The organism is Citrobacter sp. Cpo090, from assembly GCF_030332665.1.
Taxonomy (GTDB): Bacteria; Pseudomonadota; Gammaproteobacteria; order Enterobacterales; family Enterobacteriaceae; genus Citrobacter; species Citrobacter portucalensis.
This window is the reverse complement of sequence record NZ_JAOWHK010000023.1, coordinates 1-57,270: the sequence shown is the minus strand read 5'-3', so window position 1 is coordinate 57,270 and position 57,270 is coordinate 1. Positions and strand designations below refer to the sequence as shown.

Genomic DNA, 57,270 nt, shown 5'->3' with positions numbered 1-57,270 from the left:
GATGATCCTGCCGCCCTACTACTACGGACAAACGGCGAAACAGCTGCTGAGCTACTTCCGTCAGTTGGGGCAGAAACTCAGCGGTAAATGGTTTGCTTATAACTTCCCGGCACGCACCGGCTGCGATTTAACCCCCGAACTGGTAGCCACCCTCGCCGCCGAGTTCCCGAATTTTGCTGGCATTAAAGACACCGTCGACTGTCAGTCCCATACCCGCAGCATGATTCAGACCACCCGCGCCGTGCGGGAGGATTTTGCCGTGCTGTCCGGCTATGACGAATACTACATTCCCAACCTGTTGGCAGGTGGCGCGGGGATTATTTCAGGGTTGAACAACGTCATGCCGGAACTGTTTGTCAGCGCGCGGGAGGCGTTTAAACAGGGCGACCTGGCAGCGCTTCGCGATATTCAGGACCAGATTGGCACCTACATGTCCATCTATGCCATAGGCGAAGATTTTGTCACCACCATCAAAACCGTGGTATCGCGTAAGTTTGGCTATTGTACCGGCGTGTCACGTAATGCCGGTGGAGAGTTGAACGAGAGTGAGTGCCGAACAATCGATGAGGTGTTTGTCGTCAAAGGGTAAATAGTTAAGCCGGATGGTGCAGACCATCCGGCTTAAGAGACTTACTTCACGGTACCACGAATATCAATTTCCGCCGCCCTTGCTTTGGCCCTTTTCGACCAGATAGACGTGATAATCGGCACCAGAATGGAGGTCACAATCACCGACGTGGCGACCAGGGAAGTTGCTGCCGGTGCCATCGGTTTAAATGCCGGAACCATTTCAGCAATTAGCACAGGCGTAGCCACCGCCGCACCCGCAGAACTGGAAGCGGCAATCCCCGCCGTACCATCGCCACCACCAATCAGCTTATCGGCGATAATCAATGGAATACCAGTGATGATAATCACCGCCACGCCCAGCAGAATACCCAGCACGCCGGTCTGCGCAATCACGCTCAAATCAATGGTGTTACCTAATGCGAAGGCAAAGAACGGGATCAGCGTCTGCACCGCTTTGCTGAAGAACTCCCGCAGTTCAGGGTCCAGATTCCCCAACGCAAAGCCAATCAGGAACGGCAATACTGCACCAACAAATACGTGCGGTTCAAACGAAGCGATCCCGGCGGTTCCCAGAATCACCATGGTCATCAGCGGACCAGATTCCAGCGACATCAGGACAAACGCCCCGGCCTCTTCTTTGGTGCCGTACTGCTGCATAATCGAGGCATACAGCCCGCCGTTGGTCATATCCATCGCGGCCACCAGCGCCAGCGTAGACAACCCAGCGAAGAATCCGACCTCTACGCCATGTTCCGGCAGAATGCGTGAAGCAATCGCTGCAACCACCCACGCCACCAGAATCTTGGTTATGACTAACGTACCTGATTTACGCAGCACGGTTCCGGTGGCGCTTAGCTTGATCGACGCCCCCATGCAAAAGAACCAGACTGCCAGGATAGGTACCGTACCGGTGATCATACCGTTGGTAAAGGAGCCGAAATATTTCCCGGCGCCGGGGGAAAAGGTGTGACACAACGCGCCCAGGAAAAGCGGCACCAGCATCATACCGCCTGGGATTTTCTCTATCGTACGTTTGATCTGCATTTCCATCACCTGTAGACATAAAAATGGGGCAATTTTTATGGGCGATTGCATCTTGCTTTGAGATGCGCCCGTCTTGATGAAAAGAAGATAGACATTCGTAGAGACTATAAAAGTGATCCCACTCGCATAATAAAACCTTGTTTCAATTTAAGTGGATCATCGTTTTTATATTGAGTTTGATCACAAAAAAACCCCACAAGCATCGCTTGCAGGGCTTCGTTAAAGCGTAGAACTTATTTTTTTGCTGCGAAACGCGCGGCAGCTTCGTCCCAGTTCACCACGTTCCAGAACTCTTTGATGTAGTCCGGGCGACGGTTCTGGAATTTCAGGTAGTAAGCGTGTTCCCAAACGTCCAGGCCCACGATTGGGAAACCGGAAGCGCCAGAGATAGCTTCACCCATCAGCGGGGAATCCTGGTTGGCGGTGGAGACTACAGCCAGTTTGTCACCTTTCAGAACCAGCCACGCCCAGCCGGAGCCAAAGCGGGTTGCCGCTGCTTTTTCAAATTCAGCTTTGAAGTTGTCAACGGAGCCGAAATCACGTTCGATAGCCGCTTTCAGGTCGCCCTGCAGCGTAGTACCGGTTTTCAGGCCTTTCCAGAACAGGCTGTGGTTAGCGTGACCGCCCGCGTTGTTACGCAGTACGGTTTTCTTGTCTGCTGGCAGTTGATCCAGTTTGGTGATCAGCTCTTCAACGGACAGGCTGGCGAATTCAGGCAAGCTTTCCAGCGCAGCGTTGGCGTTGTTTACGTAAGCCTGGTGGTGTTTGGTGTGGTGGATTTCCATCGTCTGCTTATCGAAGTGCGGTTCAAGGGCATCATAAGCGTACGGCAGGGATGGCAGTGTATAACTCATAATCATCTCCAGTATTGTCGGGCGGCCAGTGTTAACGCCGCGTAAGCAGTTGGGTCATTATAGTTAATTAAATGATATTGAAAATGATTATCAATGCCGTACTTTTTACAGGGTCTTAATGAATCAAATCCATTGTTAAAGATGTGAGCCGAATCACCCACTTAACGTGATGATTGCCAACATGCGCAAAAGGACGGCAATCGTTAAAAGGTTAACCACCTGCGTAATTTTTAAACTCGTTAGGTCGGAGGGGTCATTACCGACGATAAAAAATAACGAGGATTAAGTCATGAGTAACGCGATTACGATGGGTATCTTTTGGCATTTGATAGGGGCAGCCAGTGCCGCCTGTTTCTATGCCCCGTTCAAGCAAGTCAAACATTGGTCATGGGAAACGATGTGGTCGGTTGGCGGGATCGTCTCCTGGATAATCCTGCCGTGGACCATCAGCGCCATGTTACTTCCCGATTTCTGGGCCTACTTCAGCTCCTTCAGCCTCTCCACGCTGGCACCGGTATTTCTGTTTGGTGCGATGTGGGGGATTGGCAATATCAACTATGGCCTGACCATGCGCTATCTCGGTATGTCGATGGGTATCGGGATTGCGATAGGTATTACGCTGATTGTCGGCACGCTGATGACCCCGATTATCAACGGCAATTTTGATGTATTGATCAATACTTCCGGTGGCCGCATGACGCTGCTTGGCGTGCTGGTCGCGCTGATTGGTGTGGGCATTGTTACCCGTGCCGGCCAGTTAAAAGAACGCAAAATGGGTATCAAAGCAGAAGATTTCAACCTGAAAAAAGGGCTGGTTCTGGCCGTCATGTGCGGTATTTTCTCCGCCGGGATGTCCTTTGCGATGAACGCGGCGAAACCGATGCACGATGCCGCCGCCGCGCTGGGCGTCGATCCGCTGTATGTCGCCCTGCCTAGCTATGTGGTCATTATGGGCGGTGGCGCACTTGTTAACCTGGGCTTCTGCTTCATTCGTCTGGCAAAAGTGAAGAACTTGTCGATAAAAGCCGACTTCTCGTTAGCCAAACCGCTGATTATCACCAACGTACTGCTCTCTGCGCTTGGTGGCTTGATGTGGTATCTGCAATTCTTCTTCTACGCCTGGGGCCACGCGCGTATTCCGGCGCAGTATGACTATGTAAGCTGGATGCTGCACATGAGCTTCTATGTTCTGTGCGGTGGGATTGTCGGTCTGGTATTGAAAGAGTGGAAAAACGCGGGTCGCCGCCCGGTTAGCGTGCTGAGCCTCGGCTGCGTGGTAATTATTGTCGCGGCAAACATTGTCGGTCTGGGAATGGCCAACTAAGCATGTTGAGTACTGAGATGACGCCACTGGCTCGGCGTCATCTATCCACCAGTTCCCATCATTAGTAAATAATTCCTCACACCCATTTTCACGTTGCCCAAAAGCTGACTTAATAGATTGTACGTTGATTCCATTCATCGGTATAAATGATATTACCGTCACAATGTTTCCAGGTAATTTTCTCGTAGCGCAGCAGAATAGTCTCAAGATGTGTGCCTGTTGCTGCGCCAGGATATAAATCAGGCGTGATTGAAGTGAGCTTCACGTTGTGAAGGATTATGTTGAAATACTCCTTTTATTTAAACTTAGTGAATAGTGAAGTCAACCGGGGGAAAAACCACATCAAAAAAATAAGCGTTATTAATGTTAGTAAAAGACAATATTCAGGAAATAGATGAAGCCATAACAGACCAAAGCCTATTACCAGCGCTGGAAATACTACACTTTCTAATAAAAGTGTGATCAAACTATTAAACACCAAAATCCCTCTGCAAAAAATCCGCTAAATTATCAAAATTTGAGAAGCGCTTTGACTTTACTCTACTAATCATATTGGAAATAGCTGGTTCAACAAAATAATAGAGCATTTCAAGCTTTGCCTGATATAAAACCCAATAATAATCTGGATCAATTCCTTTTAGCTGCCGCGCAGTAAGAGCGCACTTTTGTTGAACTCCGAAAAATTGCAGCAAAAATACCGCTTGCGGCAGTTTTGCAGATAAACGCTCAACGATGATTTTCGACATGAAGCCAGACTGAGACAACGCAATAGAAGCCGCGGAAGCAAAAGCATACCGAGTCCCTCCCGCAATATTCATATGAGTAGCCAGTGCAGACATTTTTCTGATAAATTGACGAGCCGAGCCTTCGGGATTACCTTCATCAACATCATCATTTATTGTTATGAAATACAAATAAAGCATATATATAATTACATCACGATATCTATATATTGACTCAATGGAATAGAGCATCCTTATTTCTTCAGATTTTAACTCCTGACAAATATCATTGCACTGAGGTATAAAACATGATGAATACCAACTAGCTCGCTCAATACCAGAATATATATCTGAAGCAACACCTCTGGCTGATTGAAAAACCCCACCAACAGCATTCTGAGTGGTTAGAGCCAGCCGTCTATCATTTTGAAACTTCATCCTTAAATAGTCAGACGCCTGCATTACTTAGCTCTCAGTCATTTATGATGATAAATTATCATATACGTTCACGCCCCCCATGATAATGGGCGTTATTCCTATTTTACTCTTTATTTACAGCAATAAACCATCGTGGAGATTTTATTTTATAGAAGTATTCGCTGTCAGATTTTATCACCCTAATATGCGATATTATTATGATTCCTCACTCAGCCAGATGACGCCACTGGCTCGGCGTCATCCCGGTTTCCCGCGTAAATACCACCGAAAAGTAGTTACTGTCCTCAAAGCCGCAGCGCATGGAAATCTCACTGATCATCAACCGACTATGTTTGAGCAGATACTGCGCATGGCAAACCCGCACCTGGCGGAGATACTGGTTGATAGTCATCCCGGTCTGGCTGCGAAACTGCTGGCGCAAAACGCGCTCGCTGCACCGTTCGCGCTCGCAAAACGTATCCAGTTCGAATGCATGCTCATGGCTACCAGCTAACGCGGTGATCAGTTTATCCAGCAGCGTTTCACTGGAGGTCGCCGAGAGCGTATCGGTGGCATAACGATGCCGCTTAAGGTGTGTCACCAGTTGCCCGAACAGCAGCTCAGCCATGGTAAAAGCCTGTGCATCACGCTGATTGCTTTCATGCTCAAGCTGGCTTATCACCTGTCGGGCCTGAGTCATGCCAACGCTGCCGAGTCGCCAGTGCGGCTGCCTCGGCGTACCGTCAAATCCGGGGATCGCCCCTTGCCAGTCAACATTCAGCGTCAACCGCTCCGGGCAGTAGATGATATTTTGCAGCACAAGGTCGTTCACGGAGGTGTAGGAGTGTTTATCTTCGGCGCGAATGTAAAACAGATCACCACGGGTTATCCGGTACGGGCGATCGTTAAGGACATGCAGGCCATTGCCGCGCCAGACCATGACCAGCTCGCAAAACTCGTGGGTATGCTCAGCAAAGACATCCTGCGGATAGCGATCAGCCACGGCGACAGCCTGCTGCTCATGCGCAAAGAAGTCTGATTTCAGAAGGATTAGCTGATTCGCCATCACATGACCTCAACCTGAATGCTTGCCGGATGCGCTGCGCTTATCCGGCCTACAGGGCATCCACGTAGGCCGGATAAGGCGTAGCCACCATCCGGCATTAAGGGGCATGATTATCTGAGATTCGGCGGTAAAAAACGTTGATAGCTTTCGCGTTACTGGAGGCTGCTTGCCACAACGAGATCGCGCCCCTGGCGAATATCGCGTGGTGACCACTTGAACTCACGGCGAAAAAGCGTCGAAAAGTGGTTACTGTCGCCGAATCCGCAGAGATAAGCGATGTCTGTCACACTGTCATCACTGTGGCGAAGCAGATGCCGGGCCTTGATCAGCCGCAAGCGGTTAAGGTAGCGCTGTGGCGTCAATCCAGTTTGCTGTTTGAGCTGGCGATGCAGAGTGCGCAAAGAGAGGGAAAACCTCTCGGCCAGCGCCTCCCAACACACCTCGTCGGCAAAGTTATCTTCCAGCCAGGCCATCAGAAGGTTAAGCCGCGCGTCGTTATCGGTCGCAGCTTCCATCAGGCTGCTTTTACGCAGCAGCACCAGCAGCTGCATAAACAGGATCTCGCGATTTGCCGCCGTTGGTGTATCCATCCCCTCACCGAGCGCTTCCATCTGCCCCACCAGTTGTCGAACCTGCTGCAACACGCCCTGATTAACCCGCCAGTGGGAGGGATACTGCCCGTTCTGTTCCTGAGGTAAAAGCTGATTCAGTCCAGCCAGAAATTGAAACGCATCCGGGGAGCGATACAACACATTGGTCAGGCACAGATTGTCAGTATGTTCATATAAATGCCGGTCATGATCGCGAACGAAACACACCGTACCGCCGCTGATGGTGTAAGGCTGCCCGTTGAACACATGGATCCCCGTTCCATGTTCGACCACCACAATTTCATGAAAATCATGATGATGTTCTGGAAATGCAGGTTGAGGAAGCCGCGGTTCAATAGCCACTGGCGCTTTACCTGTCGGAAAAAAATCCACGCAATGCAATACCGTCATGATGACATCCTTCCCGATCAAATGAACATGGCTGAATAGTAATTAAGGGTTATCACCCTCACCTTAAATTTTTGACGCCAAAGTGCGTAAACACGGTCAATTCTTCAAGAAACGGCGGGAAAGATCGGGAATTGCGGAAGACGTCACATCCGCTAAAACCGGTCCTATTAAAAGAAATTGTGAACAACATCACGTTCACCTTTGCCATGTTGCCAGCCGCTAATTGTGCCTGTCACTGTCAAGAAGGTACGCGTTATCTGGGGTTCTTAGACTGAGTGCAATAAAACTCAGAAGGACCTCGCTATGACTTTTCGCCATTGTGTCGCAGTCGATCTCGGCGCATCCAGTGGGCGCGTAATGCTGGCGCGTTACGACAGTGAACACCGCTCTCTGACGCTGCGTGAAATCCACCGCTTCGTGAACTGCCTGCAAAAAACAGACGGTTTTGACACCTGGGACATCGACAGCCTGGAAAACGATATTCGCCTTGGCCTGAAAAAAGTCTGCGATGAAGGCATTCGCATAGACAGCATCGGCATTGATACCTGGGGCGTGGATTACGTTCTGATCGATAACGTCGGTCAACGTGTCGGTCTGCCGGTCTCTTACCGTGACAGCCGCACGACCGGCATTATGGCGCAGGCGATGGAGCAGCCGGGTAAAGGTGAAATTTACCGCCGTAGCGGCATTCAGTTTCTGCCCTTTAACACCCTGTATCAGCTACGTGCATTGGTTGAACAGCAGCCAGAACTGCTCCCACAGGTGGCCCATGCCCTGCTGATCCCCGACTACTTCAGCTTTCGCCTGACCGGCAAAATGAACTGGGAATACACCAATGCCACCACCACCCAGCTAGTCAATATCAATACCGACGACTGGGATGACACACTGCTGGCGTGGACCGGGGCAGACAAAGCCTGGTTTGGTCGCCCGACGCATCCGGGGAACGTGATCGGCCACTGGATTTGCCCACAGAAAAACCAAATTCCGGTTGTCGCCGTCGCCAGTCATGACACGGCCAGCGCGGTCATCGCGTCGCCATTGGCCGATAAAAACAGCGCCTATCTCTCTTCCGGGACCTGGTCGCTGATGGGCTTTGAGAGCAGAACACCGTATACCAACGATGCGGCGCTGGCGGCGAATATCACCAACGAAGGCGGCGCGGAAGGACGCTACCGTGTCCTGAAAAATATCATGGGACTATGGCTGCTCCAGCGCGTGTTAAAAGAGCGTCAGATTACCGACCTGCCAACGCTTATCAGCCAAACGCAAGCGCTGCCGGCCTGCCAGTTCCTGATAAACCCGAACGACGATCGCTTTATCAATCCCGACGATATGAGTGCAGAAATTCAGGCGGCATGCCGTGAATCGGGCCAACCCGTTCCCCTGCAAAACGCCGAACTGGCGCGCTGTATCTTCGACAGCCTGGCGTTGCTGTACGCCGACATCCTGCAAGAACTGGCACAACTGCGTGGTGCAGCATTTAGCCAACTGCACATTGTCGGTGGCGGCTGCCAGAACACCTTACTGAACCAACTGTGCGCGGATGCCTGCGGTATTCGCGTGATGTCCGGGCCGATTGAGGCCTCCACGCTCGGCAATATCGGCATCCAGCTGATGACGCTGGACGAGCTGAACAACGTCGATGATTTCCGTCAGGTGGTGCGCGCCAACTATGACCTGACCACCTTCATTCCCAATCCTGAAAGTGAAATTGCCCGCTACCAGGCGCAGTTTCAATCACTACGACAGACAAAGGAGCTTTGCGCATGACCACTCAACTTGAACAAGCCTGGGAACTGGCAAAACTACGTTTCGCCGCGGTAGGCATTGATGTCGAGGCGGCCTTACGCCAGCTCGATCGCCTGCCGGTCTCCATGCACTGCTGGCAGGGCGATGATGTCGCCGGTTTCGAAAACCCGGAAGGCTCGCTCACTGGCGGTATTCAGGCTACCGGTAACTATCCGGGTAAAGCGCGTAACGCCACCGAACTGCGGGCCGATCTGGAGCAAGCGCTAAGCCTGATTCCGGGACCCAAACGTCTGAATTTGCACGCGATCTATCTGGAATCGGATACACCGGTTGCCCGCAACCAAATCAAACCTGAGCACTTTAAAAACTGGGTTGAGTGGGCGAAAGCGAACCAGTTAGGGCTGGATTTCAACCCGTCCTGCTTCTCTCACCCGCTGAGCGCCGACGGCTTCACGCTGGCGCACGCCGACGACACCATTCGCCAGTTCTGGATCGATCACTGCAAAGCCAGCCGTCGCGTCTCGGCGTATTTTGGCGAGCAGTTGGGCACACCATCGGTGATGAACATCTGGATCCCGGATGGCATGAAAGACATCACTGTTGACCGTTTAGCGCCGCGCCAGCGTCTGCTGGACGCACTGGACGAAGTGATCAGCGAGAAACTCGACCCGACGCACCATATCGATGCCGTCGAAAGCAAGCTGTTTGGCATCGGTGCGGAAAGCTATACCGTGGGCTCTAACGAGTTCTACATGGGTTACGCCACCAGCCGCCAGACCGCGCTGTGTCTGGATGCGGGTCACTTCCATCCGACTGAAGTGATCTCCGACAAAATCTCCGCCGCCATGCTGTATGTACCGCACCTCCTGCTGCACGTCAGCCGTCCAGTGCGCTGGGACAGCGATCACGTGGTACTGCTGGATGATGAAACTCAGGCGATTGCCAGCGAGATCGTTCGCCACAACCTGTTTGACCGCGTACACATTGGCCTCGACTTCTTCGACGCCTCCATTAACCGCATCGCCGCGTGGGTGATCGGCACCCGCAATATGAAAAAAGCCCTGCTGCGCGCGCTGTTAGAACCCACCGAACAACTGCGTCAGCTCGAAGCCAGCGGCGACTACACCGCACGCCTGGCCCTGCTGGAAGAGCAAAAATCGCTGCCGTGGCAGGCCGTCTGGGAGATGTATTGCCAGCGCCACGACACGCCTGCGGGCAGCCAATGGCTGGACAGCGTGCGCGCTTATGAAAAAGAGATTTTGAGCAAACGTAGCTAACCGTGACACCAGGCTTGTAGGCCGGATAAGACGCCCCGCGTCGCCATCCGGCAATAAATGAAACACGATTGCCGGGTGGCGCTTCGCTTATCCGGCCTACGTAAGACCCGATAACGTTCGGGCAATAAACAGGAACACCGAACATGCAAAAAATTACTACTTCCTGGTTCGTCCAGGGGATGATCAAAGCCACTTCTGATGCGTGGCTGAAAGGCTGGGACGAGCGTAACGGCGGCAACCTGACGCTGCGTCTTGATGAAGCAGATATCGCACCGTTTAGCGCCGATTTCTACGAAAAACCACGCTATATTGCGCTAAGTCAACCGATGCCACTGCTGGCAAACACGCCGTTTATCGTCACCGGTTCCGGTAAATTTTTCCGTAACGTCCAGCTCGATCCCGCGGCAAATTTGGGCGTAGTAAAAGTAGACAGCGACGGTGCGGGCTACCACATCCTCTGGGGCCTGACCCACGAGGCCGTACCGACCTCTGAACTGCCGGCTCACTTCCTCTCTCACTGCGAACGCATTAAAGCGACGAACGGTAAAGACCGCGTGATCATGCACTGCCATGCCACCAACCTGATCGCTCTGACCTACGTACTGGAAAACAACACAGCGCTGATTACCCGCAAGCTGTGGGAAGGCAGCACCGAGTGCCTGGTAGTGTTCCCGGATGGCGTTGGCATTCTGCCGTGGATGGTGCCGGGTACAGATGAAATCGGCCAGGCAACCGCCGAGGAAATGCAGAAACACTCGCTGGTACTGTGGCCGTTCCACGGCGTGTTCGGCAGCGGACCTACCCTCGACGAAGCGTTCGGTTTGATAGATACCGCAGAGAAATCTGCCGAAGTTTTAGTCAAAATCTTTTCGATGGGCGGTATGAAGCAGACCATCTCACGTGAAGAGCTGGTCGCACTTGGTAAACGTTTTGGTGTGACACCGCTGGCAAGCGCCATAGAGCTGTACTGATACCTCCCAACGCAACGCCGGATGCGGCTTCATCTTATCCGGCCTACAGGATTTTATTATTAAGGAGAATAGTGATGAGCTTTATGTTGGCACTACCAAAAATTAGCCTGCATGGCGCCGGCGCGATTGCCGATATGGTGAATCTCGTGGCGAATAAACAATGGGGCAAAGCGCTGATCGTCACCGATGGGCAACTGGTGAAACTGGGCCTGCTGGATAGCCTGTTTACCGCGCTGGATAAGCATCAAATGTCTTACCACCTGTTTGATGAAGTATTCCCGAACCCGACAGAAGAGCTGGTGCAGCAAGGTTTTGCGGCCTATCAGAACGCAGAATGTGACTACATCATCGCCTTCGGTGGCGGCAGCCCGATCGATACCGCCAAAGCGGTGAAAATCCTGACAGCCAACCCTGGTCCTTCTACCGCTTATTCCGGCGTGGGCAAAGTGAAAAATGCGGGAGTCCCGCTGGTCGCCATCAATACTACCGCCGGTACGGCAGCAGAGATGACCAGCAACGCGGTCATTATCGACTCTGCCCGTAAGGTCAAAGAGGTGATCATCGACCCGAATATCATCCCGGATATCGCCGTGGATGATGCCAGCGTGATGCTGGAAATCCCGGCCTCCGTCACCGCCGCAACCGGTATGGACGCCCTGACCCACGCGGTGGAAGCCTATGTTTCCGTTGGCGCGCATCCGCTCACCGACGCTAACGCGCTGGAAGCGATTCGCCTGATCAACCTGTGGCTACCAAAAGCGGTCGACGACGGTCATAACCTCGAAGCTCGTGAGCAAATGGCGTTTGGTCAGTACCTGGCGGGGATGGCATTCAACAGCGCCGGTCTGGGTCTGGTGCATGCGCTGGCTCACCAGCCGGGCGCAACCCATAATCTGCCGCACGGCGTCTGCAACGCCATCCTGCTGCCGGTAATCGAAAACTTTAACCGCCCGAACGCCGTGGCGCGCTTTGCCCGCGTGGCGCAGGCGATGGGCGTCGATACCCGTGACATGAGCGATGAAGCGGCAAGTATGGAGGCCATCAACGCGATTCGTGCACTTAGCAAGCGTGTCGGTATTCCTGCGGGCTTTAGCTCCCTTGGCGTGACGAAAGAGGATATTGAAGGCTGGCTGGATAAAGCGTTGGCCGATCCGTGTGCGCCGTGCAACCCGCGCACCGCCAGCCGCGACGAGGTCCGCGAGCTGTATCTGGAGGCGTTATGATCCGCAAGGCCTTTGTGATGCAGGTGAATGCCGACGCGCACGTTGAATACCAGCGCCGTCATAATCCCATCTGGCCAGAACTGGAAGCGGTGCTGAAAGAGCACGGTGCCCATCACTACGCGATTTATCTCGATCAGGCGCGCAATCTGCTGTTCGCCACCGTTGAGATTGAGTCCGAAGAACGCTGGAACGCCGTTGCCAGCACCGACGTTTGCCAACGTTGGTGGAAGCATATGCGTGACGTAATGCCAGCAAACCCGGACAACAGCCCGGTTAGCGCAGAGCTAAAAGAAGTGTTTTATCTGCAGTAGTCTTGTAGGCCGGATAAGGCGCTAACGCGCCGCATCCGGCACAACGCAACATAACCGTTAGTTTTGCTCAGAAACCAGAATCGCCTGGGTGTCAGGCTCCAGCGCTTTAAAAATATGCGCCCGATCGGCGGGGTAACAAATATAGTCCCCCTCGCCTAACTCCTCCGGCGCTTCCGTCAATCCTACCATCGCCTTACCCTGCGTCACGATGATGTGTTCAACCGATCCCGGTGGATGCGGCTGTGAAATCCGATCCGCGCCCGGCTGCGTCAGCAGCAGATAGATATCCCGCCGCGCCCCCGGTGGGCAGGCGGCCAGTAAAATGGCCTGATAGTGGGCCTGCTCAGCCACCACCTTTGTCCCTTCGCCGCGGCGAATCACCTGCGTTTTTTGTTCCTGCGGCTCCAGCAGGCGAGCAAAGGGAATATCTAACGCCACACACAGCGACCAGAGCGTTTCCAGGCTAGGATTGCCATTGCCCGCTTCCAATTGCGAGAGTGTCGATTTTGCAATCCCTGCGCGACGGGCAATCTCTGCCAATGACAAACCGGTGCGCTGACGTTCACGCACAAGGCTTTTCGCGATCATACTGATGGGCTGGGTCATTCACGACTCCATGTTCTTTATATCGAACGAATCGTTCGACTTGTAATATTAACTGGTCGCGTTCATTATAATGGAAATTCGTTCGATATGGCTAAAACGGTATGAAACATTATTTTTCCAGTCTCAAAGGCGACACGATAAAAGCAATATTTTTAGTCTGTCTGGCCGTCGGCGTAGTCGGCATGTCATACGGCTCGCTGGCGATGGCCTACGGCTTCCCGCTGTGGGTACCGTTTGTGCTTTCGATTACGGTACTGGCGGGTGCTTCCGAGTTTATGTTTATCGGCATCGTCGCCAGCGGCGGTAACCCACTGGCGGCTGCGGCTGCCGGTTTACTGGTCAACGCCCGACACGTGCCGTTTGGCGTCACGGTGCGCGATCTGGTGGGCTCCCGGGCTGCGAGTTTCCTCGGCTGTCATATCATGAACGACGAAAGCGTAGTCTTTGGCCTGTCGCAAAAAACGCCCGAACAACGTAAAGCCGCCTTCTGGCTGTGCGGTCTGGGCGTCGCGATTTTCTGGCCTGTTGGCACACTGATCGGCGCGGGCGTCGGCAAACTGCTCCCCGCCCCGGAAACCATCGGTCTGGATGCCGTCTTCCCTGCAATTTTATTAGCCTTAGTGGTCCCGGCCTTTAAAAACCGCACCACGCTGATTCGCGCCTGTAGCGGTGCCGGGTTGTCGCTTGCGGCTATCCCCTTTGCGCCGGTCGGTTTACCGGTTCTGCTTTCACTGTTTGGCTTACTGACAAGGAAAAAATAATGGGCAACATGACGCTGTTTATCGTCGGTATCGCCATGTTATCTCTGGGAACGTATTTAATGCGTTTAGGAGGAGCGAAGCTTGGGAGTCGTTTAGCGTTCTCGGAACGCTCGCAGGCGCTACTTTCCGACGCCGCAACGGTATTATTGTTCTCCGTTGCGCTGGCGACCACCTTTTACGAAGGCGAACACTTCGCTGGCATGGCGCGCGTGCTGGGCGTGGCTTTTGCGGTATTTCTCGCCTGGCGCAAGCTGCCGCTAATCGTGGTGATCGTCGCTGCCGCAGTGGTGACCGCATTGCTGCGAATGGCGGGCATAAACTAAAAAAGCGCCTCAAGGGCGCTCTTTCGACAGTACTAAGATATCTTATTTCAGCAGTTCGGCGGTCATGTGCACGCGGTTACCGGTGTATGCCTGAGTGATTTTGTAATCGCTGGCACCCGCACGTTCAGCCTGAGCGGCGATTTTTGCTTCAGCGCTTTCCAGCGTAGAACCGGTTGCGGTAACTGTCTGAGCAGCGAAAGAACCGAAAGAAGTAGCCAGAGCGATAACTGCGACAAAAGTTTTGATGCTTTTCATGATATAAACCCTTTAACTTAGTTGTTTGAGTAAGGCACCGTGCCTTGATGTGATAAATAATAGCCATCTCATCACACAACTGAAAGCGGAAGGATTTGCCAGTCTTATTCAAATTATTTGAGAGATAAAATGTCACGTAATCAGGAACCACAATGGCTTGCTGGCAGCCGTAGAAAAACGCAACCAGCGGGGAGTTGGTTACTTCGTCAGGGTGAACCACAAAGTAAAATTCATCTTTTACATCATGGTGTGGCTCGTGCGGTTTATCACGCGGACAACGGCGTTGAAAGGGTTAAAGAGTTCTACTTTGCCGGGGAATACTGCTTTCTGTACCTGAACTGGCTAACTAACACGCCTGCCGATTACAGTCTGCAAATGATCGCCGCTGGAGAAATCACTGAAATCCCCCTGGCTTTGCTGGATGCGCCGGAAAATCAGGATATTAAGACCCAGCTACTGGTCCAGCAATTGATCTACAAAGAGAAAAAAGAGCAAATGCTGCTGCTCAATACCCCAGAGCAACGCTACCAGTACGTACAAACGCACTTCCCGGACTGGGAGTCACAGCTCACCCAGCGCGATCTCGCCAACTATATCGGCATTACCCCCGTTAGCCTGTCCCGCATTCGCCAGCGTCTTAACAAAGGTTAACGCCTTACGGTGATGCGTCGATTATTGTCCCGTCATTCTTTAATAGATGGCGACCACAATGAACGCATTTCTTCTCTCTCAGATGCTGGCTGGCATCAGCTTCTTACTGGATATTTCCGCTTTTCATTTTCAACGCAGGGCTATCACTTTAGCGCTGCTCACTAGCTCTACTTCTCTGTTAGCTATCCATTTCTATCTTTTAGATCAACACGCTGCGGCTGGGTTAATGATCATTGCCGCATGCCGCTTTGCGACGGCCATCGTCACGTTTCATCGCTGGGTGATGTGGGGATTTATGCTGGGGTCGCTGCTGTGTAGCGTTTATCTTTGGCAGAATCTGACGAGTATTTTGCCGCTGATGGGAAGCCTGCTGATGACCTTTGCGTCATTTCAAAAACGCAGCGGAAAATTACGGGGATACACTCTGTGCGGCAGCCTGTGTTGGCTGCTGAACAATGTGATTGTTGGCTCGCCAGTTGCCGTAATCATGGAACTGGCGTTTTCAGGCAGTATTCTGGCTGCCTGGTGGCGTCACAGCGCGACCAGACGTTGCGGATGCGTATAGATCGTCGCCCTGCCCGGTTTGCAAAAACCCACCAGCGTCAGGTTACAACGTTCGGCAACTTCCACGGCAAGCGTTGTCGCCGCAGAAACAGCAAACAAGATCTCCACACCGCACATCGCCGACTTCTGCACCATCTCATAACTGGCGCGGCTGGAGACTAATACCGCGCCCTGTTGCCAGGTTTCTCCTTCGATTGCACGTCGTCCCAGCAATTTATCCAACGCAACATGACGTCCAACATCTTCATGCCCGCCCGCCAGATGACCTGACGGCTGTACCCAGGCAGCCGCGTGCGTGCAACCTGTCAGTTGCCCTACAGGTTGAAAATCCATGAGATGTCGTAAAGCATGATCGAGATTCGCCAGATCGAATGTCTGGGTAAACGGCAGCGGCTGGACCGGCTTGCCAATGTCATTGAGCTGCTCCACGCCACAAACGCCGCAACCGGTGCGTCCGGCCAGCGCGCGACGGCGCTCCTTCAGCCCCATAAAGCGACGGCTGGACAGCTCAACCTGCACTTCCAATCCGTTGCAGGAAGGCACCACGTCCATTCCATAGATATCCTGCGGGGACTCAATAATGCCTTCAGAAAGTGAAAAACCCATCGCGAAGTGCGCAAGATCTTTCGGTGATGCCATCATCACCACGTGCGAAATCCCGTTGTATACCAGCGCAACAGGCACTTCTTCAGCTACCTCATCAGGCTGAGGATGTTGCAAATCCTCGCGTTTCCAGAGGGTCAACTGGCGAGATCCTGTCGAAGATGTCACATTCTTGATGTTTTCTTGAATAATCTTATTCACTTTCTTTTAACCATATTGGAACACGCATACCAACATTGTGGTATTCTTTACAAATCCCTCCTGGACGGAGGGAAATTCACCCAATTCTGGACCTTTGCGGTCCCGTCCGCAAAGAAAAATAACAACCACTTCCCTCGCGATCGCGTTAAAGAAAAGCGAAGGGAACGTGACAATGTCGAAACAAGGAGCGAACCATGCAGGTCAGCAGAAGACAGTTCTTTAAGATCTGTGCTGGCGGTATGGCAGGCACCACGGCAGCGGCACTGGGCTTTGCACCCGGCGTAGCGCTCGCGGAAACACGGCAATATAAATTGCTGCGCACCCGCGAAACCCGTAACACCTGCACTTACTGTTCCGTTGGCTGTGGACTGTTAATGTACAGCCTCGGTGACGGCGCAAAAAACGCCAAAGCATCCATCTTCCATATCGAAGGGGACCCGGATCACCCGGTGAACCGTGGCGCGCTGTGCCCAAAAGGGGCAGGACTTGTGGACTTCATCCACTCCGAAAGCCGCCTGAAATTCCCGGAATATCGCGCACCAGGCTCAGATAAGTGGCAACAGATTAGCTGGGATGAGGCATTTGACCGCATCGCTAAGCTGATGAAAGAAGACCGCGACGCTAACTACGTTGCACAAAACGCTGAAGGCGTAACCGTTAATCGCTGGCTTTCCACCGGGATGCTGTGTGCTTCCGCTTCCAGTAACGAAACCGGCTATTTAACGCAAAAATTCTCCCGCGCGCTCGGTATGCTCGCGGTCGACAACCAGGCACGCGTCTGACACGGACCAACGGTAGCAAGTCTTGCTCCAACATTTGGTCGCGGTGCGATGACCAACCACTGGGTCGACATTAAAAACGCCAACCTCGTTGTGGTGATGGGCGGTAACGCCGCTGAAGCTCACCCTGTCGGATTCCGCTGGGCGATGGAAGCCAAAATTCACAACGGTGCGAAGCTGATTGTTATCGATCCACGCTTTACGCGAACCGCTGCGGTGGCTGATTTCTATGCTCCGATTCGTTCCGGTACTGACATTGCTTTCCTGTCAGGCGTTTTGCTGTACCTGCTGAACAACGAAAAATTCAACCGCGAATACACTGAGGCCTACACCAACGCCAGCCTGATCGTGCGTGAGGATTACGGTTTCGAAGATGGCCTGTTCACCGGCTACGACGCGGACAAACGCAAGTATGACAAAACCAGCTGGAACTACGAGCTGGATGAAAAAGGCTTCGCCAAACGCGATGTCACCCTGCAACATCCGCGCTGCGTGTGGAACCTGCTGAAACAGCACGTCTCCCGCTACACGCCGGACGTCGTAGAAAACATCTGTGGTACGCCAAAGGCCGACTTCCTGAAGGTCTGTGAGTACATCGCAGAAACCAGCGCCAAAGATAAAACCGCGTCGTTCCTGTACGCCCTGGGCTGGACGCAACACTCCGTGGGTGCGCAGAACATCCGTACCATGGCGATGATCCAGTTGCTGCTTGGCAACATGGGGATGGCAGGTGGGGGCGTAAACGCCCTGCGCGGTCACTCCAACATTCAGGGTCTGACCGACTTAGGCCTGCTGTCACAAAGCCTGCCAGGCTATATGACGCTGCCAAGCGAGAAACAGACTGACCTGCAAACTTACCTTGCTGCCAACACGCCAAAACCGTTGCTGGAAGGTCAGGTGAACTACTGGGGCAACTACCCGAAATTCTTCGTTTCCATGATGAAAGCCTTCTTTGGCGATAAAGCAACAGCGGAAAACAGCTGGGGCTTCGACTGGCTGCCGAAGTGGGATAAAGGGTACGACGTCCTGCAGTACTTCGAGATGATGAAACAGGGCAAAGTGAATGGCTATATCTGCCAGGGCTTTAACCCGGTCGCGTCATTCCCGAATAAAAACAAAGTTGTGGCATCACTGTCCAAACTGAAGTTCCTGGTCACTATCGACCCGCTCAACACCGAGACCTCCACCTTCTGGCAGAACCACGGTGAGTCGAATGATGTTGACCCGTCGAAAATCCAGACCGAAGTATTCCGTCTGCCGTCCACCTGCTTCGCCGAAGAGAACGGTTCTATCGTTAACTCCGGTCGCTGGCTGCAGTGGCACTGGAAAGGCGCGGATGCCCCGGGGATTGCCGTTACCGATGGCGAAATTCTCGCCGGTATCTTCCTGCGTCTGCGCAAGATGTATGCCGAGCAAGGTGGCGCGAACCCGGAACAGGTGCTGAACATGACCTGGAACTACTCCACCCCGCACGAACCGGCTTCGGAAGAAGTGGCGATGGAGAGTAACGGTAAAGCGCTGGCCGACATTACCGACCCGGCAACCGGTGCGGTTATCGTCAAGAAAGGCCAACAGCTAAGCTCGTTCGCCCAACTGCGTGACGACGGCACGACCTCCAGCGGCTGCTGGATTTTTGCCGGTAGCTGGACGCCGGAAGGCAACCAGATGGCACGTCGCGATAACGCCGACCCGTCAGGCCTTGGTAATACGCTGGGCTGGGCATGGGCGTGGCCGCTCAACCGACGCATTCTGTATAACCGCGCCTCCGCTGACCCGCAGGGGAATCCGTGGGATCCAAAACGTCAGATCCTGAAATGGGATGGGGCGAAGTGGAGCGGGATGGATATTCCGGATTACAGTGCCGCCGCACCTGGCAGCAACGTTGGGCCGTTCATCATGCAGCCGGAAGGGATGGGACGCCTGTTTGCTATCGATAAGATGGCGGAAGGTCCGTTCCCGGAACACTACGAGCCGTTTGAAACGCCGCTGGGGACTAACCCGCTGCACCCGAACGTTATCTCTAACCCTGCCGCGCGCATCTTTAAAGGTGACGCGGAAGCACTGGGTAAAGCAGATAAGTTCCCGTACGTCGGTACGACCTACCGTCTGACCGAGCACTTCCACTACTGGACCAAGCATGCGCTGCTGAACGCCATCGCGCAGCCGGAACAGTTTGTGGAAATTGGCGAGAAGCTGGCGAATAAGCTCGGTATCTCCCACGGCGATACCGTCAAAGTCTCCTCTAACCGCGGCTACATCAAGGCCAAGGCGGTGGTGACCAAACGTATTCGCACGCTGAAGGCCAACGGTCAGGATATCGACACTATCGGTATTCCAATTCACTGGGGCTACGAAGGTGTGGCGAAAAAAGGCTTTATCGCTAACACGTTAACGCCATTCGTCGGTGATGCGAACACGCAGACGCCGGAATTTAAGTCCTTCCTCGTGAACGTGGAAAAGGTGTAACGGAGACGACCTATGGCTTATCAATCGCAAGACATCATTCGTCGTTCCGCCACTAACGGTTTCACACCCGCGCCTCAGGCGCGGGACCATCAGGAAGAAGTGGCAAAGCTTATCGACGTCACCACCTGTATCGGCTGTAAAGCGTGTCAGGTGGCGTGTTCTGAATGGAACGACATCCGTGATGAAGTGGGCAACAACGTTGGGGTGTACGACAACCCGGCTGATTTGACCGCGAAATCCTGGACGGTGATGCGCTTCTCAGAAGTGGAACAGAACGACAAACTAGAGTGGCTTATCCGCAAGGATGGCTGTATGCACTGCGCCGATCCGGGCTGTCTGAAGGCATGTCCGGCTGAAGGCGCAATCATTCAGTACGCCAACGGTATCGTCGACTTCCAGTCCGAGCAGTGCATCGGCTGTGGCTACTGCATCGCGGGCTGCCCGTTCGACGTACCGCGCCTCAATCCGGAAGACAACCGCGTCTACAAATGTACGCTGTGCGTTGACCGTGTGGTGGTCGGGCAAGAGCCAGCCTGCGTGAAAACCTGCCCAACCGGCGCCATTCATTTCGGCACCAAGGAGTCGATGAAAACGCTGGCAGGCGAGCGTGTGGCGGAGCTGAAAACGCGTGGTTACGAAAACGCGGGTCTGTACGATCCGGCGGGTGTTGGCGGTACGCACGTAATGTACGTATTGCACCATGCTGACAAGCCGAATCTGTATCACGGCCTGCCGGAGAACCCGGAAATCAGCGCTACCGTGAAGTTCTGGAAAGGCATCTGGAAACCTCTCGCAGCCGTCGGCTTTGCAGCGACATTTGCGGCCAGTATCTTCCACTACGTCGGTGTCGGCCCGAACCGTGCGGAAGAGGAAGAAGACAACCTGCATGAAGAAAAAGACGAGGTGCGCAAATGAAACGACGTGACACCATCGTGCGCTACACGGCGCCGGAACGCATCAACCACTGGATAACCGCCTTCTGCTTCATTTTGGCAGCGGTGAGCGGGATGGGCTTTCTCTTCCCGTCCTTTAACTGGCTGATGCACATCATGGGCACTCCGCAACTGGCGCGAATTGTGCACCCGTTTGTCGGCGTGATCATGTTTGCCTCGTTTATCATCATGTTTTTCCGTTACTGGCACCACAATCTAATCAATCGGGATGATATCTTTTGGGCGAAGAATATTCGTAAGATTGTCGTCAACGAGGAAGTAGGTGACACGGGACGTTATAACTTCGGCCAGAAATGCGTATTCTGGGCGGCGATTATCTTCCTGGTCCTGTTGCTGGTGAGCGGAGTGGTCATCTGGCGTCCGTATTTTGCGCCTGCTTTCTCAATCCCGGTGATCCGATTCGCGTTAATGCTGCATTCATTTGCCGCAGTAGCGTTAATTGTGGTTATCATGGTGCACATTTACGCCGCCCTTTGGGTGAAAGGCACCATTACCGCGATGGTGGAAGGATGGGTTACCAGTTCATGGGCGAAGAAACATCACCCGCGCTGGTACCGTGAAGTCCGCCAGAAACAGGAAAAATCATCTGAATGAGTATTCGCATAATCCCGCAAGATGAGCTGGAGAAGAGCGAGAAACGCACGGCGGATATGATTCCGCCGTTATTATTCCCCAGACTCAAAAATTTGTATAACCGCCGCGCTGAGCGCCTGCGCGAGCTGGCCGAGAACAACCCGCTGGGCGACTACCTGCGCTTTGCCGCACTGATCGCCCACGCGCAGGAAGTTGTGCTGTACGACCATCCGCTGCAGATGGATCTGACCGCTCGCATCAAAGAAGCGAACGATCAGGGCAAACCGCCGCTGGATATCCACGTTCTGCCACGCGACAAGCACTGGCAAAAACTGCTGCAGTCGTTAATTGCTGAGCTGAAGCCAGAAATGAGCGGCCCTGCGCTTGCCGTGATCGAAAATCTGGAAAAAGCTTCAGAGCAGGAGCTGGAGCTGATGGCCAGCGCGCTGTTTGCTTCTGATTTTTCCTCCGTCAGCAGCGATAAAGCGCCGTTCATTTGGGCTGCCCTGTCGCTCTACTGGGCGCAGATGGCAAGCCTGATCCCCGGCAAAGCCCGTGCGGAATACGGTGAGCAGCGTCAGTACTGCCCGGTGTGTGGTTCAATGCCGGTCTCCAGCATGGTGCAAATCGGTACTACTCAGGGGCTGCGCTATCTGCACTGCAACCTCTGCGAAACCGAGTGGCACGTGGTGCGTGTGAAGTGCAGCAACTGCGAGCAAAGCCGTGATTTGAACTACTGGTCGCTGGATAACGAACAGGCGGCAATTAAAGCTGAAAGCTGCGGCGACTGTGGGACTTACCTGAAGATTCTCTATCAGGAAAAAGACCCTAAAGTTGAAGCCGTGGCTGACGATCTCGCTTCACTGATGCTGGACGCGCACATGGAGCAAGAGGGCTTTGCCCGAAGCTCCATCAACCCGTTCCTGTTCCCGGGTGAAGGGGAGTAAGTTTTAAGATCCTCCCCCGGCAATTGAACCAGACTGCCGGGGATTATCTTAGCGCCTGAATGACATGTTTTGGATCATTGGCAATGGCACGTAACAACGCTTTTGCTGGACCGGTCGGTGAACGACGCCCCTGCTCCCAATTTCGCAACGTATCTACGCTTACCGATATCAAATCTGCGAAACGAGTCTGGGATAATCCTGAAGACTGGCGGATTTCCTTTATTTTCATGGCGTCAATATGAAAGGTGCGAGAAGGCTGCCGCGTTCCTTCAGCGATCTCATTCATCTGAATCATACTTTGAGTTAATCGCTCAAATAGTGCCTTATCCATTTACCACCCCTCATTCAACATTCGCAGCAGCACTTTTTCTTGTGGAGTCAGATCATCCTTGATCCCTTTCTGATAAATCAGCAGCAATCGAATTTGTGATTTTCTGATTTGATGAAAGTAGATAATCCTCACACCGCTACGTTTTCCTTTCCCTCGCGCTCTCCAGCGAACCTTTCTCAGGCCCCCTGTATCTTGTATCAGATCGCCACAATCAGGCTGAATCGCAAGGAATATCTGTAATCTACGGTATTCATCATCATCCAGTAATTTTTTGACGTCTTCAGTGAAGATTTCCGTTTCTATGAATAGCATTTTTAGTACGCCATTGGACTATATTAATAGAAATTAACTATACGTCAATGGCGTATAGTACATTTTCCTTACAATACAGAATTCAAACAGCAGAAACCAATGACGGTATTTAATCTGCGAGCAGCTTTCCAGAACCATAACCCCCCATTTTTCCCATTTTCATTCTTAGTAATTCAGGTTATAAACCTGTATATCCATACAGATAAAGGGAAGTAAAAATGGCACTGGAAAGCGGAATTGCACAGCTGGTTGAGGCATTTATCGCGGCGGGACGCCCTTCTTCGCGCGAGCAGAATATTGATGACCGGAGAGCAGGCTATATCGCCAGCACGGTCCTGGCCGGAGACACTGAAACCCGCGTACAGGTTGAAGATATTGAACTCGATGCCATGGCATTTCGCGTTATTTCGCCGCGGGGCAGCACGGGAAATCTCCCCTGCGTTATCTATTATCACGGTGGCTGCTTTGTCAGCGGTGGATTTGCCACACATGATAACCAGTTAAGGCAACTCGCCTGGTACAGCGGCTGTCGGGTCATTGCGGTGCAGTATCGCCTCGCACCAGAGCACATCTTCCCGGCAGCACATAACGATGCTGAAACCGGGGCCAACATTATCTGGAAGTATGCCCAGAAACTGGGAGTAGACCGGGACAACATTACGCTTGCAGGCGACAGCGCGGGTGGACACCTGGCGCTGGTTACCGCACTACGCCTGAAAGCTACCAGGCAATGGCAACCTGCGCAGCTTATGCTGATCTACCCGATGCTGGACGCAACCGCCAGCTTTGCGAGCTATGTCCACAATGGACAGGATTACATTATCACCCGCGACACGCTGCTGTCGGGCTACGAGATGTATATGCCGCAAACCGATCCACTGCATCCCGAAGCCAGCCCGCTCTGGCGTGAAGACTTCAACGGTTTACCGCCCACACACATCATTACAGCTGAATTCGACCCATTGCGAGATGAGGGTGAGGCCCTGTATCAAAAGCTCCAGGAACAGGGCGTGGAGTGCACTTGCCAACGCTATCTCGGCGTTATCCACGGATTTTTCCAGCTAGCAGGAGTGAGTCAGGCGGCACGAAGCGTTATGCGGGATGTTGCCTGGCGCGTCATAAATCCTGAAGCAGGAAGACATGCTTAATTAATATTTTGTTTTCATCTTGAAAACTTGATTGCTTTGCATTATTTTGTTTTCAGGTTGAAAACCTTGTAATGGAACTACACCGTGCATGTTATCAGCCGAAAACCATTCAATGAGGCGATGCTCATGTATCCAAACCATGAGCTTGCTCTTGCTGACTTGCTGAATGTTCTGGAGAAAAAGACATTCACCAGGCCTGAGGAGATGAAGCAGTACATACATTCACTGGATAATTTTAAGTACAGAGATAAATGGTGGGTGATTGATGTTTCTGGCAACAGCCTGAGACTCATTTCCTACATAGATTTCAGGTCACATAAGATATTTGTGAAACATATCGTTTCCCATGCCGAATATGACAAACTGACAGCATATTATCGGGGTAATAAAGAATGAGAACTCATCGTCAGATGGATGCAACCAGCGCAAAAAAGATCGTAGATACCTTCAGCGATGCGGTAAAAACCATCCCACTGTTGGGGGAAGACCAAAATGACACTGAGTATCGCAGGGCACTAGCGCTAGTGGAGTTTCTGGTCGATCAGAACGATCTCGAAAACCCACTATTTGAATTGCTCTGTGCCCGGATCAGTGAATATGAAAAACATGCGCCGGAATTCAAAGCACTCAACCAACACCTGGAGAAAACTCCCTCTGGCGTTTCAGTATTGCGAACGCTCATGGATCAATATGGTCTCAAAGCAGCAGATCTTGCCAACGAACTTGGTTCAAAATCGAACGTCAGCAACATCTTAAATGGTCGCAGAGCCCTGACTGTAAGTCACATTAAAGCACTTGCTGAACGCTTTAACCTTCCGGCGGACGCTTTCATTGAGTAGATGATTACATCCTCTGACCTACTCTTCCTCGTTCCCGCCTTCTTCATATGCGCCAAACGGTTTTGCGGGTAGCACAATGTAGGTGCCTTCAAACACCACGCCCGGCGTGTCATCGCCAAACACCCCAACCTGCATCTGAACGCGCGCCTTGCGACCTCTTGCCAGACGGTCCAGGTCACCGCTCAGCGAGCCCAGATCGGCGATAGCGGTAGGTTTCCCGGTGATCGGCCTGCTGTATCGGATATGTGCGTCGGCAAGGATTATCGTCCCGCCCAGATGACGCTCGCGCAGCATCAGCCAGATAAGTCCCCAGCCCGTTAGCGTCGCCAGGGAAAACAAACTCCCGGCAAACAGCGTATGGTGCGGGTTCTGATTGCCCGTCTCGGGCATCGTGGTGATAAACTTCTGCCCGGTATACTGCTGAATGCGCACACCCATTTTCTCACTCAATGGAATATGTTCGTACCAGGCTTGCTGTAGCTGTCCGCACCAGTCCCCGCGATGGAGAATATCGTCCAGCGTCGCAATAGGCTTAATCATCAAAAAGTGACGCACCGGCGTGGTTTGCGGTGTGGTGATTTCTCCCTGGCTCACAAATCCCAGTTTGGCGAAAAATTCGACCGCATCTTCACGGGCGCTACAGGTTACGCGTTTGACTCCTTCCTGACGCGCCACAGACTCCAGGGTCATCGCCATCAGCGTGCCCAACCCTTTCTCCTGCACTGAAGGGTCAACGGCCATAAAACGTATGGAGGCTTCGTTATCCGCATTGATATACAGTCGGCCAACTGCGACCAGATTTCCCTCTTCGTCCACCACCATCTGGTGATGCGCCATCGCGTCCCAGGCATCCCGTTCGGAGCCTTTTGGCTGGTGTAACGGTTTACGCAGCATCTCCCAGCGAAACTGGTAGTAACGCTCCAATTCTTCTTCTGTTTGCGGTACTCGAAGGTGATACATAGTCGTATTCTCTCTTGTTGTCCGCGGCCACACCGGTAGCTGGTTCATACTTGTAACCAGAACGTCACGGGGCCATCATTAACCAGTGAAACCTGCATATCCGCAGCGAATCGGCCGGTTTGCGTATTCATTTCTTGTTGGCGGCAACGCTCAACAAAGTACTCATACAGCGCTTCAGCGCGATCGGGAGCAGCCCCTTTTGAAAACCCCGGGCGCATGCCGCGTTCGGTATCTGCCGCTAGCGTGAACTGTGAAACCACCAGTACACTCCCCCCTGACTGCTGCACGTTAAGGTTCATTTTGCCTTCGGCATCGCTAAAGATTCGATAGCCGAGTACGCGCTCGCACAGGCGGTTCGCTTTCTGTTCGTCATCATCCCTTTCGACACCTAACAGGACCAAAAGTCCTGGACCAATTTCACCCGTCACCTCGCCCTCCACGGTGACGCTGGCACGGGTTACGCGTTGAATTAATGCAATCATGGTTGCTCTGCTTCTTCTTTTTCTGCGGCTTGTTTAAGTTTGCGGTATTCCCCGAGAGTGACAGTTATTTCCGCGCCTAGCAAGACGATACACCAGGTCCAGTATACCCAGACGAATAAAATGGGGATCACCGCCAGGACACCGTAAATGAGCTGATAAGACGGGAACATCGTGATATAGAGCGCAAATCCTTTCTTTCCGGTTTCGAACAACACCGCGGCCACAAAGGCACCAATAACCGCATCACGGTTAGGTACACGCGTAGTCGGTACGATGCTGTAAAGCAGCCAAAACGAGAGCCAGGAAAGCACCAGCGGGAAAATACGCAGGACGTTATCAATCACCGTGTTGAGATCGCTGGCCCAGCGCAATGACAACAGATAAGAGCTGATCGCCAGACTGGCCCCCGCTAACAGCGGCCCCAACGTTAAAATCATCCAGTAAACGGCGAAAGAGTAAACTTTAGGCCGGGTACGCTTGCTGCGCCAGATAGTATTCAGGGCGTTATCAATGGAATACATCAGTAATAACGCTGTCACAATCAGCCCACACGCCCCAACGGCCGTCATTTTGTTCGAGTTGGCGACGAACTGTTCGATATAACGCTGAATGACATCTCCCGTCGCCGGGATAAAGTTTGCGAAAATGAAATGACGTAGCTGGACACTGACGTCAGAAAACATCGGAAATGCGGCGAAAAGTGCAAAAACTACGGCAATAAGCGGCACTAATGAGAGCAATGAGACATAGGCAAGATTCCCTGCCAGCGTCGTCATGTTGTCCTCATCAATCCGCTGCCATAGTAGCTTCAGCCAGGCCCGAACAGGACGCGTATGGTGCCTGGCTTGTTGCTGAACATTTTTTAGCATAGCAACTTCGCGAAATAGTCCGGAATGGTCGTTTTATCGACAACCTGGATGCTGGTAATCCCTAACCGATTAGCCCCTTCAATATTATCGGCGTTATCGTCAAAAAAGACCGCCTCATGCGCAGAAAAACCTTCAGACTGCAGGACATGCTGGTAAATCCGCGCTTCCGGTTTACGCATGCCCAGATCCTGGGAAAGGTAAATATGGTCAGCAGCCTGACGGATTTCGGGGTATTCGTCCGGCCAAAACGTCGTGTGCAGACGGTTAGTATTCGACAAGACGACCACCCGATGCCCCTGCTCACGCAGCTTTTGCATGATGTCGATGACTTCAGGACGCAAGGCAACAAAAACGGCCTGCCAGCCATGGGAGAACTGCTCATAGCTTAACGGTAGCGCCATGTCATGACATATCGCCTCGGCAAAGGCTTCATCCGTTATTTCACCTCGCTCGTGCTGGTGAAAAGCCTCTCCCATGGTGAAACTTTGCTTTAACGAAGCCAACGGTACACGGCTCAGATCGCTCCAAGTACCTAACACGCGATTGAAGTCGATATCGACAATCACATTACCCAAATCAAAGATATAGAGCATGCCCTTCTCCTTATTCGCCGTGGATGAATAACTGTAGCGGGAAAGGAGAAGTTTGACTATGCGAGAGTGATGGCTACGAACTTATCGAGCCATCATTGGGGAGAATTACACTGCCAGAGCATCATCCTGTGAAGGACTCACTTGCACAATTTCCACCTGCTGTGACTGGAGTAAATTATGCAATGCGGGACCTGGGTATTCATCGGTAAACAGCGCGGTCACCTGAGACACGTTGCCAATCTCTACCGCGGCAGAAGCCGTATATTTCGTATGATCCGCAGCCAACAGAATATGCCTTGAATGGGCCATCATCGTCTTCACCACGCTGGCCTCGTTGACATCAAACTCCAGCAGCGCACCATCATTTTCGATCGCGCCAACGCTGGTAACCAGGTAGTCGGCCCGAAAATCAGCCACAAATGCCGAGGCAGAAGGGCCAATGATGCCGCTGTTATGCGGGCGTAACGTTCCCCCCGGCACCATGACTTCAAAACGTGGGTTGTTATACAGAATGTGCGCCACGCGTAGGCTATTGGTAATAATGCGCAAATGATTATGGTTTAACAGCGCGCGTGCTACCTGCTCAACGGTGGTGCCTATGGTAATAAACACCGTTGACCCATCGGGAATGTAGTCAGCCACCGCTTCCGCGATGGCTTTTTTCTCTTCCGTCCAGGAAACTTCACGCAGCTCAAACGCCGTATTCACCACGCTGGAGGCTCTACCCGCGCCACCATGATGACGCGTAATTAATCCCTGCTCGCTGAGTTTACGAATATCGCGACGTACGGTTTGCGTGGACACGTCCAGCAGGCTGGCCAGCTCGTCGATATTCATATAACCGCGCTCGCTAATCAGCATAAGCAGTTGATCGTGTCGCGGGTTACCGGTCAGTTCGGTAAGACTCATGAAATTTCCTCGAAAAACCATTGCCCTGGCATTTTATACAAAAAGTGACAGAAAAGATCGGGTTTGATCACAGTCAGGGATTCCGGCCCTTCCTCCCGGACGCGTGCATTTTAACGCAGCAACTCCGCTGGCAAACCTGACGGCCTCTTCTGGAGCATCGCCCCCAGCCAGGCTGAATGCGAGCGCACCGTGGAAAACATCTCCAGCTCCCGTAGTATCCACAACATCAACTTTAAATCCAGATTGATGCTGCAACGTATTATTTTTTATCCAGTCACAGCCTTCGCTCCCTCGTGTCACATAAACATGACCATTTGTGAGCGTTTTTGCTTGTTTCAGTCCAGCTTCAGAATCATTTATCCCGGTTAAACGTGCCAGACCAGGTTCAGAGAACGCAGCATGATCGCTTAACGCCACCAGCTCGCTGATATCTTGTGGCGTTACGTCGCCATCTAGTACCGTCATCACTCCCGCCTGACGCGCCAGCGTGAACGCCTGTCTGGCCCCTTCGTGCCAGCGAACATCCGCCAGAACCACATCCCACTGGGAAAAATCGATCTCATTGAGCCAATCAGCATCCGGCAATAAATCCGGGCTGGGATAGTTAACGATAATCCGTTCCCCTTGCGCATCAACCATAATTGCCGATTGCGAAGACTTCGCCCCTGCATAGCGCCGGGTGTAGCGGGTATTTACCCCCAGGGATTCCAGCTCCGCCAGCAGGCTATTTCCGGTGTCGTCATCGCCCACACGGCCAATAAAGTCCACCTGTGCGCCCAGCTTCGCTGCAGCCACTGCGGCCGTTGCAGCAGGCCCACCGCCCACTTCCGTATAACGCTTCGCCACATACTTACCCCCTTCAGTCGGTAATCCTTCCACGTAATAGATGCGATCCATCACGGCAATACCTACACAAGCAATACGAATCATGGTCATTCCTTAGGCGTTTCAAGATGGGACCATTTTAATTTCACAAAATGTTTAAAAAGTGACGGCTGTCAATTTTTTGACCATAAATTACAAATACGATCAAAAACAGACAAAAACAAACGACCTTAAATGACAAAAAATGACATCCACGTCTCAGGAGAACGTTATGGCAGTTATAGCATTTATCGGATTAGGTCAGATGGGTTCACCCATGGCGAGCAACTTGCTGAAGCAGGGTCACCAACTCAGCGTCTTTGACGTTAACCCGGATGCCGTTCAGCGCCTGGTGGAAAAAGGAGCACAGCCTGCCAGCAATCCGGCTCAGGCCGCAAAAGGGGCGGAATTTGTCATCACCATGCTGCCAAACGGCGATCTGGTACGCAGTGTACTGTTCGGCGAGCAGGGTATCTGCGAAAGCCTCTCCCCGCAGTCGTTAGTGATTGATATGTCGACTATTCACCCACTGCAAACCGACAAGCTTATTGCCGATATGCGTGCCAAAGGCTTCGACATGATGGATTGCCCGGTTGGACGCACCTCCGATCACGCTATCGCGGGAACGCTATTGCTGCTGGCAGGTGGAACGGCACAGCAGGTAGAACGCGCCACACCGGTTCTGATGGCGATGGGTAATGAATTGATCAATGCAGGGGGTCCTGGTATGGGGATCCGCGTGAAACTCATCAACAACTACATGAGTATCGCATTGAACGCTCTTTCTGCCGAAGCAGCCGTGTTGTGCGAGGCACTCGACCTCTCCTTCGATGTAGCTTTGCAAGTGATGAGCGGCACCCCCGCCGGGAAAGGCCACTTCACTACCTCCTGGCCGAACAAAGTGCTGAAAGGCGATCTTTCCCCGGCCTTCATGATCGATTTAGCTCACAAGGATCTTGGCATCGCGCTGGACGTTGCCAACCAACTACATGTGCCGATGCCGCTCGGCGCCGCCTCCCGCGAAGTCTATAACCAGGCACGCGCCGCTGGCCGTGGCCGGGAAGACTGGACGGCCATTCTTGAACAGGTTCGCGCATCCGCCGGGCTAAATAAACACACAGATAAGTAAGGACTGAGCAATGACGAAGTACACCCTGAAAGATATCACCCGAGCTTCTGGCGGATTTGCCATGCTGGCGGTCGATCAGCGCGAAGCCATGCGCTTAATGTTTGCCGCAGCGGGTGCAAAATCCCCGGTCAATGACAGCGTGCTGACCGATTTCAAAGTCAATGCGGCGAAGATCCTGTCCCCCTATGCCTCCGCCATTCTGGTCGATCAGCAGTTCTGCTACCGCCAGGTTGTAGAGCAAAACGCGGTCGCCAAAAGTTGCGCCATGATTGTGGCCGCTGATGAGTTTATTCCGGGTAACGGTATTCCGGTCGATAGCGTGGTGATTGATAAAAAAATCAACCCGCAGGCCGTGAAGCAAGATGGTGCCAAGGCTCTCAAACTGCTGGTGCTGTGGCGTAGCGATGAAAATGCCCAACAGCGTCTTGATATGGTGAAAGAATTCAATGAGCTATGCCATTCCAATGGCTTGCTGAGCATCATCGAGCCGGTTGTTCGTCCACCGCGTCGTGGCGATAAGTTCGATCGCGAACAGGCCATTATCGATGCCGCAAAAGAACTGGGTGATTGCGGTGCCGATCTCTACAAGGTCGAAATGCCGCTATACGGCAAAGGTACCCAACAAGAACTGCTTAGCGCGTCTCAGCGCCTGAATGAAAACATCAACATGCCGTGGGTCATTCTCTCCTCTGGTGTAGATGAAAAACTGTTCCCGCGCGCGGTCAGCGTAGCAATGACCGCTGGCGCATCCGGCTTCCTGGCCGGACGTGCGGTGTGGTCATCGGTTGTTGGCCTGCCGGATACCGAACTGATGCTGCGTGATGTTTCCGCGCCTAAATTGCAACGTCTTGGCGATATCGTCGATGAAATGATGGCCCGGCGCTAAGAGGATCTAAGAATGAAATGGTTTAACACCCTAAGTCACAACCGTTGGCTGGAGCAAGAAACCGATCGCATCTTTAACTTTGGTAAGAACGCGGCGGTACCCACCGGATTTGGCTGGCTGGGAAACAGTGGTCAGGTCAGAGCAGATATGGGGACACATCTGTGGATCACCGCCCGCATGCTGCACGTCTACTCCGTTGCCGCGTCAATGGGTCGTCCTGGCGCATATCAGCTAGTCGATCATGGCATTAAAGCACTAAACGGTGCGCTACGCGACACTCGCTACGGCGGTTGGTACGCCTGCGTAAATGATGAAGGCGTTATGGACGCCTCCAAACAGGGCTATCAGCATTTCTTTGTTTTGCTCGGTGCGGCAAGTGCGGTCACCACCGGTCATCCGCAGGCCAGACAATTGTTGGATGACGCTATCGACGTGATTGAAAAGTACTTCTGGAGCGAAGAGGAGCAGATGTGCCTGGAATCCTGGGACGAAGCTTTTAGCCAGACGGAAGATTACCGCGGCGGTAACGCCAACATGCACGCGGTCGAGGCTTTCTTGATCGTGTATGACGTTACCCATGATCGTAAATGGCTCGATCGCGCACTGCGAATTGCTTCGGTGATTATTCACGACGTGGCTCGCAGCGGGGAGTATCGCGTTAACGAACACTTCGATTCACAGTGGAACCCAATCCGCGATTACAACAAGGATAACCCAGCTCACCGTTTCCGCGCTTACGGCGGTACTCCAGGCCACTGGATCGAATGGGGTCGCCTGATGCTGCATCTGCATGCCGCACTGGAAGCCCGCTTCGAAACGCCTCCCGCCTGGCTGCTGGAAGATGCCAAAGGCTTGTTCCACGCCACCATCCGTGATGCCTGGGCACCAGACGGTGCGGATGGTTTTGTCTATTCGGTGGACTGGGACGGTAAACCCATCGTTCGCGAAAGAGTGCGCTGGCCGATCGTCGAGGCGATGGGTACCGCCTATGCCTTGTACACCCTCACCGGCGACAGCCAGTACGAAGCCTGGTACCAGAAGTGGTGGGATTACTGCATCACATATCTGATGGACTACGAGACCGGTTCATGGTGGCAGGAGCTGGACACCGATAACAAGGTGACCACCAAAGTCTGGGACGGTAAGCAGGACATTTATCACCTGCTGCACTGCCTGGTGATCCCGCGCCTACCGCTGGCTCCGGGCCTTGCTCCGGCGGTGGCTGCCGGTCTGCTGGACATCAACGCTAAATAAGTAACAAGGTGAGCAGCCATGCATAACGGTGGAAAAACCATTCATCTTCAAGCCGGAAACTTCCAGGCGAAAATCGTCACGGTTGGTGCTGGACTAGCAGAATTGACGCACCGTGGGCGTCACATTGTTATTCCACATAAGCCGGAAGAGATGCCGCTGGCACATTTAGGAAAAGTGCTGGTTCCCTGGCCAAATCGCGTTGCAGATGGCTGCTATCAACATAACGGCAAGACCTTCCAGCTTGCCGTTAACGACCCTGTTTCACATACCGCCATCCATGGATTGCTGGCCTGGCGGGACTGGCAGATTAATCAACAGTCGAACACGGAAGTGTCGTTGACGATTTTTCTTCCGCCCTCTTATGGCTATCCCTTTGCGCTGGTTTCAGAGGTGATTTACCGACTGGAGGCAGACAGCGGATTGCACGTCATTATTCGGACACAGAATGTGGGTGACGAAATTGCACCCTATGGCGCGGGAGCACATCCCTACTTGACCTGCAATCTGCACCCTATCGATGACTGTGAATTAACGCTCCCGGCAAGTGAAGAAACATGTGACGAGCGGGGTTTCATTACACCGCGACGCATTGCGCAAACCACTATCGATCATACGTTCAGGACCATGCCACCTGACGCTGAGTGGGAAGTCAGGATAACCAGTCCATCGCAAAACATGTCCACCTTTTTACGCAGCCACCAGCCCTGGCTACAGGTGTACACCGGCGAGAAATTAGCACGGCGTGGCCTGGCGGTTGAACCGATGACCTGCCCGCCAGACGCCTTTAACTCCGGAATTAGCCTGATTCATCTAGCACCCGGAGAAACACATCAGATGCATTTTTTAATCGGCAGTGAATAACAGATTTCCGACAAATTACCGAATTACCCTATTTTTACGGAGACGATAATGAATTCGCTACAACAACGATCAACCGCCTTAGAACTCACATCATTACCTGATGGATTTGCTTTAACGTACCACCAGCGCCTGATTTTACGTCACAGCACAGAAACCCCTTGTCTATGGATCGGCGCTGGCGTTGCCGACATTGACATGTTTCGCGGCAACTTCAGCATCAAAGACAAGCTCAATGAGAAGATTGCTCTGACCGACGCCACGGTTAGCGAGTCACCTGATGGCTGGCTGGTACATTTCAGCCGCGGTAATACCATCAACGCCACGCTGCACATCTCTACCGATGAACAGGGCCGCCTGAAGCTGGACCTGCACAACGATGATCTCAGCCATAACCGCATCTGGCTGCGTCTGGCAGCCAACCCGGACGATCATATTTACGGCTGCGGTGAACAATTCTCTTACTTCGATTTGCGCGGAAAACCCTTCCCACTGTGGACCAGCGAACAGGGCGTGGGCCGTAACAAAAACAGCTATGTCACCTGGCAGGCTGACTGCAAAGAAAATGCCGGCGGAGACTACTACTGGACCTTCTTCCCGCAGCCGACCTTCGTCAGCACACAGAAGTATTACTGCCACGTTGATAACAGTTGCTATATGAATTTCGACTTCAGCGCACCGGAGTATCACGAGCTGGCGCTGTGGGAAGACAAAACCACCCTACGCTTTGAGTGCGCCGACACGTATATTTCCCTGCTGGAAAAACTGACCGCGCTGTTAGGTCGCCAGCCGGAGCTGCCGGACTGGATTTACGACGGCGTCACGCTCGGTATTCAAGGCGGTACTGAGATTTGCCAGAACAAACTGGACACCATGCGTAATGCAGGCGTGAAAGTAAACGGCATCTGGGCGCAGGATTGGTCCGGGATCCGCATGACCTCCTTTGGCAAGCGCGTGATGTGGAACTGGAAGTGGAACAGCGACAACTATCCGCAGTTGGATAACCGTATTAAGCAGTGGAAAGAAGAAGGCGTGCAGTTTCTCTCCTACATCAACCCATACGTCGCCAGCGATAAAGATCTCTGTGCCGAAGCTGCCGCTCGCGGTTATCTGGCGAAAGATGCCTCAGGCGCTGATTATTTGGTTGAGTTCGGCGAGTTTTACGGCGGTGTGGTCGATCTGACCAACCCCGAAGCCTACGACTGGTTCAAAGAAGTCATCAAAAAGAACATGATTGAGCTGGGCTGCGGCGGTTGGATGGCCGACTTTGGCGAATATCTGCCAACCGATACGTATCTGCACAACGGCGTCAGCGCTGAAATTATGCATAACGCCTGGCCCGCACTGTGGGCCAAATGCAACTACGAAGCGTTACAGGAAACCGGCAAACTCGGCGAGATCCTGTTCTTTATGCGTGCGGGCTACACCGGCAGCCAGAAGTACTCCACCATGATGTGGGCAGGCGATCAGAACGTTGACTGGAGCCTCGACGACGGTCTGGCTTCCGTCGTTCCTGCGGCGCTATCGCTGGCGATGACCGGCCACGGTCTGCACCACAGCGATATCGGCGGCTACACCACCCTGTTTGACATGAAACGCAGCAAAGAACTGCTGCTGCGCTGGTGTGACTTCAGCGCCTTCACGCCGATGATGCGCACCCACGAAGGTAACCGCCCTGGCGATAACTGGCAGTTTGATGGCGATGCAGAGACTATCGCCCACTTTGCCCGCATGACCACCGTATTCACCACCCTGAAACCGTATCTCAAACAGGCCGTTGCGCAGAACGCCGCCTCCGGCCTACCGGTAATGCGCCCGCTGTTCCTGCATTACGAAGACGATGCTCGGACCTATACCCTGAAATATCAGTACCTGCTGGGACAGGATTTGCTGGTCGCGCCGGTTCACGAACAGGGCCAGCAAAACTGGACGCTGTATCTGCCGGAGGATAGCTGGGTAAACGTCTGGACTGGAGAAACTTACCAGGGCGGTGAAATTACCGTAGATGCACCTATTGGCAAGCCTCCGGTGTTTTATCGCGCGAAGAGTGAATGGGCGTCACTGTTTGCCACCTTACGCAACATCTAACACGGCTCGCCCGCGGGGAAACTCGCGGGCACATGGAGAATAATAATGAGTCAGAATTCCTCTAATCCGGCAACCCTACGCTTGCCGTTCAAAGAAAAACTCGCCTATGGGATGGGTGATTTAGGCTCCAATATCCTGTTGGACATTGGTACGCTCTATTTACTCAAGTTTTATACCGATGTCCTTGGTTTACCAGGAACTTATGGCGGCATCATTTTCCTTATCGCCAAATTTTTTACCGCGTTTACCGATATGGGCACCGGGATTATGCTCGATTCCCGCCGCAAAATCGGCCCAAAAGGCAAATTCCGTCCGTTCGTTCTTTACGCCGCATTTCCGGTTACCTTGCTGGCAATTGCCAACTTTGTCGGTACACCGTTTGAAGTAACCGGTAAAACGGTGATGGCAACGGTGCTGTTTATGCTGTACGGATTGTTTTTCAGCATGATGAACTGCTCCTACGGTGCAATGGTTCCCGCGATTACGAAAAATCCGGACGAGCGCGCTTCACTGGCAGCCTGGCGACAAGGGGGTGCAACTCTGGGTTTATTGCTGTGTACAGTTGGCTTTGTCCCTGTGATGAACTTGATCGAAGGCAACTCACAGCTGGGTTATATCTTCGCCGCCACGTTGTTTTCTCTGTTTGGCCTGCTGTTTATGTGGCTCTGCTATGCCGGGGTAAAAGAACGCTACGTGGAAGTGAAACCCGTGGATGCAGCGCAAAAACCGGGATTATTGCAATCCTTCCGCGCCATCGCCGGTAACCGCCCTCTGTTTATTCTGTGCGTTGCCAACCTTTGTACGCTTGGCGCATTTAACGTTAAGTTGGCAATTCAGGTCTATTACACCCAGTACGTACTGAATGACCCAATCCTCCTTTCCTGGATGGGCTTTTTCAGCATGGGCTGTATCTTCATTGGCGTCTTCTTGATGCCAGGAATGGTTAGACGTTTCGGCAAGAAAAAAGTCTACATTGGCGGTTTGCTAATTTGGGTTGCGGGGGATTTGCTTAACTACTTCTTTGGTGGCGGTTCCGTCAGCTTTGTCGCCTTCTCCTGCCTGGCGTTCTTCGGCTCAGCATTCGTTAACAGCCTGAACTGGGCGCTGGTCTCCGATACGGTGGAATATGGCGAATGGCGAACTGGCGTACGCTCTGAAGGCACGGTATACACCGGCTTCACCTTCTTTCGTAAAGTGTCACAAGCGCTGGCAGGATTCTTCCCTGGCTGGATGCTGACGCAAATCGGCTACGTTCCCAACGTGGTGCAATCAGCAAGTACAGTCGAAGGTTTGCGTCAGTTGATCTTTATTTATCCCTGCGCTTTGGCGGTGATCACTATTGTGGCCATGGGCTGTTTCTACAACCTTAACGAAAAGATGTATGTCCGCATCGTTGAAGAGATAGAAGCGCGTAAACAACCCGTTTGATAATAATAATGAATAGCGCCCTACGGGGCGCTATTGAGGAGCGATTATGTCTTTTCATGATCCGCTAACGCTAAAACTGAGCCTGCGTGAAAAATTCGCCTACGGAGTGGGTGACTTCGGCTCAAATTTGATGCTGTGTATCGGCACGCTGTATCTGCTTAAATTTTATACCGATGAACTAGGGATGCCGGCGTATTACGGTGGGATTATCTTTCTGGTGGCGAAGTTTTTCACCGCCTTCACTGATATGTTGACCGGTGTATTGCTGGACTCAAGACGTAATATTGGCGCAAAAGGCAAATTCAGACCTTTTATTTTGTACGCTTCATTTCCTGTCGCAGTTGTTGCCAGCGCGCAGTTTATGGCGACAGATTTTACGCTAACGGTAAAAACTGGGCTGGCGACGGTGTTGTTTATGCTGTTCGGTCTGTTCTATAGCCTGATGAACTGCTCCTACGGCGCGATGGTGCCTGCGATCACTAAAAACCCGCATGAACGCGCTCAGCTCGCCGCCTGGCGTCAGGGTGGCGCTACCGTTGGCCTGTTACTGTGCACCGTTGGCTTTATGCCGATTCAAGCGCTATTTGTCAGTTCATCCTCTCTGGGTTATCTGATCGCCGCACTGATCTTTTCAGTCTGCGGGCTGTTCAGCATGTGGTGGTGTTTCAGCGGAGTGAAGGAACGCTACATTGAAATCGTGCCGGATCACCATAAACCCAGCATTCTCAAATCGTTCTGTGCCATTTTCCGTAACCCTCCCCTGCTGGTGCTGTGTGTCGCCAACTTATGCACACTGGCGGCATTCAACATCAAGCTGGCAATCCAGGTGTACTACACCCAGTACGTGCTCAATGATATTCATCTGCTGTCGTGGATGGGATTCTTCAGCATGGGCTGCATTTTGGTTGGGGTACTGCTGGTTCCCGCTGCGGTGAAACGCTTCGGTAAAAAGCAGGTTTACCTGGGCGGTCTGGCATTATGGGCTATCGGCGATGTACTGAACTTTTTCTGGGGCAGTACATCATTTTTGTTCGTGACATTCTCCTGTATGGCCTTCTTCGGAACCGCTTTTGTTAACAGCCTGAACTGGGCGCTGGTCCCGGATACAGTCGATTATGGCGAATGGAAAACGGGGATCCGCGCTGAAGGCTCGGTGTATACGGGTTATACCTTTTCGCGCAAAATTTCCGCTGCGCTCGCTGGGTTCCTGCCGGGCATCATGCTGACGCAAATCGGTTATATCCCCAACATAACCCAAAGCGATGCAACTTTGCTCGGCCTGCGTCAGCTTATTTTCCTCTGGCCTTGTGGGCTGGCCATTATCGCTGCATTCACGATGGGTTTATTTTATAAGCTCAACGAAACTCGCTTTGCTTTTATTATTGAGGAAATCAGCCAACGGAAGAAAAACAATGTTCTATCGGATCCTGTTACCACTAAAAATAATACCTCTGCTGTAAACGTATAAAAATAATAGCCGCCTATTCCATCTTAATGGATGGCGGCCTCCCTACGCTTAAAAAATGGATTTATTATGAAAAAGTTAACAACACTAATTCTCTTATCCTCTGTTGCTTCTACTTCTGTTTTTGCAGGTGCCTATGTCGAGAACCGTGAGGCATATAATCTGGCATCCGATCAGATAGAAGTGATGATGCGCGTTGGCTATAACTCCGATATGGGCGCGGGTATCATGCTCACCAACACCTACACAATGCAACGCAAGGATGAATTAAAACACGGCTATAATGAAATAGAGGGCTGGTATCCGTTATTTAAACCGACAGATAAATTAACTATTCAGCCAGGTGGGTTGATAAACGATAAGAGTACTGGTTCCGGTGGTGCTGCTTATCTGGATGTTAACTATAAATTTACCCCATGGTTTAATCTTACCGTGCGTAACCGATATAACCATAATAACTACAGCTCAACCGATCTAAACGGTGACCTGGACAATAACGATACCTATGAAATAGGTAACTACTGGAACTTTACCATCACCGATAAGTTTTCCTATACTTTCGAGCCGCACTATTTTATTCGAGTGAATGACTTCAATAGCAGTAATGGAAAAGATCACCACTGGGAAATTACGAATACCTTCAAGTATCGTATCAATGAACACTGGTTACCCTACCTGGAACTACGCTGGTTAGATCGCAATGTGGAACCTTATCACCGCGAACAAAATCAAATTCGTGTCGGGGCTAAGTATTTCTTCTAATCCTTCCGGGATAAAAAAAGCCGCTGATAATCAGCGGCTTTTTTGTGCTTACCTGAAAAAGAGCGTTAATTACTCTTCTTTCGCGCCACGCATTGCACGGCGACGATCGTTTTCAGTCAGGTGACGTTTACGGATACGGATAGAGGTTGGGGTAACTTCTACCAGTTCGTCGTCATCGATGAATTCCAGAGCCTGCTCCAGAGTCATCTTAACCGGCGGAACCAGAACCGTTGCTTCGTCAGTACCGGACGCACGCATGTTGGTCAGTTTCTTACCGGTCAGGCAGTTTACAGTCAGGTCGTTAGAACGGCTGTGAATACCGATGATCTGGCCTTCGTAAACTTCAGCACCATGACCCAGGAACAGCTTACCGCGGTCCTGCAGGCTGAACAGTGCGAACGCAACTGCTTTACCCTGGCCGTTGGAGATCAGTACGCCGTTCTGACGCTGACCCACATCACCCGCACGAACGTCGTCGTAGTGGCTGAAGGTGGAGTACAGCAGACCGGTACCGGAAGTCATGGTCATGAATTCTGAACGGAAGCCGATTAGACCACGGCTTGGGATCACGTAGTCAAGACGTACGCGGCCTTTGCCATCTGGATTCATGTTTTTCAGGTCGCCTTTACGCTCACCCAGAGCCTGCATCACAGAACCCTGATGCTGCTCTTCAACGTCCAGCGTTACGTTTTCGAACGGCTCTTGTTTACGGCCATCGATTTCGCGGAAGATTACTTTCGGACGGGAAACCGCCATTTCGAAACCTTCACGACGCATGTTTTCGATCAGAACAGACAGGTGAAGCTCACCACGACCGGATACACGGAACGCATCCGCATCTTCGGTTTCTTCAACGCGCAGCGCAACGTTGTGCACCAGCTCTTTGTTCAGGCGGTCAAGGATCTGACGAGAGGTAACATATTTACCTTCTTTACCACAGAACGGAGAGGTGTTTACGCAGAAGAACATGGTTACGGTCGGTTCATCAACGGACAGAGCTGGCAGCGCTTCAACATTCTGCGGGTCGCAGATGGTGTCGGAGATGTTCAGTTCGCCCAGACCGGTGATCGCGATGATATCGCCTGCTTCAGCAATATCACTCTCGATACGTTCCAGACCCAGATGGGTCAGAACTTTACCGACTTTACCGTTACGGGTTTTGCCTTCGCTATCAATGATAGTGATCTGCTGGTTCGGTTTAACTTTACCACGTTTGATACGGCCGATACCGATTACGCCAACGTAGTTGTTGTAGTCCAGCTGAGAGATTTGCATCTGCAGCGGGCCATCAAGGTCTACGCTCGGAGCCGGTACACGATCAACGATGGTCTGATACAGCGGAGTCATGTCTTCAGCCATGTCTTCGTGATCCAGACCCGCGATACCGTTCAGCGCGGAAGCGTAAACGATCGGGAAGTCCAGCTGCTCGTCGGTAGCGTCGAGGTTAACGAACAGGTCGAATACCTGATCAACAACCCAGTCAGGACGCGCGCCAGGACGGTCAACTTTGTTGATAACAACAATTGGCTTCAGGCCATGGGCAAAGGCTTTTTTGGTCACGAAGCGCGTCTGCGGCATCGGACCGTCCATTGCATCCACCACCAGCAGCACGGAGTCGACCATGGACATTACACGTTCAACTTCACCACCGAAGTCGGCGTGCCCCGGGGTATCAACGATGTTGATACGGTAGTCATTCCATTTGATAGCGGTGTTTTTAGCGAGGATGGTAATCCCACGCTCTTTCTCCAAATCGTTGGAGTCCATCACGCGCTCTTGGGTTTCAGCACGTGCATCGAACGTACCGGATTGTTGGAGCAGCTTGTCTACCAGGGTCGTTTTACCATGGTCTACGTGCGCGATGATGGCGATGTTACGCAAATTTTCGATCACAACTTTGCCTCAGGCATTTTAGAAATAGCGCGTTATTGTACACGGATTAATCGCAGTACAAAACAGGATCACAAACATCCTCCGCAAACAAGTATTGCAGAGTTTCTTTGTGATCACATTCACGGAGCGTTAAAAGGGGTAATCTGACATGCTTTGCACCAATATGGTGCTTAATGTTCACATTAAAGCACTATAATGGTGCAATACAACCTTCATGGTGCAGCCCCTTTGCACGATGGTGCGCATGATAACGCCTTTTAGGGGCAATTTAAAAGTTGGCACAGATTTCGCTTTATATTTTTTATGGCGACACGGCCAATTTTTGCAGAATTGAAGACTTCGTTACCACGACGACAATGACCAATCCGGGAGAGTAAGTATGTCCGCTGAACACGTTTTGACGATGCTGAACGAGCACGAAGTGAAGTTTGTTGATTTACGCTTCACTGATACCAAAGGCAAAGAACAGCACGTCACTATTCCTGCTCATCAGGTAAATGCCGAATTCTTTGAAGAAGGCAAAATGTTTGACGGCTCCTCAATCGGTGGCTGGAAAGGTATTAACGAATCAGACATGGTTCTGATGCCAGATGCGTCTACTGCTCTCATCGACCCGTTCTTTGAAGAGTCTACCCTGATCATCCGTTGCGATATCCTGGAACCAGGTACGCTGCAGGGCTACGACCGTGACCCGCGCTCCATCGCTAAACGCGCTGAAGAATATCTGCGTTCTACCGGCATCGCAGACACCGTTCTGTTCGGGCCAGAGCCAGAGTTCTTCCTGTTTGACGACATCCGTTTCGGCGCATCTATTTCCGGTTCCCACGTGGCTATCGATGACATCGAAGGCGCATGGAACTCCTCCACCAAATACGAAGGTGGTAACAAAGGTCATCGTCCTGGCGTGAAAGGCGGTTACTTCCCGGTTCCTCCGGTAGATTCTTCTCAGGACATCCGTTCTACCATGTGTCTGATCATGGAAGAAATGGGCCTCGTTGTTGAAGCGCATCACCACGAAGTGGCGACTGCTGGTCAGAACGAAATCGCGACCCGCTTTAACACCATGACCAAAAAAGCGGACGAAATTCAGATCTACAAATATGTCGTTCACAACGTCGCTCACCGTTTCGGTAAAACCGCGACCTTTATGCCAAAACCAATGTTTGGCGATAACGGTTCCGGCATGCACTGCCACATGTCCCTGTCCAAGAACGGCGTAAACCTGTTCTCCGGTGACAAATATGCAGGTCTGTCTGAGCAGGCGCTGTACTACATCGGTGGCGTAATCAAACACGCTAAAGCGATCAACGCCCTGGCGAACCCGACCACCAACTCCTACAAGCGTCTGGTCCCAGGCTACGAAGCGCCGGTCATGCTGGCTTACTCTGCCCGTAACCGTTCTGCTTCTATCCGTATCCCGGTAGTTGCTTCTCCGAAAGCGCGTCGTATCGAAGTACGTTTCCCGGACCCGGCTGCTAACCCGTACCTGTGCTTCGCAGCGCTGCTGATGGCTGGTCTTGACGGTATTAAGAACAAGATCCACCCAGGCGAAGCGATGGACAAAAACCTGTACGACCTGCCGCCGGAAGAAGCGAAAGAGATCCCACAGGTTGCTGGTTCTCTGGAAGAAGCACTGAAAGAACTGGATCTGGACCGCGAGTTCCTGACCGCAGGCGGCGTGTTCACCAATGAAGCGATCGATGCGTACATTGCACTGCGTCGCGAAGAAGATGACCGCGTGCGTATGACTCCGCACCCGGTAGAGTTTGAGCTGTACTACAGCGTTTAATCGTTTGAGTTGCCGTGGAACTTTTAGCCTGCTCAGGCAGGCTTGAGATCGATGGCGAATGATAGGACGCCTGATGGCGCAATCTTACCAGGCCTGGAGGGTAACATTACCTTGTAGGCCGGATAAGGCAAAACCGCCATCCGGCATCTATGTTTGCCAGTCATCTGTAGCCCATCCCAGGATGGGCTTTTTTCTCCACTAACAACCTGCTTTTTCGCGCTTTTTTGATGTAAAAAGCTATAATGCACTAAATTGGTGCAACACTTTTCAGGAGACTGCTGAATGGCAACCGGCACGCTGCCCGATGCTGGGCAGATCCTCAATTCTTTAATCAACAGCATCTTACTTGTCGACGATGAGCTGGCTGTACATTACGCCAACCCGGCGGCACAGCAGTTGCTCGCCCAAAGCTCCCGCAAACTGTTTGGTACACCGCTTCCCGATCTGTTGAGTTATTTCTCCTTAAACATCGGACTGATGCGAGAGAGCCTGGAAGCAGGCCAGGGCTTTACGGATAACGAAGTGACGCTGGTGATAGACAGCCACTCACATATCCTCTCTGTGACCGCTCAGAGGTTGCCTGATGGCCTTATCTTGCTGGAGATGGCCCCTATGGATAACCAGCGCCGTCTGAGTCAGGAACAGCTCCAGCACGCCCAGCAGATTGCCGCCCGCGATCTGGTGCGTGGTCTGGCACATGAAATTAAAAACCCGCTGGGCGGATTACGCGGTGCGGCGCAACTTCTCAGTAAAGCGCTTCCGGACCCGGCGCTGACCGAATATACCAAAGTTATTATTGAACAGGCGGACCGCCTGCGTAACCTGGTCGACCGTCTGCTGGGACCGCAACAGCCCGGCATGCACATCACGGAAAGTATTCACAAAGTGGCGGAACGCGTGGTGGCGCTGGTCTCAATGGAGCTGCCGGAAAACGTCACGCTAATCCGGGATTACGACCCAAGTCTGCCCGAATTACTGCACGACCCGGACCAGATCGAGCAGGTTTTGCTGAACATCGTACGCAATGCTTTGCAGGCACTGGGACCGGAAGGCGGCGAGATCATTCTGCGTACCCGCACCGCGTTTCAGCTCACGCTACACGGCATGCGTTACCGTCTGGCGGCACGAATTGATGTAGAGGATAACGGCCCGGGTATTCCTTCGCATTTGCAGGATACGCTGTTCTACCCAATGGTCAGCGGTCGCGAAGGCGGTACCGGCCTTGGATTATCTATCGCCCGTAATTTGATTGATCAACATTCCGGCAAAATTGAATTTACCAGTTGGCCGGGTCATACCGAGTTCTCGGTTTACCTGCCTATCAGGAAATAAGGTGACGTTTATGCAACGAGGAATAGTCTGGGTCGTTGATGACGATAGTTCCATCCGTTGGGTGCTTGAACGTGCGCTCGCAGGGGCAGGGCTAAGCTGTACCACATTTGAAAGTGGTAAAGAGGTACTGGACGCGCTGGCCAGCAAGACGCCGGACGTGCTGTTGTCGGATATCCGCATGCCGGGTATGGACGGCCTGACGCTGTTAAAACAGATTAAACAGCGGCATCCGATGCTTCCGGTCATCATAATGACCGCGCACTCCGATCTGGATGCCGCCGTCAGCGCCTACCAGCAAGGGGCGTTTGATTATCTGCCCAAACCTTTTGATATTGATGAAGCCGTGGCGCTGGTCGAGCGTGCCATCAGCCATTATCAGGAACAGCAGCAGCCGCGTAATGTTCAGATTAACGGCCCCACAACCGACATCATCGGCGAAGCACCAGCAATGCAGGACGTCTTTCGCATTATTGGCCGCCTGTCCCGGTCTTCAATCAGCGTATTGATTAACGGGGAGTCCGGAACCGGTAAAGAGCTGGTCGCCCATGCGTTGCACCGTCATAGCCCGCGCGTCAAAGCGCCGTTTATCGCGCTGAACATGGCGGCAATCCCGAAAGATTTGATCGAATCTGAGCTGTTTGGTCACGAGAAAGGCGCGTTTACCGGGGCGAATACCATTCGTCAGGGACGCTTTGAACAGGCCGACGGCGGTACGTTGTTCCTCGATGAAATTGGCGATATGCCGTTGGACGTACAGACGCGTTTATTACGCGTATTAGCCGATGGACAGTTTTACCGTGTTGGCGGTTACGCGCCCGTAAAGGTAGATGTGCGCATTATCGCCGCCACACACCAAAACCTTGAACTACGCGTGCAGGAAGGCAAATTCCGTGAAGACTTATTCCATCGGCTGAACGTTATTCGGGTACATCTGCCACCACTGCGCGAACGTCGGGAAGATATCCCCCGCCTGGCGCGTCATTTCCTGCAGGAGGCCGCCCGCGAACTGGGGGTGGAAGCCAAACAATTACACCCGGAAACCGAGGCTGCGCTGACACGTCTGGCCTGGCCGGGTAACGTACGTCAGCTTGAGAACACCTGCCGCTGGTTAACCGTAATGGCCGCCGGGCAGGAAGTACTGATTCAGGACTTACCATCCGAGCTGTTTGAAACCTCTGTGCCAGACGCACCGTCCCATATGCAGCCGGATAGTTGGGCAACGCTATTGGCACAGTGGGCGGATCGGGCATTACGCTCCGGTCATCAAAACTTGCTTTCTGAGGCCCAACCAGAGTTGGAGCGCACGCTGTTGACTACCGCGCTCCGTCATACTCAAGGGCATAAACAGGAAGCGGCACGCTTACTCGGTTGGGGTCGTAATACCTTGACGCGTAAGCTAAAAGAACTCGGAATGGAGTGACATATCGTCACTGTGTAAAGATTAATAATCGAGCGCAAATTGCTGCTATTTTGCGCTTTACTGTTCCGATGAGTTAAGTATGATCGTGCCCGGAAAACGGGGGAAGTCATCATGCTGGAATCTATGATTAATCTGCTGTCGAGCGGTGCGGTCGAAAGCCATACGCCACAAACTGCGGTTGCCGCAGTATTGTGCGCGGCGCTGGTTGGGCTGTTCAGCTAGCGGGTTCGCCGGGTGGCGCTTCGCTTACCCGACCTACGTATTGAGATTTTCGTAGGCACGGTAAGCGAAGCGCCACCCGGAAAAGCGTTAAATCACCCGTGAGAATTGCTGCATCCGCGCTTTCTGGCGCAGATACGCATCGAAGCACATGCAAATATTACGAATCAGCAGACGGCCCTTCGGCGTCACCTTAATCCCCTTCTCATCGACATCCACCAGCCCATCTTTCGCCAGCGGTGCCAGCAGTTTCAGGTCTTCGGCAAAATAGTCAGCGAAGTTCAGATCCCATTGCTGTTCCACAGTGGCATAGTCGAGGCGGAAGTTGCAGATCAGGAGCTTAATAACATCACGACGAATGCAGTCATCGCGGGTCAGGGCAATTCCGCGCCACAGCGCGTCCCCCTGCTCGTCTACCTGCTGATAATAGCGCTTCAGCTCTTTCTGGTTCTGCGCGTAGTTGTCGCCAATCATACTAATGGCCGACACGCCCATTCCCAGCAGATCGGTATCACCCTGGGTGGTATAACCCTGGAAATTACGATGCAGCACACCCTTGCGTTGAGCAATGGCCAGTTCGTCATCCGGGCGGGCAAAGTGATCCATGCCAATGAACTGATAGCCAGTTTCGGTCAGCGAAGAGATGGTCTCCTGCAGGATATCCAGCTTCTGCTGCGCGCTGGGCAGGTCGGCGTCTTTAATTTTGCGCTGAGCGGCAAACAGCGTCGGCAGGTGCGCGTAGTTAAACACGCTCAGTCGGTCTGGATTCAGCTCAGCAACGCGTTTCAGGGTGAAGGCAAAACTTTCCGGCGTCTGTTTTGGCAAACCATAAATCAGATCGATATTCGTCGAGGTAAAGCCAATCTCACGCGCATGATTCAGCAGCGCAAAGATAAACTCCTCATCCTGCTCACGGTTCACCAGACGCTGAACTTCTTTATTGAAGTCCTGCACCCCCATGCTCAGGCGGTTAAAACCTTCAGCACGTAAATGATCGAGCACATCCAGCTCAATTTCACGCGGATCCACTTCGATCGAGATTTCGGCGTCGTCGTTAAAGTTAAAATTGCCACGTAGCAGCGACATCAAACGGCTGATTTGCGCTTTATTCAGATACGTTGGCGTGCCGCCGCCCCAGTGCAGCTGACTGACATGACGTCCGGCAAACAGCGGTGCGCGATGAATAATTTCTTGTTCTAAGACATCGAGGTATTGATCGGCTTTATGCTGCTGACGAGTCACGACCTTGTTACAGCCGCAGAAATAACACAGCTTGTGGCAGAACGGGATGTGAACGTACAGCGAGAGAGGACGCTCAGGATAACGCGCCACGGCCTTTAGAAATGCTTCTGTGCCGTAGTCTTCAGAAAACTCCAGCGCGGTCGGGTACGAGGTATATCGTGGCCCGGAATAGTTATATTTCTGGATCAGGGCCAGGTCCCAGTCTATTAACTGCTCTGACATGCTCACTCCTTCCGATGGCGTCTCTGGCGGGTACGGCGTACCGACTTAACCCCAGTACGGGTGATAAGTCGGTTGCGCAGCCACTTCTGTCGCCGCGACAACCGCTGTAGTTTAACGAATAACCACACCAGATAACATATAACCGGAAGGGTTATAAGCAGGATGGGAAGACCCACGGTGTAAAACCGTTAGTTGCCACCTTTCAGCAGGCGCATCATGTCTTCCTGCTTTTCTTCTTCTTCGTCTTCTTCCTCGTCATCGTAAGAAAGACCCAGCTTTTGCATCAGCTCATCGATGCGGTCCAGCTTGGCATCAACCCAGGACTGATCTTCCGCGCTCAGGGTTTCTCCAGCTTCAAGACGCTCCAGCAGCGCATCCAGGCGCTCATCCGTTTCCAGTAAATCCAACTCAGCCTGTGGTGAAAGCATAGGTTTCTCACTCTTCGGTTTGTGCTGTTTGGTGACTTTTTCGGTCACGCCCAATGGAATGGGGGTTTTGCTGCCAATACGAGGATCTTTTTGCTTATTTTGGTTTCCGCCACCAGATGCGCCTTCGCTACCGGACGCACGGCTACCTGCCGCATGACCACGGTGTTTTTTCTGGCGCTTACGGTCGCGAGCTTCCTGGTTAATTTCTTCGCGTGTTTTACGACGCGCTTTTGCAGGACCTTTACCGCGTGGTGTAGAAGTTGGTTTCATCATGATTCGTCTTTGGCTGTTTTATTCAGTATATAATTGCGCCGGAATCTAGCAGAAATAAAGAAAAAAGGCGACAGAGTAATCTGTCGCCTTTTTTCCTGACTCTCAACCCTTACGGGCTCTACAATCCTTGTTGGCTATCAACACACCCTGTTTTTCCCTTAGCCTGTAACATTCCGTGTTGTTTCCATTTCCTTATACTAACGTCTCCGGACGTTTGTCTTCCTGACAATCCTGTGTCTTCGCCTCCTGGCGCTCCTGACCCTCATCCTGAGTCGTCTATCCTGTCAGCTTCCTCGCTATGGACGCTACTTTACCCTTTTGGTTTAAACGTACAAGTAACCGGGGTAACAATTTCAGATTTTAAGAATAGCGCCCAACTGTAACTCTATGATTTATTTTAGTTCTGTTATTTTTTACTCTGTCATCTCGTATAGAAACTGTCGGCAATGTCTCACAAAGCGCGGGGTTTTTACTTACACTGCCTACCCGTCGAAAAACCAGTCTTTTGCTGGGGTTCAGGTATAATCGCTGCAAAGCCCTGATTGATGGAGAGGACTGCTTTGACTAACTTGAATTATCAACAGACGCACTTTGTGATGAGTGCGCCTGATATTCGCCACTTACCTTCCGATACCGGTATCGAAGTGGCTTTTGCTGGCCGTTCCAACGCAGGCAAATCCAGTGCGCTAAATACCCTGACGAATCAAAAAGGTCTGGCGCGTACATCTAAAACGCCGGGTCGTACTCAGCTCATCAACCTGTTTGAAGTCGTTGACGGCAAACGCCTGGTCGATTTGCCAGGATACGGTTATGCCGAAGTTCCGGAAGAGATGAAGCGTAAATGGCAACGCGCGCTGGCTGAATATCTGGAAAAACGTCAGAGTCTGCAAGGTCTGGTGGTACTGATGGATATTCGTCACCCGTTAAAAGATCTCGATCAACAGATGATCCTGTGGGCGGTTGAGAGCAACGTTCAGGTTCTGGTACTGCTGACTAAAGCAGATAAGCTGGCCAGCGGTGCACGCAAAGCGCAGCTGAATATGGTACGTGAAGCCGTACTGGCATTTAACGGTGATGTGCAGGTAGAAGCATTTTCATCGCTGAAAAAGCTTGGTGTGGACAAACTGCGGCAAAAACTGGATAGCTGGTTTAGTGAACTGGCACCGGTTGAAGAGGAGCAGGACGGAGAATAACCCACCGATATGCCGGATGGCGCCGTTGCGCGTCTTATCCGGCCTACAGATCTTTATTTTTGCTCTAAATAATTCGAGTTGCATAAAGGCGGCGACGCAGCAAATCCCAGGAGCTTACATAAGTAAGTGACTGGGGTGAGCGAGGAAGCCAACGCGTATGCAGTTTGAAGTATGACGAGCAAAATAAAAAACGCCCCAGTCATTACTGACTGGGGCGGCTAAAATATTCAGCCAAATCCGATTACGTGAAGTAAAAGGTCTGAAAGATAGAACATCTTACCTCTGTACCCTACGAGAATAACTTTACTCTTTTTTGAGCAGCTCAGAAAGCACTTTTTGTAATTTTTTTTCATTCCTTACATAGGGAATTCTAATGGACATCACAAAAAGCTCTCTCTTATGTTGCTTAGTTACGAAAAAGGGACGTTATTAAGTAAACTCTTAGTGCGCCTGATCCCAGTTTTCACCACTCCCGACTTCCACCAGCAACGGCACGTCAATCTGAGTCTCGTTTTCCATCAGTTGGTGGATCTTTTTAGAGACGCTTTCCAGATCATCTTTGTGCACTTCAAACACCAGTTCATCGTGTACCTGCATGATCATGCGCACGCGCGGTTGCTCGGTTTGCAGCCATCCATCCACGGCAATCATGGCTCGTTTGATAATATCTGCGGCAGTTCCCTGCATCGGGGCGTTAATGGCCGCACGTTCAGCACCAGCGCGACGAGCACCATTACTGGATTTAATATCCGGTAAATAGAGACGGCGACCTTCCAGCGTTTCTACATAGCCTTGCTCTTTCGCCTGCGCTCGGGTGCGTTCCATATATTCCAGCACACCTGGGTAGCGTTCAAAGTAGAGATCCATGTACTTCTGTGCTTCTTTGCGCGGAATATTCAACTGGCGCGCCAGACCAAAGGCACTCATCCCGTAGATCAAACCGAAATTGATGGCTTTCGCGCTGCGGCGTTGCTCGCTGGTCACGGAATCAAGTGGTAAACCAAAGACTTCAGCCGCCGTTGCGCGGTGAATATCTTTCCCTTCAGCGAACGCGGTAAGCAGACCTTTATCACGTGAAAGGTGCGCCATGATACGCAGTTCAATCTGTGAGTAGTCCGCGGAGACAATCACGTAGTCTTCTGGCGCAATGAACGCCTGACGAATACGACGACCTTCGTCATTACGTACCGGGATGTTTTGCAGGTTTGGATCCGTTGAAGACAAGCGTCCGGTGGCGGTAACCGCCTGATGGTAGGAGGTGTGCACGCGCCCGGTTTTCTTGTTAATCATCAACGGAAGCTTATCCGTATAGGTCGACTTCAGTTTTGCTAAACCACGATATTCCAGGATCACTTTCGGTAACGGATAATCCAGCGCCAGCTCTTCCAGTACCTCTTCTGACGTTGATGGCGCGCCGCCAGGGGTTTTCTTCAGCGGCTTAATACCCTGCTTTTCAAACAGGATGGTTTGCAGTTGCTTGGTGGAAGAGAGGTTAAACGCTTCTCCGGCGATCTCGTGCGCTTTTTGCTCCAGCTCATTCAAACGTAGCGTCAGCTCTTCAGAATGCTTGTGCAGAACAGCCGGATCGATTTTCACACCGTTGCGCTCAACGCGAGACAAAACCGGCACCAGCGGCATATCGATATTTTCAAAGACGTTCAGCGGCCCTTTATGCTGCTGTAATTCTGGCCACATCTTCAGATGCAGCTGTAGCGTAACGTCGGCGTCTTCCGCAGCGTAACGTCCGGCCTCTTCCAGTGCTATCTGGTTAAAGGTCAGCTGGTTTTTGCCTTTTCCAGCAATCTCTTCAAAGGTGATGGTCTTATGTTTCAACCAGCGGTCCGACAGGCTGTCCATATCGTGTCGTCCAGCGACGCTGTTAAGAATGTAGGATTCGAGCATGGTGTCAAAAGTGATGCCGCGCAGCTCGATGCCATAGTTCGCCAGGATGCCACGATCGTACTTCAGGTTTTGCCCGACTTTGTGCGCGTTCTCATCTTCCAGCAACGGCTTTAGCAGCTCCAATGCGCGGTCGCGCGCGATCTGGTCAGGGGCATCCAGGTAATCGTGGGCAACAGGAACATACGCCGCCACACCCGGTTCAATGGCAAAAGACAGGCCAATCAGATTCGCGGAAATGTTATCCAAGCTGTCAGTTTCAGTATCGAAGGCAAAGACAGGTGCTTTTTTCAGCTTCGCGATCCACGCTTCCAGTGTGGCTTCGTCCAGAATTGTCACATAGTTATCGTACGAAAGAACCGTGGCCGACTCCTCAGGCGTTTCATCGACAACAGTAGTTTCTTGCGGTTTTGCAGCCGGCTTCGTTCCTTTTGCCTGTAGCCATTTACCCGCTTCAACGTCAGTAACCCAACGTTTGAATTCATACTGTTTAAACAGGCCAAGCAGTTCTTCTGCAGCGGGCTGACGGACTTCCAGCTGCTCACAGGTCAATTCCAGCTCAACATCTGTTTTGATGGTAGCCAATTGATAAGAGAGGTACGCCACCTCTTTGTTCTGCTCAAGTTTGCCCGCCATGGTTTTCGCACCACGGAAGGTCAGCCCCGCTATTTTGCCTGATTCAGCATAGAGGGTATCCAGCCCACCCAGCCCCTGCAGCAGTGCCTGAGCGGTTTTTTCACCTACGCCTGGAACGCCAGGAATGTTATCTGAGGAATCCCCCATCAGCGCCAGGAAATCAATGATCAGTTCCGGCGGGACACCGTACTTATTCACCACTTCATCCGGACCGAGGATCGTATTGGTCATGGTGTTGATTAGGGTGATATTCGGCGTCACCAACTGAGCCATATCTTTATCACCGGTGCTAATCAGCACCGGGCGACCGATCTTCTCTGCTTCCCGCGCCAGCGTACCGATAACATCATCTGCCTCCACACCAGAAACAGCCAACAGTGGCAGCCCCATCGCTTTTACCATCGCATGCAGGGGTTCTATCTGTGCACGCAGATCGTCCGGCATAGGTGGGCGGTGAGACTTATAATGTTCGAATAATTCATCACGGAAGGTTTTACCCTTGGCGTCGAATACCACCGCAGCATGGGTTGGTTGATATTGCAGAATCAAGCTACGCAGCATGTTGAGGACACCGTACATCGCGCCCGTAGGTTCTCCTGCGCTGTTAGTCAGCGGTGGGAACGCGTGGTATGCGCGATACAGGTAAGATGAGCCATCTACAAGGATAAGTGGGTTTTCTGGGATCTGAACCATAATGTCCGTGCCTGTTTATCAGATTATGGGTAAAGGATGCCACAGACAGGATGAAAACATGAGTTTTTCGCCGCATTTGTCGAAAAACTTTTGCAGATCTTCTGCTTTGCTCGCAAAGACAGCTGTGGATAACTTTGTGAATAAATAATTTGCAGCTCTTTAAATATAGCAAGTAAATTAATGCTTCATTATATTTTATCAAGAATTTCAGTGAGTTAATTTAAAGCACAGCATTTTATTCCATTTTTTCAGCTTATATCCTGATGTGGATAGATATTCTCTTTTTTTCTATTCAGGGAAGATCCATCATTTGGTTCGTTTTCTGATAAAATCAACCTCTTGTGCCTCTTTCGCGCACTGTCTATGGCTAACCTTTTGAATAATTTAATTATGACGAGAATACTCGCTGCGATAACGCTGTTGCTGAGTATCGTATTGACCATATTGGTCACGATTTTTTGTTCTGTGCCGATCATCCTTGCCGGGGTTGTGAAACTCCTTTTGCCCATTCCTGTCGTCTGGCGCAAGGTTTCTGTCTTCTGTAATTTCATGATGTACTGCTGGTGTGAAGGTCTGGCGCTACTGCTGCACCTTAATCCGCAACTGAAATGGGATATTGAGGGGCTGGAAGGTCTTAGCAAGAAAAACTGGTATCTACTCATTTGTAATCATTACAGCTGGGCCGATATCGTTGTGCTTTGCGTTCTGTTCCGTAAGCACATCCCGATGAATAAATATTTCCTCAAGCAGCAGTTGGCCTGGGTGCCCTTTATTGGCCTGGCCTGCTGGGCGCTGGATATGCCGTTTATGAAACGCTATTCACGTGGCTTTCTGCTTCGCCATCCGGAACGCCGTGGTAAAGATGTCGAAACAACGCGTCGTTCCTGCGAGAAGTTTCGCGTACACCCGACAACCATTGTGAATTTTGTCGAAGGTTCGCGCTTTACCAAAGATAAACGTGAACAAACCCGCTCGCCCTATCAAAACCTGCTCCCTCCTAAGGCGGCAGGTATTGCAATGGCATTGAACGTACTGGGGTCACAGTTCGATAAAATGTTGAACGTCACGTTGTGCTATCCGGAAAACAGTAGCCGACCGTTCTACGATATGCTGAGCGGTAAGCTAACGCGGATTGTCGTGCGGGTGAATCTTGAGCCAATCCATGAAGAGTTACACGGTGATTACGTGAATGATAAGGCATTCAAGCGCCGCTTTCAGCTGTGGTTGAATACGCTGTGGAGTGAGAAAGACGCGCAGCTCGACGCGATTAAAGCCTCAAAATAAAAAAGCCGGTCAGTGACCGGCTTTTGCTTTTACTTCTGACCGACCAGGTATTTCACGGTATCCGCATACTGCTGTACAAAGATATCCATGCTGCTGGTATCCATGCCTTGCGGATTTACCTGATATTTACCATTCACGAACATCGCCGGAACGCCCTGCAGCTGTAAATCAGCCGCCGCTTTTTCCTGCTGTGCCACGAGTGATTTCACTACGAAGCTGTTCCATGCCGCATCATAGTCTTCGCCTTTAATACCCGCATCGACAAACACTTTACGGATATCAGCAACAGACTGAACGGTCTGGGTTTTCTGAACCCCTTCAAACAGCGGAACAGTGACCTGATCTTCAACGCCCAGCGCCATTGCAACCGCCCATGCCTGCGTCAGATCTTTGCCCAAAGGCCCGAGAAACTCGACGTGATATTTGGTCATCTTGGTGCCTTCCGGCAGCTTTTTCTTCACGTTATCAGAGACGTGAAGCACTTCTTCAAACTGATAGCAGTGCGGGCAGTAGAAGGAGAAGAACTCCAACACTTGCGGTTCACCCGCAACAGGCTTCTCCAGGGTGATGTATTGTTTACCATCCTGGAACTGCGCTGCAGATGCGCTAAAAGCTAAGACCATACCAGCCAGCGCCAGCCATATTTTTTTCATGTTCAAGTTTCTCCGATTAATACATTGGCGTTAATTGTAAGGGGGGCTCTTGCAGAATTTTTGCCTGCTCAATAAAGGTCGCGGTCTGACGATGCCAGTAATCTTCCCCGGTTAACCACGGAAAGTTTTTTGGGAACGCAGGGTCAGCCCAACGTCGAATTAGCCAGGCAAGATAATAAACTAAACGCATAGCGCGTAAAGGTTCTATCAGTCCGATTTCAGAGATGTCGAACTCACTAAACTCTTCATAAGCCTCGATAATGGTTTCTAGCTGCATGCGTTGTTCAGCTTTATCACCATTGAGGAGCATCCATAAATCCTGAATAGCCGGACCATTGCGGGCATCATCTAAATCGACAAACATCGGGCCATCGCGCCACAGAATATTACCGGCATGACAATCACCGTGCAGGCGTAACGTGGTAAAACGCGTATGCCAGCGTTCGGTAACGATCGCGATAAGCGCATCCGTTGCCTTCAGGAAAGCCGCTTTTTGCCCTGATGGGATAAGCTGTGCGTGTTCAAAAACTTTACGCGGCTCAGTCAGGTACTCTTCAAGGCCAATCGTTGGGCGGAAGGCGAAAGTACGCTTGCATCCGGTCTGGTGCATACGCCCGAGATAGCGCCCCACCGCCTCCATCTGATCGATGTTGTCGGCTTCAAACTGGCGTCCACCGACGCTGGGGAAGATCGCATAATGGAAACCCTGGTGGCTTAACAGCGTTTGGCCGTTCAGTACCAACGGCGCAGCTACCGGGACTTCATCGCTTACCAGTTCCAGAGCAAACAGGTGCTCTTCCTGGATCTGATCGACAGACCAACGTTCAGGGCGATAAAACTTAACGACAAAGCGTCGACGGTCTTCGTCCTGAAATTGATAGACACGGTTTTCATAGCTGTTAAGTGGGGTAAGCCCGGAGTCCACCCGGATCCCCTGCTCAAACAGTGCATCCATAATGGTATCCGGGTGTAGCGTCTGGAAATTAAAAGCGTTGTCGTTCATCCCATCATCCGGAAAATACTACGAATGATTCAGGATATCATTTCGCAGCGCTTTCGGTGGCGGCGATTACAAGCTTTTACTCTTTAATTACGCCACGTGCGCGGAGTAGTGCGGTTTTAAAATCTTCTTCATAATCTTTCTGAATACCTGGGATGACAGCATCCTTCGCTGAGTCACGCATTTTCAGGTGATAGATCAGAATGTCATCAGTTAAATCCGCCAGTTCGCCGTCAAAACCTGACTCTTGCGCCAGTTTCTGTAAAAATTGCATCAGGTTAAGATCGGGTTCCTTCTGCCAGGCAGGCTGGAGGAGTTCAATAACTTCATTCAGACGTTTACATTTCATGGTTGTGCTCCTTAGGCTCAATACAGATACGTTAGCAGGGTCAATCCCACATTAAAAGAGGCGATATCAGTGATTCTGGATAGTGCAATAACAGGGGTTGTGCTGGCTGGCGGTAAGGCCAGACGGATGGGTGGAACCGACAAAGGTCTGCTTGAACTGGACGGTAAACCTCTTTGGCGGCATGTGGCCGACATTCTCGCTTTGCAGGTCGAAACCGTGGTGGTTAATGCCAATCGCCACCGGGATATATACCAGCAAAGCGGCCTGAAAGTTATTCCCGATTCCCTGGCCGATTTCCCAGGCCCACTGGCCGGGATGCTATCGGTATTCCTGCAGCAAACGGGGGAGTGGTTTCTGTTTTGCCCGTGCGATATGCCCTATATTCCTCACGATCTGGTCGCTCGTTTAAAAGAGCAGCGCAAAGCTGCACCGGTTGTCTGGGTGCATGATGGGGAAAGAGATCACCCAACCATTGCGCTGATGCACCGCTCTATGCAGCCTTTGCTGCAGGATTATCTTCAGTCTGGTGAACGACGCGTTATGGTCTTTATGCGTCTGGCTGGCGGTCATGCTGTCGATTTCAGCGATCATAAAGATGCGTTCGTAAACGTGAACACCCCCGAAGAGCTCGCAAAATGGCAGGAAAAATCATGATCCCATTACTCGCCATTGCAGCATGGAGCGGCACGGGAAAAACCACGCTGCTCAAAAAGTTGATCCCGGAACTACGTGCCAGAGGTATACGCCCCGGATTGATTAAACATACTCACCACAATATGGATGTCGACAAGCCCGGTAAAGATAGCTATGAACTGCGCAAAGCCGGTGCAGCACAAACGCTGGTCGCCAGCCAGCAACGTTGGGCATTAATGGTAGAAACACCGGAAGAGCCCGAACTGGATTTAGCGTATCTGGTAAGTCGGATGGATGCTTCAACGTTGGATATGGTGTTGGTTGAGGGATTTAAGCATGAACCTGTCGCTAAGATCCTACTTTTTCGCGAAGGCTGCGGGCATAGTCCTGAGGAATTGGTGATGGACGAATATGTTATCGCAGTTGCCAGTGACGTTCCGCTGGCGGTGGATGTTCCATTGTTAGATATCAACGATATACAGCAACTTGCTGATTTTATTACGCAATGGATAAGATAGTAACTGTGGTGCTGCGATGTGCCTGATGCGCTGCGCTTATCAGGCCTACAAAACACAATCAGTCCAGCAGCTGTAGGCCGGATAAGGCGGCACGCCGCATCCGGCGGTTTTCACCTCGCACGCACGCAAAAAAGCCCATCCGTCAGGATGGGCTTTTTCACTTTAATTAATGCCTGGCAGTTCCCTACTCTCGCATGGGGAGA

General features: G+C 52.0%; 58 protein-coding genes and 2 pseudogenes (1 of these 60 only partly in view). 34 read left to right on the top strand and 26 right to left on the bottom strand.

The genetic code is table 11. The annotated features are described in order from the left end of the window. Positions 1-589: the 3' portion of a dihydrodipicolinate synthase family protein gene (locus OGY83_RS02150; protein ID WP_079939315.1), read on the top strand. It extends 308 nt beyond the left edge of the window; only the last 589 of its 897 coding nucleotides appear in the window; its start codon lies off the left edge, out of view; it ends in the stop codon at positions 587-589. Between the two features lie 41 nt (positions 590-630). Here the strand turns inward: OGY83_RS02150 and kdgT are convergent, their stop codons facing one another. Both kdgT and sodA read right to left on the bottom strand, forming a co-directional pair. Continuing rightward, positions 631-1,614, bottom strand: coding sequence for a 2-keto-3-deoxygluconate transporter (kdgT, locus tag OGY83_RS02145; protein ID WP_020996114.1), 984 nt, complete (start codon positions 1,612-1,614; stop codon positions 631-633). 233 nt (positions 1,615-1,847) lie between these two features. Beyond that, positions 1,848-2,468: a superoxide dismutase [Mn] gene (gene sodA / locus OGY83_RS02140; protein ID WP_003825239.1), complete on the bottom strand. Its 621-nt coding sequence runs from the start codon at positions 2,466-2,468 to the stop codon at positions 1,848-1,850. Positions 2,469-2,757: 289 nt separating this feature from the next. On the opposite strand from sodA, the gene rhaT reads away from it, so the two are divergent. Beyond that, complete coding sequence (gene rhaT, locus OGY83_RS02135) at positions 2,758-3,792, top strand: L-rhamnose/proton symporter RhaT (RefSeq protein WP_286635126.1); 1,035 nt, start codon at positions 2,758-2,760, stop codon at positions 3,790-3,792. 109 nt (positions 3,793-3,901) lie between these two features. On the opposite strand, the pseudogene OGY83_RS02130 reads toward rhaT, so the two are convergent. The 4 genes and pseudogenes from OGY83_RS02130 to rhaS all read right to left on the bottom strand — a co-directional run. Further along, positions 3,902-4,084: pseudogene (locus OGY83_RS02130) on the bottom strand (type VI secretion system tube protein Hcp); the annotation flags it as partial. A 178-nt stretch (positions 4,085-4,262) separates the two neighbouring features. Then, on the bottom strand, positions 4,263-4,976 hold the full coding sequence (locus OGY83_RS02125; protein WP_286635124.1) for a hypothetical protein: 714 nt from the start codon (positions 4,974-4,976) through the stop codon (positions 4,263-4,265). Between the two features lie 181 nt (positions 4,977-5,157). Then, positions 5,158-5,997 carry an HTH-type transcriptional activator RhaR gene (rhaR, locus tag OGY83_RS02120; protein ID WP_286635123.1) on the bottom strand — a complete coding sequence of 280 codons (840 nt, stop codon included), beginning with the start codon at positions 5,995-5,997 and terminating at the stop codon, positions 5,158-5,160. 152 nt (positions 5,998-6,149) lie between these two features. Then, complete coding sequence (gene rhaS, locus OGY83_RS02115; RefSeq protein WP_149281834.1) at positions 6,150-6,998, bottom strand: HTH-type transcriptional activator RhaS; 849 nt, start codon at positions 6,996-6,998, stop codon at positions 6,150-6,152. Between the two features lie 303 nt (positions 6,999-7,301). On the opposite strand from rhaS, the gene rhaB reads away from it, so the two are divergent. The 5 genes from rhaB (at position 7,302) to rhaM (ending at position 12,532) form a co-directional block, all read left to right on the top strand. Continuing rightward, on the top strand, positions 7,302-8,771 hold the full coding sequence (gene rhaB / locus OGY83_RS02110) for a rhamnulokinase (RefSeq protein WP_191227949.1): 1,470 nt from the start codon (positions 7,302-7,304) through the stop codon (positions 8,769-8,771). Continuing rightward, complete coding sequence (gene rhaA, locus OGY83_RS02105; RefSeq protein WP_286635120.1) at positions 8,768-10,027, top strand: L-rhamnose isomerase; 1,260 nt, start codon at positions 8,768-8,770, stop codon at positions 10,025-10,027. Before rhaB ends, rhaA begins: the two co-directional genes overlap by 4 nt. Positions 10,028-10,170: 143 nt before the next feature. Continuing rightward, positions 10,171-10,998: a rhamnulose-1-phosphate aldolase gene (gene rhaD / locus OGY83_RS02100; protein WP_123269182.1), complete on the top strand. Its 828-nt coding sequence runs from the start codon at positions 10,171-10,173 to the stop codon at positions 10,996-10,998. A gap of 74 nt (positions 10,999-11,072) precedes the next feature. After that, positions 11,073-12,221: a lactaldehyde reductase gene (gene fucO / locus OGY83_RS02095; protein ID WP_191227951.1), complete on the top strand. Its 1,149-nt coding sequence runs from the start codon at positions 11,073-11,075 to the stop codon at positions 12,219-12,221. After that, complete coding sequence (gene rhaM, locus OGY83_RS02090) at positions 12,218-12,532, top strand: L-rhamnose mutarotase (RefSeq protein WP_003825253.1); 315 nt, start codon at positions 12,218-12,220, stop codon at positions 12,530-12,532. The genes fucO and rhaM overlap by 4 nt, the downstream gene beginning before the upstream one ends. Before the next feature lie 57 nt (positions 12,533-12,589). Here the strand turns inward: rhaM and OGY83_RS02085 are convergent, their stop codons facing one another. Beyond that, positions 12,590-13,138 (bottom strand): helix-turn-helix domain-containing protein, encoded by a 549-nt coding sequence (locus tag OGY83_RS02085; RefSeq protein WP_003825255.1) that lies wholly within the window; start codon positions 13,136-13,138, stop codon positions 12,590-12,592. 101 nt (positions 13,139-13,239) lie between these two features. Between OGY83_RS02085 and OGY83_RS02080 the strand changes: the two genes are divergently transcribed. After that, the gene (locus OGY83_RS02080; RefSeq protein WP_003825259.1) at positions 13,240-13,899 is read left to right on the top strand and encodes an AzlC family ABC transporter permease; all 660 of its coding nucleotides are present in this window, start codon (positions 13,240-13,242) and stop codon (positions 13,897-13,899) included. Further along, a complete protein-coding gene (locus tag OGY83_RS02075; protein WP_079939305.1) occupies positions 13,899-14,222 on the top strand; it encodes an AzlD domain-containing protein in 324 nt (107 codons plus the stop codon). Before OGY83_RS02080 ends, OGY83_RS02075 begins: the two co-directional genes overlap by 1 nt. 42 nt (positions 14,223-14,264) lie before the next feature. Here the strand turns inward: OGY83_RS02075 and OGY83_RS02070 are convergent, their stop codons facing one another. Then, positions 14,265-14,477 (bottom strand): YdgH/BhsA/McbA family protein, encoded by a 213-nt coding sequence (locus OGY83_RS02070; RefSeq protein WP_003825262.1) that lies wholly within the window; start codon positions 14,475-14,477, stop codon positions 14,265-14,267. A gap of 129 nt (positions 14,478-14,606) precedes the next feature. Between OGY83_RS02070 and OGY83_RS02065 the strand changes: the two genes are divergently transcribed. Both OGY83_RS02065 and OGY83_RS02060 read left to right on the top strand, forming a co-directional pair. Next, positions 14,607-15,128, top strand: coding sequence for a Crp/Fnr family transcriptional regulator (locus tag OGY83_RS02065; protein ID WP_286635115.1), 522 nt, complete (start codon positions 14,607-14,609; stop codon positions 15,126-15,128). 58 nt (positions 15,129-15,186) lie between these two features. Further along, entirely contained in the window at positions 15,187-15,693 is a 507-nt protein-coding gene (locus OGY83_RS02060; protein WP_286635113.1) for a YgjV family protein, read from the top strand. Here the strand turns inward: OGY83_RS02060 and fdhD are convergent. Continuing rightward, a complete protein-coding gene (fdhD, locus tag OGY83_RS02055) occupies positions 15,660-16,496 on the bottom strand; it encodes a formate dehydrogenase accessory sulfurtransferase FdhD (RefSeq protein WP_286615325.1) in 837 nt (278 codons plus the stop codon). The genes OGY83_RS02060 and fdhD overlap by 34 nt on opposite strands. A gap of 194 nt (positions 16,497-16,690) precedes the next feature. Here fdhD and fdnG point away from each other — a divergent pair, with 194 nt between their 5' ends. The 4 genes from fdnG to fdhE are packed head-to-tail and all read left to right on the top strand — an operon-like array spanning position 16,691 to position 22,214. Further along, positions 16,691-19,741 (top strand): formate dehydrogenase-N subunit alpha, encoded by a 3,051-nt coding sequence (fdnG, locus tag OGY83_RS02050; RefSeq protein WP_286635111.1) that lies wholly within the window; start codon positions 16,691-16,693, stop codon positions 19,739-19,741. Between the two features lie 12 nt (positions 19,742-19,753). Further along, complete coding sequence (fdoH, locus tag OGY83_RS02045) at positions 19,754-20,656, top strand: formate dehydrogenase O subunit beta (protein WP_003028691.1); 903 nt, start codon at positions 19,754-19,756, stop codon at positions 20,654-20,656. Next, positions 20,653-21,288 (top strand): formate dehydrogenase cytochrome b556 subunit, encoded by a 636-nt coding sequence (gene fdoI / locus OGY83_RS02040; protein WP_003028686.1) that lies wholly within the window; start codon positions 20,653-20,655, stop codon positions 21,286-21,288. The genes fdoH and fdoI overlap by 4 nt, the downstream gene beginning before the upstream one ends. Next, positions 21,285-22,214, top strand: a complete 930-nt coding sequence (gene fdhE, locus OGY83_RS02035) for a formate dehydrogenase accessory protein FdhE (protein WP_061066954.1) — start codon at positions 21,285-21,287, stop codon at positions 22,212-22,214. The genes fdoI and fdhE overlap by 4 nt, the downstream gene beginning before the upstream one ends. Positions 22,215-22,257: 43 nt before the next feature. On the opposite strand, the gene nadS is transcribed toward fdhE, so the two are convergent. Together nadS and OGY83_RS02025 are read right to left on the bottom strand one after the other, a co-directional pair. After that, a complete protein-coding gene (nadS, locus tag OGY83_RS02030; protein WP_079939299.1) occupies positions 22,258-22,545 on the bottom strand; it encodes a NadS family protein in 288 nt (95 codons plus the stop codon). Further along, complete coding sequence (locus OGY83_RS02025) at positions 22,546-22,857, bottom strand: toxin HigB-2 (protein WP_079939298.1); 312 nt, start codon at positions 22,855-22,857, stop codon at positions 22,546-22,548. A gap of 218 nt (positions 22,858-23,075) precedes the next feature. On the opposite strand from OGY83_RS02025, the gene OGY83_RS02020 reads away from it, so the two are divergent. The 3 genes from OGY83_RS02020 (at position 23,076) to OGY83_RS02010 (ending at position 24,844) form a co-directional block, all read left to right on the top strand. Further along, on the top strand, positions 23,076-24,005 hold the full coding sequence (locus tag OGY83_RS02020) for an alpha/beta hydrolase (protein ID WP_286635107.1): 930 nt from the start codon (positions 23,076-23,078) through the stop codon (positions 24,003-24,005). Positions 24,006-24,089: 84 nt separating this feature from the next. Next, positions 24,090-24,401 carry a type II toxin-antitoxin system HigB family toxin gene (locus OGY83_RS02015; RefSeq protein WP_079939296.1) on the top strand — a complete coding sequence of 104 codons (312 nt, stop codon included), beginning with the start codon at positions 24,090-24,092 and terminating at the stop codon, positions 24,399-24,401. Further along, a complete protein-coding gene (locus tag OGY83_RS02010) occupies positions 24,398-24,844 on the top strand; it encodes a helix-turn-helix domain-containing protein (protein WP_079939295.1) in 447 nt (148 codons plus the stop codon). The genes OGY83_RS02015 and OGY83_RS02010 overlap by 4 nt, the downstream gene beginning before the upstream one ends. An 18-nt stretch (positions 24,845-24,862) precedes the next feature. Here the strand turns inward: OGY83_RS02010 and fabY are convergent, their stop codons facing one another. The 6 genes from fabY to OGY83_RS01980 form a co-directional block, all read right to left on the bottom strand. After that, positions 24,863-25,804 (bottom strand): fatty acid biosynthesis protein FabY, encoded by a 942-nt coding sequence (fabY, locus tag OGY83_RS02005; protein WP_003825286.1) that lies wholly within the window; start codon positions 25,802-25,804, stop codon positions 24,863-24,865. Positions 25,805-25,848: 44 nt separating this feature from the next. Next, positions 25,849-26,286, bottom strand: coding sequence for a D-aminoacyl-tRNA deacylase (gene dtd, locus OGY83_RS02000; RefSeq protein WP_003825289.1), 438 nt, complete (start codon positions 26,284-26,286; stop codon positions 25,849-25,851). Further along, the gene (locus OGY83_RS01995) at positions 26,283-27,155 is read right to left on the bottom strand and encodes a virulence factor BrkB family protein (RefSeq protein WP_079939294.1); all 873 of its coding nucleotides are present in this window, start codon (positions 27,153-27,155) and stop codon (positions 26,283-26,285) included. Before OGY83_RS01995 ends, dtd begins: the two co-directional genes overlap by 4 nt. Then, entirely contained in the window at positions 27,149-27,748 is a 600-nt protein-coding gene (gene yihX, locus OGY83_RS01990) for a glucose-1-phosphatase (protein WP_123269190.1), read from the bottom strand. Before yihX ends, OGY83_RS01995 begins: the two co-directional genes overlap by 7 nt. Before the next feature lie 105 nt (positions 27,749-27,853). Further along, positions 27,854-28,657, bottom strand: a complete 804-nt coding sequence (locus OGY83_RS01985; protein ID WP_286635102.1) for a DeoR/GlpR family DNA-binding transcription regulator — start codon at positions 28,655-28,657, stop codon at positions 27,854-27,856. Between the two features lie 33 nt (positions 28,658-28,690). Next, on the bottom strand, positions 28,691-29,587 hold the full coding sequence (locus tag OGY83_RS01980) for a sugar kinase (protein ID WP_123269191.1): 897 nt from the start codon (positions 29,585-29,587) through the stop codon (positions 28,691-28,693). Positions 29,588-29,753: 166 nt separating this feature from the next. Here OGY83_RS01980 and yihU point away from each other — a divergent pair, with 166 nt between their 5' ends. The 8 genes from yihU (at position 29,754) to ompL (ending at position 39,391) form a co-directional block, all read left to right on the top strand. Beyond that, the gene (gene yihU, locus OGY83_RS01975) at positions 29,754-30,650 is read left to right on the top strand and encodes a sulfolactaldehyde 3-reductase (protein ID WP_123269192.1); all 897 of its coding nucleotides are present in this window, start codon (positions 29,754-29,756) and stop codon (positions 30,648-30,650) included. A 10-nt stretch (positions 30,651-30,660) separates the two neighbouring features. Beyond that, positions 30,661-31,536: a sulfofructosephosphate aldolase gene (gene yihT / locus OGY83_RS01970; RefSeq protein ID WP_286635100.1), complete on the top strand. Its 876-nt coding sequence runs from the start codon at positions 30,661-30,663 to the stop codon at positions 31,534-31,536. A 12-nt stretch (positions 31,537-31,548) separates the two neighbouring features. Then, entirely contained in the window at positions 31,549-32,790 is a 1,242-nt protein-coding gene (gene yihS, locus OGY83_RS01965) for a sulfoquinovose isomerase (protein WP_126957459.1), read from the top strand. A gap of 18 nt (positions 32,791-32,808) precedes the next feature. After that, positions 32,809-33,651, top strand: coding sequence for an aldose-1-epimerase (locus OGY83_RS01960; RefSeq protein ID WP_286635098.1), 843 nt, complete (start codon positions 32,809-32,811; stop codon positions 33,649-33,651). A gap of 48 nt (positions 33,652-33,699) precedes the next feature. Next, complete coding sequence (locus OGY83_RS01955; protein ID WP_286635096.1) at positions 33,700-35,736, top strand: alpha-glucosidase; 2,037 nt, start codon at positions 33,700-33,702, stop codon at positions 35,734-35,736. Positions 35,737-35,781: 45 nt separating this feature from the next. Further along, the gene (locus OGY83_RS01950) at positions 35,782-37,164 is read left to right on the top strand and encodes an MFS transporter (RefSeq protein WP_048227542.1); all 1,383 of its coding nucleotides are present in this window, start codon (positions 35,782-35,784) and stop codon (positions 37,162-37,164) included. A 46-nt stretch (positions 37,165-37,210) separates the two neighbouring features. Next, positions 37,211-38,632: an MFS transporter gene (locus OGY83_RS01945; RefSeq protein ID WP_286635094.1), complete on the top strand. Its 1,422-nt coding sequence runs from the start codon at positions 37,211-37,213 to the stop codon at positions 38,630-38,632. Positions 38,633-38,698: 66 nt separating this feature from the next. Continuing rightward, on the top strand, positions 38,699-39,391 hold the full coding sequence (ompL, locus tag OGY83_RS01940) for a porin OmpL (RefSeq protein WP_191234392.1): 693 nt from the start codon (positions 38,699-38,701) through the stop codon (positions 39,389-39,391). Between the two features lie 69 nt (positions 39,392-39,460). On the opposite strand, the gene typA is transcribed toward ompL, so the two are convergent. Beyond that, entirely contained in the window at positions 39,461-41,284 is a 1,824-nt protein-coding gene (gene typA / locus OGY83_RS01935) for a ribosome-dependent GTPase TypA (RefSeq protein WP_008786988.1), read from the bottom strand. 379 nt (positions 41,285-41,663) lie between these two features. On the opposite strand from typA, the gene glnA reads away from it, so the two are divergent. From glnA to OGY83_RS01915, 4 genes are all read left to right on the top strand, one after another. Beyond that, entirely contained in the window at positions 41,664-43,073 is a 1,410-nt protein-coding gene (gene glnA / locus OGY83_RS01930; RefSeq protein ID WP_003825314.1) for a glutamate--ammonia ligase, read from the top strand. A 282-nt stretch (positions 43,074-43,355) separates the two neighbouring features. Then, a complete protein-coding gene (gene glnL / locus OGY83_RS01925; protein WP_008786986.1) occupies positions 43,356-44,405 on the top strand; it encodes a nitrogen regulation protein NR(II) in 1,050 nt (349 codons plus the stop codon). Between the two features lie 10 nt (positions 44,406-44,415). Then, entirely contained in the window at positions 44,416-45,825 is a 1,410-nt protein-coding gene (gene glnG / locus OGY83_RS01920; RefSeq protein ID WP_191213625.1) for a nitrogen regulation protein NR(I), read from the top strand. Positions 45,826-45,936: 111 nt separating this feature from the next. Continuing rightward, positions 45,937-46,047 (top strand): YshB family small membrane protein, encoded by a 111-nt coding sequence (locus OGY83_RS01915; RefSeq protein ID WP_003028631.1) that lies wholly within the window; start codon positions 45,937-45,939, stop codon positions 46,045-46,047. Positions 46,048-46,134: 87 nt separating this feature from the next. On the opposite strand, the gene hemN is transcribed toward OGY83_RS01915, so the two are convergent. From hemN to OGY83_RS01900, 3 genes and pseudogenes are all read right to left on the bottom strand, one after another. Then, positions 46,135-47,508 carry an oxygen-independent coproporphyrinogen III oxidase gene (gene hemN / locus OGY83_RS01910; RefSeq protein WP_286635092.1) on the bottom strand — a complete coding sequence of 458 codons (1,374 nt, stop codon included), beginning with the start codon at positions 47,506-47,508 and terminating at the stop codon, positions 46,135-46,137. A 188-nt stretch (positions 47,509-47,696) separates the two neighbouring features. Then, a complete protein-coding gene (yihI, locus tag OGY83_RS01905) occupies positions 47,697-48,206 on the bottom strand; it encodes a Der GTPase-activating protein YihI (protein ID WP_249415609.1) in 510 nt (169 codons plus the stop codon). Between the two features lie 105 nt (positions 48,207-48,311). Next, positions 48,312-48,560: pseudogene (locus OGY83_RS01900) on the bottom strand (hypothetical protein). A 209-nt stretch (positions 48,561-48,769) separates the two neighbouring features. Here OGY83_RS01900 and yihA point away from each other — a divergent pair. Then, positions 48,770-49,402 (top strand): ribosome biogenesis GTP-binding protein YihA/YsxC, encoded by a 633-nt coding sequence (gene yihA / locus OGY83_RS01895; protein ID WP_063941722.1) that lies wholly within the window; start codon positions 48,770-48,772, stop codon positions 49,400-49,402. 227 nt (positions 49,403-49,629) lie between these two features. Here the strand turns inward: yihA and spfP are convergent, their stop codons facing one another. Both spfP and polA read right to left on the bottom strand, forming a co-directional pair. Further along, positions 49,630-49,677: a small protein SpfP gene (gene spfP, locus OGY83_RS25245; RefSeq protein ID WP_071892919.1), complete on the bottom strand. Its 48-nt coding sequence runs from the start codon at positions 49,675-49,677 to the stop codon at positions 49,630-49,632. Between the two features lie 166 nt (positions 49,678-49,843). Further along, positions 49,844-52,630, bottom strand: coding sequence for a DNA polymerase I (gene polA, locus OGY83_RS01890; protein WP_286635090.1), 2,787 nt, complete (start codon positions 52,628-52,630; stop codon positions 49,844-49,846). A 363-nt stretch (positions 52,631-52,993) separates the two neighbouring features. Here polA and yihG point away from each other — a divergent pair, with 363 nt between their 5' ends. Continuing rightward, the gene (gene yihG, locus OGY83_RS01885) at positions 52,994-53,914 is read left to right on the top strand and encodes a 1-acylglycerol-3-phosphate O-acyltransferase, YihG family (RefSeq protein WP_286635086.1); all 921 of its coding nucleotides are present in this window, start codon (positions 52,994-52,996) and stop codon (positions 53,912-53,914) included. Between the two features lie 29 nt (positions 53,915-53,943). Here yihG and dsbA read toward each other — a convergent pair whose 3' ends face one another. The 3 genes from dsbA to OGY83_RS01870 form a co-directional block, all read right to left on the bottom strand. Next, a complete protein-coding gene (gene dsbA, locus OGY83_RS01880; RefSeq protein ID WP_003028621.1) occupies positions 53,944-54,567 on the bottom strand; it encodes a thiol:disulfide interchange protein DsbA in 624 nt (207 codons plus the stop codon). A gap of 16 nt (positions 54,568-54,583) precedes the next feature. Then, positions 54,584-55,570: a serine/threonine protein kinase gene (locus OGY83_RS01875; RefSeq protein WP_286635084.1), complete on the bottom strand. Its 987-nt coding sequence runs from the start codon at positions 55,568-55,570 to the stop codon at positions 54,584-54,586. Between the two features lie 76 nt (positions 55,571-55,646). After that, the gene (locus OGY83_RS01870) at positions 55,647-55,916 is read right to left on the bottom strand and encodes a YihD family protein (protein WP_003028616.1); all 270 of its coding nucleotides are present in this window, start codon (positions 55,914-55,916) and stop codon (positions 55,647-55,649) included. 69 nt (positions 55,917-55,985) lie between these two features. Here OGY83_RS01870 and mobA point away from each other — a divergent pair, with 69 nt between their 5' ends. Next, positions 55,986-56,570: a molybdenum cofactor guanylyltransferase MobA gene (gene mobA / locus OGY83_RS01865; protein ID WP_003028614.1), complete on the top strand. Its 585-nt coding sequence runs from the start codon at positions 55,986-55,988 to the stop codon at positions 56,568-56,570. Next, the gene (gene mobB, locus OGY83_RS01860) at positions 56,567-57,067 is read left to right on the top strand and encodes a molybdopterin-guanine dinucleotide biosynthesis protein MobB (RefSeq protein ID WP_286635083.1); all 501 of its coding nucleotides are present in this window, start codon (positions 56,567-56,569) and stop codon (positions 57,065-57,067) included. Before mobA ends, mobB begins: the two co-directional genes overlap by 4 nt. Positions 57,068-57,270: the final 203 nt, after the last annotated feature.

Coding starts and splice junctions, on each gene's coding strand:
- ompL (WP_191234392.1), top strand. CDS start 38,699: ATGAAAAAGTTAACAACACTAATTCTCTTATCCTCTGTTGCTTCTACT.
- glnL (WP_008786986.1), top strand. CDS start 43,356: ATGGCAACCGGCACGCTGCCCGATGCTGGGCAGATCCTCAATTCTTTA.
- OGY83_RS01915 (WP_003028631.1), top strand. CDS start 45,937: ATGCTGGAATCTATGATTAATCTGCTGTCGAGCGGTGCGGTCGAAAGC.
- rhaB (WP_191227949.1), top strand. CDS start 7,302: ATGACTTTTCGCCATTGTGTCGCAGTCGATCTCGGCGCATCCAGTGGG.
- rhaM (WP_003825253.1), top strand. CDS start 12,218: ATGATCCGCAAGGCCTTTGTGATGCAGGTGAATGCCGACGCGCACGTT.
- OGY83_RS02020 (WP_286635107.1), top strand. CDS start 23,076: ATGGCACTGGAAAGCGGAATTGCACAGCTGGTTGAGGCATTTATCGCG.
- fucO (WP_191227951.1), top strand. CDS start 11,073: ATGAGCTTTATGTTGGCACTACCAAAAATTAGCCTGCATGGCGCCGGC.
- OGY83_RS02075 (WP_079939305.1), top strand. CDS start 13,899: ATGGGCAACATGACGCTGTTTATCGTCGGTATCGCCATGTTATCTCTG.
- yihS (WP_126957459.1), top strand. CDS start 31,549: ATGAAATGGTTTAACACCCTAAGTCACAACCGTTGGCTGGAGCAAGAA.
- glnA (WP_003825314.1), top strand. CDS start 41,664: ATGTCCGCTGAACACGTTTTGACGATGCTGAACGAGCACGAAGTGAAG.
- kdgT (WP_020996114.1), bottom strand. CDS start 1,614: ATGCAGATCAAACGTACGATAGAGAAAATCCCAGGCGGTATGATGCTG.
- dtd (WP_003825289.1), bottom strand. CDS start 26,286: ATGATTGCATTAATTCAACGCGTAACCCGTGCCAGCGTCACCGTGGAG.
- glnG (WP_191213625.1), top strand. CDS start 44,416: ATGCAACGAGGAATAGTCTGGGTCGTTGATGACGATAGTTCCATCCGT.
- yihG (WP_286635086.1), top strand. CDS start 52,994: ATGGCTAACCTTTTGAATAATTTAATTATGACGAGAATACTCGCTGCG.
- OGY83_RS02085 (WP_003825255.1), bottom strand. CDS start 13,138: ATGACCCAGCCCATCAGTATGATCGCGAAAAGCCTTGTGCGTGAACGT.
- hemN (WP_286635092.1), bottom strand. CDS start 47,508: ATGTCAGAGCAGTTAATAGACTGGGACCTGGCCCTGATCCAGAAATAT.
- OGY83_RS02025 (WP_079939298.1), bottom strand. CDS start 22,857: ATGCTATTCATAGAAACGGAAATCTTCACTGAAGACGTCAAAAAATTA.
- OGY83_RS01960 (WP_286635098.1), top strand. CDS start 32,809: ATGCATAACGGTGGAAAAACCATTCATCTTCAAGCCGGAAACTTCCAG.
- OGY83_RS02070 (WP_003825262.1), bottom strand. CDS start 14,477: ATGAAAAGCATCAAAACTTTTGTCGCAGTTATCGCTCTGGCTACTTCT.
- polA (WP_286635090.1), bottom strand. CDS start 52,630: ATGGTTCAGATCCCAGAAAACCCACTTATCCTTGTAGATGGCTCATCT.
- yihT (WP_286635100.1), top strand. CDS start 30,661: ATGACGAAGTACACCCTGAAAGATATCACCCGAGCTTCTGGCGGATTT.
- mobB (WP_286635083.1), top strand. CDS start 56,567: ATGATCCCATTACTCGCCATTGCAGCATGGAGCGGCACGGGAAAAACC.
- rhaD (WP_123269182.1), top strand. CDS start 10,171: ATGCAAAAAATTACTACTTCCTGGTTCGTCCAGGGGATGATCAAAGCC.
- OGY83_RS01980 (WP_123269191.1), bottom strand. CDS start 29,587: ATGATTCGTATTGCTTGTGTAGGTATTGCCGTGATGGATCGCATCTAT.
- OGY83_RS01955 (WP_286635096.1), top strand. CDS start 33,700: ATGAATTCGCTACAACAACGATCAACCGCCTTAGAACTCACATCATTA.
- OGY83_RS01875 (WP_286635084.1), bottom strand. CDS start 55,570: ATGAACGACAACGCTTTTAATTTCCAGACGCTACACCCGGATACCATT.
- OGY83_RS01995 (WP_079939294.1), bottom strand. CDS start 27,155: ATGCTAAAAAATGTTCAGCAACAAGCCAGGCACCATACGCGTCCTGTT.
- yihI (WP_249415609.1), bottom strand. CDS start 48,206: ATGAAACCAACTTCTACACCACGCGGTAAAGGTCCTGCAAAAGCGCGT.
- OGY83_RS02080 (WP_003825259.1), top strand. CDS start 13,240: ATGAAACATTATTTTTCCAGTCTCAAAGGCGACACGATAAAAGCAATA.
- fdoH (WP_003028691.1), top strand. CDS start 19,754: ATGGCTTATCAATCGCAAGACATCATTCGTCGTTCCGCCACTAACGGT.
- OGY83_RS02010 (WP_079939295.1), top strand. CDS start 24,398: ATGAGAACTCATCGTCAGATGGATGCAACCAGCGCAAAAAAGATCGTA.
- rhaA (WP_286635120.1), top strand. CDS start 8,768: ATGACCACTCAACTTGAACAAGCCTGGGAACTGGCAAAACTACGTTTC.
- OGY83_RS02060 (WP_286635113.1), top strand. CDS start 15,187: ATGAACGCATTTCTTCTCTCTCAGATGCTGGCTGGCATCAGCTTCTTA.
- fdoI (WP_003028686.1), top strand. CDS start 20,653: ATGAAACGACGTGACACCATCGTGCGCTACACGGCGCCGGAACGCATC.
- yihU (WP_123269192.1), top strand. CDS start 29,754: ATGGCAGTTATAGCATTTATCGGATTAGGTCAGATGGGTTCACCCATG.
- yihX (WP_123269190.1), bottom strand. CDS start 27,748: ATGCTCTATATCTTTGATTTGGGTAATGTGATTGTCGATATCGACTTC.
- OGY83_RS02065 (WP_286635115.1), top strand. CDS start 14,607: ATGTCACGTAATCAGGAACCACAATGGCTTGCTGGCAGCCGTAGAAAA.
- fdhE (WP_061066954.1), top strand. CDS start 21,285: ATGAGTATTCGCATAATCCCGCAAGATGAGCTGGAGAAGAGCGAGAAA.
- OGY83_RS01870 (WP_003028616.1), bottom strand. CDS start 55,916: ATGAAATGTAAACGTCTGAATGAAGTTATTGAACTCCTCCAGCCTGCC.
- rhaS (WP_149281834.1), bottom strand. CDS start 6,998: ATGACGGTATTGCATTGCGTGGATTTTTTTCCGACAGGTAAAGCGCCA.
- sodA (WP_003825239.1), bottom strand. CDS start 2,468: ATGAGTTATACACTGCCATCCCTGCCGTACGCTTATGATGCCCTTGAA.
- OGY83_RS01985 (WP_286635102.1), bottom strand. CDS start 28,657: ATGAGTCTTACCGAACTGACCGGTAACCCGCGACACGATCAACTGCTT.
- dsbA (WP_003028621.1), bottom strand. CDS start 54,567: ATGAAAAAAATATGGCTGGCGCTGGCTGGTATGGTCTTAGCTTTTAGC.
- OGY83_RS01945 (WP_286635094.1), top strand. CDS start 37,211: ATGTCTTTTCATGATCCGCTAACGCTAAAACTGAGCCTGCGTGAAAAA.
- OGY83_RS02125 (WP_286635124.1), bottom strand. CDS start 4,976: ATGCAGGCGTCTGACTATTTAAGGATGAAGTTTCAAAATGATAGACGG.
- rhaT (WP_286635126.1), top strand. CDS start 2,758: ATGAGTAACGCGATTACGATGGGTATCTTTTGGCATTTGATAGGGGCA.
- OGY83_RS01950 (WP_048227542.1), top strand. CDS start 35,782: ATGAGTCAGAATTCCTCTAATCCGGCAACCCTACGCTTGCCGTTCAAA.
- rhaR (WP_286635123.1), bottom strand. CDS start 5,997: ATGGCGAATCAGCTAATCCTTCTGAAATCAGACTTCTTTGCGCATGAG.
- nadS (WP_079939299.1), bottom strand. CDS start 22,545: ATGGATAAGGCACTATTTGAGCGATTAACTCAAAGTATGATTCAGATG.
- fabY (WP_003825286.1), bottom strand. CDS start 25,804: ATGTATCACCTTCGAGTACCGCAAACAGAAGAAGAATTGGAGCGTTAC.